The sequence below is a fragment of the Cellulomonas rhizosphaerae genome (assembly GCF_003470205.1).
Classification (GTDB): Bacteria; Actinomycetota; Actinomycetes; order Actinomycetales; family Cellulomonadaceae; genus Cellulomonas; species Cellulomonas rhizosphaerae.
Map to the genome: position 1 here is coordinate 1 of NZ_QWKP01000207.1, position 40,585 is coordinate 40,585.

48 protein-coding genes and 1 pseudogene are annotated in these 40,585 nt (G+C 69.6%); 45 read left to right on the top strand and 4 right to left on the bottom strand.

The genetic code is table 11. The annotated features are described in order from the left end of the window. Positions 1 to 852: 852 nt before the first annotated feature. From rpoB to D1825_RS12450, 39 genes are all read left to right on the top strand, one after another. The gene (gene rpoB, locus D1825_RS12260; RefSeq protein ID WP_118767707.1) at positions 853 to 4,362 is read left to right on the top strand and encodes a DNA-directed RNA polymerase subunit beta; all 3,510 of its coding nucleotides are present in this window, start codon (positions 853 to 855) and stop codon (positions 4,360 to 4,362) included. Between the two features lie 108 nt (positions 4,363 to 4,470). After that, positions 4,471 to 8,340: a DNA-directed RNA polymerase subunit beta' gene (locus tag D1825_RS12265; protein WP_118767708.1), complete on the top strand. Its 3,870-nt coding sequence runs from the start codon at positions 4,471 to 4,473 to the stop codon at positions 8,338 to 8,340. 467 nt (positions 8,341 to 8,807) lie between these two features. Continuing rightward, complete coding sequence (gene rpsL / locus D1825_RS12270) at positions 8,808 to 9,179, top strand: 30S ribosomal protein S12 (RefSeq protein ID WP_013770160.1); 372 nt, start codon at positions 8,808 to 8,810, stop codon at positions 9,177 to 9,179. Beyond that, the gene (gene rpsG, locus D1825_RS12275; protein WP_118767709.1) at positions 9,179 to 9,649 is read left to right on the top strand and encodes a 30S ribosomal protein S7; all 471 of its coding nucleotides are present in this window, start codon (positions 9,179 to 9,181) and stop codon (positions 9,647 to 9,649) included. Before rpsL ends, rpsG begins: the two co-directional genes overlap by 1 nt. An 83-nt stretch (positions 9,650 to 9,732) precedes the next feature. Next, positions 9,733 to 11,835 (top strand): elongation factor G, encoded by a 2,103-nt coding sequence (gene fusA, locus D1825_RS12280; protein WP_118767710.1) that lies wholly within the window; start codon positions 9,733 to 9,735, stop codon positions 11,833 to 11,835. A 121-nt stretch (positions 11,836 to 11,956) separates the two neighbouring features. Next, positions 11,957 to 13,150 carry an elongation factor Tu gene (tuf, locus tag D1825_RS12285; protein WP_118767711.1) on the top strand — a complete coding sequence of 398 codons (1,194 nt, stop codon included), beginning with the start codon at positions 11,957 to 11,959 and terminating at the stop codon, positions 13,148 to 13,150. 135 nt (positions 13,151 to 13,285) lie between these two features. After that, the gene (locus D1825_RS12290) at positions 13,286 to 14,050 is read left to right on the top strand and encodes a hypothetical protein (RefSeq protein WP_138067654.1); all 765 of its coding nucleotides are present in this window, start codon (positions 13,286 to 13,288) and stop codon (positions 14,048 to 14,050) included. A gap of 218 nt (positions 14,051 to 14,268) precedes the next feature. Beyond that, positions 14,269 to 15,195: a hypothetical protein gene (locus tag D1825_RS12295; protein WP_147356265.1), complete on the top strand. Its 927-nt coding sequence runs from the start codon at positions 14,269 to 14,271 to the stop codon at positions 15,193 to 15,195. Between the two features lie 455 nt (positions 15,196 to 15,650). Continuing rightward, complete coding sequence (gene rpsJ, locus D1825_RS12300; RefSeq protein WP_013117879.1) at positions 15,651 to 15,959, top strand: 30S ribosomal protein S10; 309 nt, start codon at positions 15,651 to 15,653, stop codon at positions 15,957 to 15,959. 22 nt (positions 15,960 to 15,981) lie between these two features. Next, the gene (rplC, locus tag D1825_RS12305) at positions 15,982 to 16,641 is read left to right on the top strand and encodes a 50S ribosomal protein L3 (protein WP_118767714.1); all 660 of its coding nucleotides are present in this window, start codon (positions 15,982 to 15,984) and stop codon (positions 16,639 to 16,641) included. Positions 16,642 to 16,646: 5 nt separating this feature from the next. Beyond that, entirely contained in the window at positions 16,647 to 17,306 is a 660-nt protein-coding gene (gene rplD / locus D1825_RS12310; RefSeq protein WP_118767745.1) for a 50S ribosomal protein L4, read from the top strand. After that, a complete protein-coding gene (gene rplW, locus D1825_RS12315; protein ID WP_118767715.1) occupies positions 17,303 to 17,605 on the top strand; it encodes a 50S ribosomal protein L23 in 303 nt (100 codons plus the stop codon). Before rplD ends, rplW begins: the two co-directional genes overlap by 4 nt. 18 nt (positions 17,606 to 17,623) lie before the next feature. Next, positions 17,624 to 18,463 carry a 50S ribosomal protein L2 gene (gene rplB / locus D1825_RS12320; RefSeq protein ID WP_118767716.1) on the top strand — a complete coding sequence of 280 codons (840 nt, stop codon included), beginning with the start codon at positions 17,624 to 17,626 and terminating at the stop codon, positions 18,461 to 18,463. A 12-nt stretch (positions 18,464 to 18,475) separates the two neighbouring features. Continuing rightward, positions 18,476 to 18,757 carry a 30S ribosomal protein S19 gene (gene rpsS, locus D1825_RS12325; protein ID WP_028045064.1) on the top strand — a complete coding sequence of 94 codons (282 nt, stop codon included), beginning with the start codon at positions 18,476 to 18,478 and terminating at the stop codon, positions 18,755 to 18,757. A 56-nt stretch (positions 18,758 to 18,813) separates the two neighbouring features. Beyond that, entirely contained in the window at positions 18,814 to 19,185 is a 372-nt protein-coding gene (rplV, locus tag D1825_RS12330) for a 50S ribosomal protein L22 (RefSeq protein ID WP_118767717.1), read from the top strand. Next, positions 19,185 to 20,018 (top strand): 30S ribosomal protein S3, encoded by an 834-nt coding sequence (rpsC, locus tag D1825_RS12335; protein WP_118767718.1) that lies wholly within the window; start codon positions 19,185 to 19,187, stop codon positions 20,016 to 20,018. Before rplV ends, rpsC begins: the two co-directional genes overlap by 1 nt. A gap of 3 nt (positions 20,019 to 20,021) precedes the next feature. Next, positions 20,022 to 20,438 (top strand): 50S ribosomal protein L16, encoded by a 417-nt coding sequence (gene rplP / locus D1825_RS12340; RefSeq protein WP_013770172.1) that lies wholly within the window; start codon positions 20,022 to 20,024, stop codon positions 20,436 to 20,438. Then, a complete protein-coding gene (gene rpmC, locus D1825_RS12345; protein WP_118767719.1) occupies positions 20,438 to 20,677 on the top strand; it encodes a 50S ribosomal protein L29 in 240 nt (79 codons plus the stop codon). Before rplP ends, rpmC begins: the two co-directional genes overlap by 1 nt. A gap of 7 nt (positions 20,678 to 20,684) precedes the next feature. After that, positions 20,685 to 20,969 carry a 30S ribosomal protein S17 gene (gene rpsQ / locus D1825_RS12350; RefSeq protein WP_118767720.1) on the top strand — a complete coding sequence of 95 codons (285 nt, stop codon included), beginning with the start codon at positions 20,685 to 20,687 and terminating at the stop codon, positions 20,967 to 20,969. 145 nt (positions 20,970 to 21,114) lie between these two features. Further along, complete coding sequence (gene rplN, locus D1825_RS12355; RefSeq protein ID WP_118767721.1) at positions 21,115 to 21,483, top strand: 50S ribosomal protein L14; 369 nt, start codon at positions 21,115 to 21,117, stop codon at positions 21,481 to 21,483. A 2-nt stretch (positions 21,484 to 21,485) separates the two neighbouring features. Then, positions 21,486 to 21,827: a 50S ribosomal protein L24 gene (gene rplX, locus D1825_RS12360; RefSeq protein ID WP_118767722.1), complete on the top strand. Its 342-nt coding sequence runs from the start codon at positions 21,486 to 21,488 to the stop codon at positions 21,825 to 21,827. Beyond that, a complete protein-coding gene (rplE, locus tag D1825_RS12365) occupies positions 21,827 to 22,399 on the top strand; it encodes a 50S ribosomal protein L5 (RefSeq protein WP_118767723.1) in 573 nt (190 codons plus the stop codon). Before rplX ends, rplE begins: the two co-directional genes overlap by 1 nt. A gap of 2 nt (positions 22,400 to 22,401) precedes the next feature. Next, positions 22,402 to 22,587 carry a type Z 30S ribosomal protein S14 gene (locus tag D1825_RS12370; RefSeq protein ID WP_028045055.1) on the top strand — a complete coding sequence of 62 codons (186 nt, stop codon included), beginning with the start codon at positions 22,402 to 22,404 and terminating at the stop codon, positions 22,585 to 22,587. A gap of 83 nt (positions 22,588 to 22,670) precedes the next feature. After that, positions 22,671 to 23,069, top strand: a complete 399-nt coding sequence (rpsH, locus tag D1825_RS12375; RefSeq protein WP_118767724.1) for a 30S ribosomal protein S8 — start codon at positions 22,671 to 22,673, stop codon at positions 23,067 to 23,069. Positions 23,070 to 23,094: 25 nt separating this feature from the next. Continuing rightward, the gene (rplF, locus tag D1825_RS12380) at positions 23,095 to 23,634 is read left to right on the top strand and encodes a 50S ribosomal protein L6 (RefSeq protein WP_118767725.1); all 540 of its coding nucleotides are present in this window, start codon (positions 23,095 to 23,097) and stop codon (positions 23,632 to 23,634) included. 2 nt (positions 23,635 to 23,636) lie between these two features. Then, complete coding sequence (rplR, locus tag D1825_RS12385; RefSeq protein ID WP_118767726.1) at positions 23,637 to 24,008, top strand: 50S ribosomal protein L18; 372 nt, start codon at positions 23,637 to 23,639, stop codon at positions 24,006 to 24,008. 31 nt (positions 24,009 to 24,039) lie between these two features. Next, complete coding sequence (gene rpsE / locus D1825_RS12390) at positions 24,040 to 24,702, top strand: 30S ribosomal protein S5 (protein ID WP_118767727.1); 663 nt, start codon at positions 24,040 to 24,042, stop codon at positions 24,700 to 24,702. Next, positions 24,702 to 24,884 (top strand): 50S ribosomal protein L30, encoded by a 183-nt coding sequence (gene rpmD / locus D1825_RS12395; RefSeq protein WP_029290623.1) that lies wholly within the window; start codon positions 24,702 to 24,704, stop codon positions 24,882 to 24,884. Before rpsE ends, rpmD begins: the two co-directional genes overlap by 1 nt. Before the next feature lie 2 nt (positions 24,885 to 24,886). After that, on the top strand, positions 24,887 to 25,690 hold the full coding sequence (gene rplO, locus D1825_RS18640) for a 50S ribosomal protein L15 (RefSeq protein ID WP_118767728.1): 804 nt from the start codon (positions 24,887 to 24,889) through the stop codon (positions 25,688 to 25,690). 163 nt (positions 25,691 to 25,853) lie between these two features. Next, on the top strand, positions 25,854 to 27,149 hold the full coding sequence (gene secY, locus D1825_RS12405; RefSeq protein WP_118767729.1) for a preprotein translocase subunit SecY: 1,296 nt from the start codon (positions 25,854 to 25,856) through the stop codon (positions 27,147 to 27,149). After that, a complete protein-coding gene (locus tag D1825_RS12410; RefSeq protein WP_118767730.1) occupies positions 27,146 to 27,724 on the top strand; it encodes an adenylate kinase in 579 nt (192 codons plus the stop codon). Before secY ends, D1825_RS12410 begins: the two co-directional genes overlap by 4 nt. A gap of 7 nt (positions 27,725 to 27,731) precedes the next feature. Then, on the top strand, positions 27,732 to 28,574 hold the full coding sequence (gene map / locus D1825_RS12415) for a type I methionyl aminopeptidase (protein WP_118767731.1): 843 nt from the start codon (positions 27,732 to 27,734) through the stop codon (positions 28,572 to 28,574). A 242-nt stretch (positions 28,575 to 28,816) separates the two neighbouring features. Beyond that, entirely contained in the window at positions 28,817 to 29,038 is a 222-nt protein-coding gene (gene infA, locus D1825_RS12420; RefSeq protein ID WP_013770189.1) for a translation initiation factor IF-1, read from the top strand. Between the two features lie 67 nt (positions 29,039 to 29,105). Then, entirely contained in the window at positions 29,106 to 29,219 is a 114-nt protein-coding gene (gene rpmJ, locus D1825_RS12425; RefSeq protein ID WP_013117849.1) for a 50S ribosomal protein L36, read from the top strand. A gap of 198 nt (positions 29,220 to 29,417) precedes the next feature. Further along, the gene (gene rpsM / locus D1825_RS12430) at positions 29,418 to 29,795 is read left to right on the top strand and encodes a 30S ribosomal protein S13 (protein ID WP_118767732.1); all 378 of its coding nucleotides are present in this window, start codon (positions 29,418 to 29,420) and stop codon (positions 29,793 to 29,795) included. Between the two features lie 64 nt (positions 29,796 to 29,859). Next, positions 29,860 to 30,261, top strand: a complete 402-nt coding sequence (rpsK, locus tag D1825_RS12435) for a 30S ribosomal protein S11 (RefSeq protein ID WP_118767733.1) — start codon at positions 29,860 to 29,862, stop codon at positions 30,259 to 30,261. A 133-nt stretch (positions 30,262 to 30,394) separates the two neighbouring features. After that, positions 30,395 to 31,405 carry a DNA-directed RNA polymerase subunit alpha gene (locus tag D1825_RS12440; RefSeq protein WP_118767734.1) on the top strand — a complete coding sequence of 337 codons (1,011 nt, stop codon included), beginning with the start codon at positions 30,395 to 30,397 and terminating at the stop codon, positions 31,403 to 31,405. Between the two features lie 65 nt (positions 31,406 to 31,470). Next, a complete protein-coding gene (gene rplQ, locus D1825_RS12445) occupies positions 31,471 to 32,004 on the top strand; it encodes a 50S ribosomal protein L17 (RefSeq protein WP_118767735.1) in 534 nt (177 codons plus the stop codon). Between the two features lie 117 nt (positions 32,005 to 32,121). Then, on the top strand, positions 32,122 to 32,883 hold the full coding sequence (locus tag D1825_RS12450) for an alpha/beta fold hydrolase (RefSeq protein ID WP_199721581.1): 762 nt from the start codon (positions 32,122 to 32,124) through the stop codon (positions 32,881 to 32,883). Here the strand turns inward: D1825_RS12450 and D1825_RS12455 are convergent. Continuing rightward, complete coding sequence (locus D1825_RS12455; RefSeq protein ID WP_118767746.1) at positions 32,880 to 33,644, bottom strand: ROK family protein; 765 nt, start codon at positions 33,642 to 33,644, stop codon at positions 32,880 to 32,882. The two genes, D1825_RS12450 and D1825_RS12455, sit on opposite strands and share 4 nt — an antisense overlap. 38 nt (positions 33,645 to 33,682) lie before the next feature. Between D1825_RS12455 and truA the strand changes: the two genes are divergently transcribed. After that, positions 33,683 to 34,552, top strand: a complete 870-nt coding sequence (gene truA, locus D1825_RS12460; RefSeq protein ID WP_118767737.1) for a tRNA pseudouridine(38-40) synthase TruA — start codon at positions 33,683 to 33,685, stop codon at positions 34,550 to 34,552. A gap of 6 nt (positions 34,553 to 34,558) precedes the next feature. Here the strand turns inward: truA and D1825_RS12465 are convergent, their stop codons facing one another. Continuing rightward, positions 34,559 to 35,005 (bottom strand): DUF5709 domain-containing protein, encoded by a 447-nt coding sequence (locus tag D1825_RS12465; protein WP_118767738.1) that lies wholly within the window; start codon positions 35,003 to 35,005, stop codon positions 34,559 to 34,561. A 39-nt stretch (positions 35,006 to 35,044) separates the two neighbouring features. Next, positions 35,045 to 35,332, bottom strand: coding sequence for an excalibur calcium-binding domain-containing protein (locus D1825_RS12470; protein ID WP_118767739.1), 288 nt, complete (start codon positions 35,330 to 35,332; stop codon positions 35,045 to 35,047). Between the two features lie 115 nt (positions 35,333 to 35,447). Between D1825_RS12470 and D1825_RS12475 the strand changes: the two genes are divergently transcribed. After that, a complete protein-coding gene (locus D1825_RS12475; RefSeq protein WP_118767740.1) occupies positions 35,448 to 37,130 on the top strand; it encodes an ABC-F family ATP-binding cassette domain-containing protein in 1,683 nt (560 codons plus the stop codon). Here D1825_RS12475 and D1825_RS12480 read toward each other — a convergent pair. Further along, positions 37,127 to 37,723, bottom strand: a complete 597-nt coding sequence (locus D1825_RS12480; RefSeq protein WP_233549881.1) for a LysE/ArgO family amino acid transporter — start codon at positions 37,721 to 37,723, stop codon at positions 37,127 to 37,129. The genes D1825_RS12475 and D1825_RS12480 overlap by 4 nt on opposite strands. A gap of 82 nt (positions 37,724 to 37,805) precedes the next feature. Here D1825_RS12480 and D1825_RS12485 point away from each other — a divergent pair, with 82 nt between their 5' ends. The 4 genes and pseudogenes from D1825_RS12485 to D1825_RS12500 all read left to right on the top strand — a co-directional run. Then, positions 37,806 to 38,756: a LysR family transcriptional regulator ArgP gene (locus D1825_RS12485; protein ID WP_118767742.1), complete on the top strand. Its 951-nt coding sequence runs from the start codon at positions 37,806 to 37,808 to the stop codon at positions 38,754 to 38,756. Positions 38,757 to 39,006: 250 nt separating this feature from the next. Next, the gene (rplM, locus tag D1825_RS12490; RefSeq protein WP_118767743.1) at positions 39,007 to 39,456 is read left to right on the top strand and encodes a 50S ribosomal protein L13; all 450 of its coding nucleotides are present in this window, start codon (positions 39,007 to 39,009) and stop codon (positions 39,454 to 39,456) included. A gap of 32 nt (positions 39,457 to 39,488) precedes the next feature. After that, positions 39,489 to 39,977: a 30S ribosomal protein S9 gene (rpsI, locus tag D1825_RS12495; RefSeq protein ID WP_118767744.1), complete on the top strand. Its 489-nt coding sequence runs from the start codon at positions 39,489 to 39,491 to the stop codon at positions 39,975 to 39,977. A gap of 162 nt (positions 39,978 to 40,139) precedes the next feature. Next, positions 40,140 to 40,585: pseudogene (locus D1825_RS12500) on the top strand (phosphoglucosamine mutase); the annotation flags it as partial.

The following is a 40,585-nucleotide window of genomic DNA, read 5'->3' on the forward strand; positions in this document are numbered from 1 at the left end:
CGAGCGCGGGTAGTGCGGACCGAGCGCGTATGGCGCGCCACCCGCGCTCGCGCCGCGACACCCGCGCTCGGCGTGGCCCGTCGCCTGGGCTGCAGCGGGCGACGGCCCGACGGCAGCGGGCGGCACGCCCGCTCCCGGGCTCCCGCGAGGACCGCCTCGCGCCACCACCTGCACTCCCGCTCCAGCCCCGCTCGCCCGCCCTGCACGCTCTCCGCTTCGCCGAGCGCGGGTACTGCGGACGGAGCGCGTATGGCGCGCCACCCGCGCTCGCGCCGCGACACCCGCGCTCGGCGCGGCCGCCGCTCCGGTCGGCAACGGCCACCTGCTCGGGCGGCAGAGGACGGCGTGGATGGTGCACGTCGTCCTCCGGGTCCGGCGAGGACCACCTCGCGCTGGCACTTATGCCGAGCGCGGGTCGTGCGGACCGAGCGCGGGTGGCGTGCCACCCGCGCTCGCGCCGTAGCACCCGCGCTCGCGTCGTGGTGCGGGTGCGAGGCGCCCTCGGCGAGCGGGGGCGGGTGGCGACGCGCGGGGCGGACCGAGCGCGGGGGGCAACGCGCGCGGCGGGGCGGAGTTTCGCCGGAGGGGTGGCGTGTGTCACCATGGCGACCGACGACGAGGGAGTCGTCCAAGGGCGGTGACGCCCGGGTCGCTGGCGGCCGTCCGTGCCGGGTGGACTTTCCCCTACGGGCTGCGTATGCTAGCGCTTTGCGCTGGCCTGTGCCCGCGATCCCGTATAACCCGAGCCCTCACACGTCGTACGTGCGCGACGTGGAGTGCTGCGAGGCCGGGGGGTCGTGATCCGCCGGGATCCCGCGCTGCGTGCAAACGAACTGCAGGGAAGGACCCCTCTTGGCTGCCTCGCGCACCCCTTCTGCTCCGTCCGCCGACGCCGTTGCGAACCGCACCGCATCACGTCGCATCTCCTTCGCCAAGATCCACGAGCCCCTCGAGGTTCCCGACCTCCTCGGTCTGCAGACCGAGAGCTTCGACTGGCTGCTCGGCAACGAGCGCTGGCAGGCCCGCGTGGCCGCCGCTCTCGAGGCCGGCCGCCAGGACGTTCCCGGGACCGCCGGTCTCGAGGAGATCTTCGAGGAGATCTCCCCGATCGAGGACTTCGGCGGCACCATGTCGCTGTCGTTCCGCGAGCACCGCTTCGAGCCGCCGAAGTACACGGCCGAGGAGTGCAAGGAGAAGGACTTCACGTTCGCTGCCCCGCTGTTCGTCACCGCGGAGTTCGTGAACTACACCACCGGTGAGATCAAGAGCCAGACGGTCTTCATGGGCGACTTCCCGCTCATGAGCGAGCGCGGCACGTTCATCATCAACGGCACCGAGCGCGTCGTCGTCTCGCAGCTCGTCCGCTCGCCGGGCGTCTACTTCGAGCGCACCGCGGACAAGACGTCCGACAAGGACATCCTCACCGCCAAGGTCATCCCGAGCCGCGGCGCCTGGCTCGAGTTCGAGATCGACAAGCGCGACAACGTCGGCGTCCGCGTCGACCGCAAGCGCAAGCAGAACGCGACCGTGCTGCTCAAGGCCCTCGGCATGAGCGAGGCCGAGATCCGCGAGGAGTTCGGCGCGTTCCCGGCGGTCATCGACACGCTCGAGAAGGACCACGTCCAGACGCAGGACGAGTCGCTGCTCGACCTCTACCGCAAGATCCGCCCGGGCGAGCCGCCCACGGTCGAGGCCGGTCGCGCACTGCTCGAGAACTTCTACTTCAACCCGAAGCGCTACGACCTCGCGAAGGTCGGCCGCTACAAGCTGAACAAGAAGCTCGGCATCGACGTGCCCCTGGCCGACTCGGTGCTGTCGCTGGCCGACGTCGTCGCCACGATCAAGTACCTCGCCGCGCTGCACGCCGACGTCGTGACCCTGCCGGGCACGCGTGCCGGCGAGGCCGTCGAGGTCCGCGTCGAGCCCGACGACATCGACCACTTCGGCAACCGTCGCATCCGCGCGGTCGGCGAGCTCATCCAGAACCAGGTCCGTACGGGCCTGTCCCGGATGGAGCGCGTCGTGCGCGAGCGCATGACGACGCAGGACGTCGAGGCGATCACGCCGCAGACCCTGATCAACATCCGCCCCGTGGTGGCGTCGATCAAGGAGTTCTTCGGCACGTCGCAGCTCTCGCAGTTCATGGACCAGAACAACCCGCTCGCCGGCCTGACGCACAAGCGTCGTCTGTCCGCGCTGGGCCCGGGTGGTCTGTCCCGTGACCGCGCCGGCATGGAGGTCCGTGACGTCCACCCGTCGCACTACGGCCGCATGTGCCCGATCGAGACCCCTGAGGGCCCGAACATCGGCCTGATCGGCTCGCTCGCGACGTACGGGCGGATCAACCCGTTCGGCTTCGTCGAGACCCCGTACCGCAAGGTCATCAAGGGCAAGGTCAGCGACGAGGTCCAGTACCTCACCGCCGACGACGAGGACCGCTTCGTCATCGCCCAGGCCAACGCCCCCCTCAAGGCCAACGGCCACTTCGAGGAGGACCGCGTCCTGGTTCGCGTCAAGGGCGGCGAGATCGAGTACGTCGCCGGCGAGAACGTCGACTACATGGACGTCTCCCCGCGCCAGATGGTGTCGGTGGCCACGGCCCTGATCCCGTTCCTCGAGCACGACGACGCAAACCGCGCCCTCATGGGTGCCAACATGCAGCGCCAGGCGGTGCCGCTGGTCCGTTCCGAGGCGCCGTTCGTCGGCACCGGCATGGAGCGCCGCGCGGCCATCGACGCGGGCGACGTCATCGTCGCGAGCAAGCCCGGTGTGGTCACGGAGGTGTCGGCCGAGCTCATCACGATCGCGAACGACGACGCCACCACCACGACGCACCGCGTCGCGAAGTTCCGTCGCTCCAACCAGGGCACCAGCTACAACCAGCGCGTGCTGGTCGACGCCGGCGCCCGCGTCGAGCCCGGCTCGGTGCTCGCCGACGGACCGGCCACGGACGAGGGCGAGCTCGCGCTCGGCCGCAACCTCCTGGTCGCGTTCATGTCGTGGGAGGGCCACAACTACGAGGACGCGATCATCCTGTCGCAGCGTCTCGTGCAGGACGACGTGCTGTCCTCGATCCACATCGAGGAGCACGAGGTCGACGCGCGCGACACCAAGCTCGGCCCGGAGGAGATCACGCGGGACATCCCGAACGTCTCCGAGGAGGTCCTCGCGGACCTGGACGAGCGCGGCATCATCCGCATCGGCGCCGAGGTCGCAGCCGGCGACATCCTCGTCGGCAAGGTGACGCCCAAGGGCGAGACCGAGCTGACCCCGGAGGAGCGCCTGCTCCGCGCGATCTTCGGTGAGAAGGCTCGCGAGGTCCGCGACACGTCGCTCAAGGTGCCCCACGGCGAGTCCGGCACGGTCATCGAGGTCCGCACGTTCAGCCGCGACGACGGCGACGAGCTGCCGGCCGGCGTGAACGAGCTGGTCCGCGTCTACATCGCCCAGCGCCGCAAGATCACGGCGGGCGACAAGCTGGCCGGCCGCCACGGCAACAAGGGCGTCATCTCGACGATCCTGCCGCAGGAGGACATGCCGTTCCTCGCGGACGGCACGCCGGTCGACATCATCCTCAACCCGATGGGTGTGCCCGGGCGCATGAACGTCGGCCAGGTGCTGGAGGTCCACCTCGGGTGGATCGCCGCGCAGGGCTGGGACATCTCCCTGGCCACGGAGGGCGACCTGTCCTGGAAGGACAACGTCCCCGCCATCGCCGCGAGCAGCGGGCCGGGCAACCCGGTCGCGACGCCGGTCTTCGACGGCCTGCAGGAGAACGCCCTGACCGGGCTGCTCTCGAGCACGCTGCCGAACCGCGACGGTGTCCGCACCGTCGGTGGCGACGGCAAGGGACTCCTCTTCGACGGCCGCTCCGGCGAGCCGTTCCCGGAGGCGGTCTCGGTCGGCTACATGTACATCCTCAAGCTGCACCACCTGGTCGACGACAAGATCCACGCCCGCTCGACCGGCCCGTACTCGATGATCACGCAGCAGCCGCTGGGTGGTAAGGCGCAGTTCGGTGGTCAGCGGTTCGGTGAGATGGAGGTGTGGGCCCTCGAGGCGTACGGCGCTGCCTACACCCTGCAGGAGCTGCTCACCATCAAGTCGGACGACGTGCCCGGCCGCGTCAAGGTCTACGAGGCGATCGTGAAGGGGGAGAACATCCCCGACTCGGGCATCCCCGAGTCCTTCAAGGTCCTCCTCAAGGAGATGCAGTCGCTCTGCCTGAACGTCGAGGTGCTGTCCTCGGACGGCGTCTCCATCGACATGAAGGACAACGACGACGAGGTCTACCGCGCAGCGGAGGAGCTCGGCATCGACCTGTCGCGCCGGCCCAACGCCAGCAGCATCGAAGAGATCTGACGCCGAGCCCCGCCGCCCTTCCTCACGGGTGGGCGGCGGGCGCCCGCACCCCTTGCACCATTTCCGTCCGCCGGCACGAGCCGGCAAGCGAAGGAAGTAGGACCCCCCTTGCTCGACGTCAACGTCTTCGACGAGCTGCGTATCGGCCTTGCCTCGGCCGACGACATCCGTGCCTGGTCGCACGGCGAGGTGAAGAAGCCCGAGACCATCAACTACCGGACCCTGAAGCCGGAGAAGGATGGCCTGTTCTGCGAGAAGATCTTCGGTCCCACCCGGGACTGGGAGTGCAACTGCGGCAAGTACAAGCGCGTGCGCTTCAAGGGCATCATCTGCGAGCGCTGCGGCGTCGAGGTGACCCGCTCGAAGGTCCGTCGTGAGCGCATGGGCCACATCGAGCTCGCCGCGCCCGTCACGCACATCTGGTTCTTCAAGGGTGTGCCCTCGCGACTGGGCTACCTGCTGGACCTCGCCCCGAAGGACCTCGAGAAGGTCATCTACTTCGCGGCGTACATGATCACCTGGGTCGACGTCGACGGTCGGCACGAGGACCTCCCCAACCTCCAGAACGAGATCGACCTGGAGCGCAAGGAGATCTCGGACCGCCGCGACAACGACGTGAACACCCGCGCCACGAAGCTCGAGGCCGACCTGGCCGAGCTCGAGGCCGAGGGTGCCAAGGCAGACGCGCGCCGCAAGGTCCGCGACTCGGCCGAGCGCGAGATGGCGCAGATCCGCAAGCGTGCGGACCTCGAGATCGACCGCCTCGACAACGTCTGGGACCGCTTCAAGAACCTCAAGGTCGCCGACCTCGAGGGCGACGAGCTGCTCTACCGCGCCCTGCAGGACCGGTACGGCAACTACTTCGAGGGCTCGATGGGCGCCGCGGCGATCCAGAAGCGCCTCGAGGCCTTCGACCTCGAGGCCGAGTCCGACTCGCTGCGCGAGATCATCAAGACGGGCAAGGGCCAGCGCAAGACGCGTGCCCTCAAGCGTCTGAAGGTCGTCAACGCGTTCCTCACGACGAGCAACTCGCCCACCGGCATGGTGCTCGACGCCGTCCCGGTCATCCCGCCGGACCTGCGTCCGATGGTCCAGCTCGACGGTGGCCGTTTCGCGACGTCCGACCTGAACGACCTGTACCGCCGCGTGATCAACCGCAACAACCGGCTCAAGCGCCTGCTCGACCTGGGCGCGCCGGAGATCATCGTCAACAACGAGAAGCGGATGCTCCAGGAGGCCGTCGACTCGCTGTTCGACAACGGCCGCCGTGGCCGTCCGGTGACGGGTCCGGGCAACCGCCCGCTCAAGTCGATCTCCGACATGCTCAAGGGCAAGCAGGGGCGTTTCCGTCAGAACCTGCTCGGCAAGCGCGTCGACTACTCGGGCCGTTCGGTCATCGTCGTCGGCCCGCAGCTCAAGCTGCACCAGTGCGGTCTGCCCAAGCAGATGGCCCTGGAGCTCTTCAAGCCGTTCGTGATGAAGCGCCTCGTGGACCTCAACCACGCGCAGAACATCAAGTCGGCCAAGCGGATGGTGGAGCGCGCGCGCCCCGTCGTCTGGGACGTCCTCGAAGAGGTCATCACGGAGCACCCGGTGCTGCTCAACCGCGCACCCACGCTGCACCGTCTCGGCATCCAGGCGTTCGAGCCCCAGCTGGTCGAGGGCAAGGCCATCCACCTGCACCCGCTCGTCTGCGCCGCGTTCAACGCGGACTTCGACGGTGACCAGATGGCCGTGCACCTGCCCCTGAGCGCGGAGGCGCAGGCCGAGGCCCGCATCCTCATGCTCTCGAGCAACAACATCCTCAAGCCGTCGGACGGCCGTCCGGTGACCATGCCCTCGCAGGACATGATCATCGGTCTGTACCACCTGACGTCGGACCGGAACGACGCCCTCGGCGCCGGCCGCACGTTCAGCTCGGTGTCCGAGGCGATCATGGCGTTCGACCAGCACAGCCTGGACCTGAACGCCGTGGTCCGGATCCTCTTCGACGACCTGGTGCTCGCACCCGAGGACGCGCCCGAGGGCTGGTCCGAGGGTGAGCCGCTGGTCTACGAGACGACGCTGGGTCGTGCGCTCTTCAACGAGCTGCTGCCCGTCGACTACCCGTACGAGAACGGCGTCGTCGACAAGAAGCGCCTCTCGGTCATCGTCAACGACCTCGCCGAGCGCTACCCGAAGGTCGCCGTCGCGGCGTCCCTCGACGCGCTCAAGGAGGCCGGCTTCCGCTGGGCCACCCGCTCGGGTGTCACCATCGCGATCTCCGACGTGGCCACGCCGTCCGGCAAGGCCGCGATCCTCGAGGACTACGAGGGTCGGGCCGCCAAGGTGCAGGGCCAGTACGAGAAGGGCCTGATCACCGACGACGAGCGCCGCCAGGAGCTCATCGAGATCTGGACCCGTGCGACCGAGGAGGTCGCCGACGCGATGCGCAAGTCCTTCCCGGACCGCAACACCGTGTACCGCATGGTGGGTTCGGGTGCGCGTGGTAACTGGATGCAGGTCCGTCAGATCGCCGGTATGCGCGGCCTCGTGGCGAACCCGAAGGGCGAGATCATCCCTCGCCCGATCAAGTCCAACTACCGCGAGGGCCTGTCCGTCCTCGAGTACTTCATCGCCACGCACGGTGCCCGCAAGGGTCTGGCGGACACCGCTCTGCGGACCGCCGACTCGGGCTACCTCACGCGTCGTCTGGTGGACGTGTCGCAGGACGTCATCGTTCGCGAGGAGGACTGCGGGACTGAGCGTGGCCTGTCCATGCCGATCGGCGTGGCGGGCACGAACGGCCTGCGTCGTCACGACAAGGTCGAGACGAGCGTCTACTCGCGCACGCTGGCCACCGACGTCGAGGTGGACGGCGAGATCGTCGGCCACGCCGGCGACGACGTGGGCGACGTCCTGCTCGACCGCCTGCTCGAGGGTGGTGTCGACGCGCTCAAGGTGCGTTCGGTGCTGACCTGCGAGTCGCGCGTCGGGACCTGCGCCAAGTGCTACGGCCGCTCGCTGGCCACCGGCAAGCTCGTCGACATCGGCGAGGCCGTCGGCATCATCGCGGCCCAGTCGATCGGCGAGCCCGGCACGCAGCTGACCATGCGTACCTTCCACACCGGTGGTGTGGCGTCGGCCGACGACATCACGCAGGGTCTGCCGCGTGTCCAGGAGCTCTTCGAGGCCCGCACCCCCAAGGGTGAGGCGCCCATCGCGGAGTACTCGGGCGTCGTCACGATCGAGGAGGGTGACCGCTCGCGGCGCATCCTGCTCACGCCGGACGACTCCGAGATCGAGCCCGTGGCCTACCCGATCACCAAGCGCTCGCGCCTGCTCGTGCAGGAGGGCGACCGTGTGACGGTCGGCATGTCGCTCGTCCAGGGTGCCGTGGACCCGAAGAAGGTCCTGCGCATCCTCGGCCCGCGCAAGACGCAGGAGCACCTGGTCGACCAGGTCCAGGAGGTCTACCGCTCGCAGGGCGTGGACATCCACGACAAGCACATCGAGGTCATCGTGCGGCAGATGCTGCGTCGCGTGACCGTGCTGGACTCGGGCACGACGGACCTGCTGCCCGGCGAGCTCGCCGAGCGTGGCCGCTTCGAGGACGCGAACCGCAAGGCCGTGTCCGAGGGTGGCCAGCCGGCCTCGGGTCGTCCGGAGCTCATGGGCATCACGAAGGCCTCGCTCGCGACGGACTCGTGGCTGTCGGCGGCCTCCTTCCAGGAGACGACGCGCGTCCTCACCGAGGCCGCGATGTCGGGCCGGTCCGACCCGCTGCTGGGTCTCAAGGAGAACGTCATCCTCGGCAAGCTCATCCCCGCCGGTACGGGCCTGCCCCGCTACCGCAACATCGCGGTGGAGCCGACCGAGGAGGCCAAGGCCGAGCTGTACCCGACCTTCGGCTACGACGAGATCGACTTCCCCGCCCTGGGCCTCGGCTCCGGCGAGGCGATCCCGCTCGAGGACATCGACTTCGGCGACTTCCGCTGATCTCGTACGTCTGCTTCTCCCCGAGGGGGTCCACCGTCCGCGGTGGGCCCCCTCGGGCCTTTCGTCCCTGGTGCGCGGTGGCGGCCTGGGGCGTAACGTGGGGACGTCCTCTGCCCACGGTGGTGCCCGGCCGTCGCGCTGGTCAGCCACTTTGACGCCCTCCGGAGCGCCAGGTAACGTTGGACACCGTGCCCGCGCCGTCGGGCCCTCGTGCGTGCACTCGCACCGGACTCGTCCGGGTGGTGCGCCGGGGTGGAGATCCGTCCACCAGCATCGTCGATTCGGCCAGGGAGACCTGGCAGGCCGCCGGTGCCGGAGAACGGGGCGACACGCCCGGGTGCGGGGGTCGGTTCGGGACTCCAGACAGACCGAGGCAGCCGCGCGACGGGCGGCACTCCTCGAACATGCCGGCCGTCCAGGGTGACGGGATCCGGTCGACCAGAGCTCATCCAACAGACGGAGACGTAGTGCCTACGATCCAGCAGCTGGTCCGCAAGGGCCGGCAGGCGAAGACGAACAAGTCGAAGACGCCTGCCCTCAAGGGCAGCCCCCAGCGACGCGGTGTGTGCACCCGCGTCTACACCACGACCCCGAAGAAGCCGAACTCCGCCCTCCGCAAGGTCGCGCGCGTTCGCCTCTCGAGCCAGGTCGAGGTCACGGCGTACATCCCGGGTGTCGGTCACAACCTGCAGGAGCACTCCATCGTGCTCGTCCGCGGTGGCCGCGTGAAGGACCTCCCCGGTGTGCGTTACAAGATCGTCCGCGGCGCCCTCGACACGCAGGGTGTCAAGAACCGCAAGCAGGCGCGTAGCCGCTACGGCGCGAAGAAGGTGGGCTGATGCCTCGCAAGGGTCCGGCCCCGAAGCGGCCGCTGATCGTCGACCCCGTCTACGGGTCCCCGGTCGTCACGCAGCTCATCAACAAGATCCTTCTCGACGGCAAGAAGTCGGTCGCTGAGGCGATCGTCTACGGCGCCCTCGAGGGTGTGCGCGAGAAGACGCAGGGCGACCCGGTCGTCGTGCTCAAGCGCGCGCTCGACAACGTGCGCCCCTCGCTCGAGGTGCGCTCGCGCCGCGTCGGTGGCGCGACCTACCAGGTCCCCGTCGAGGTCCGTCCGGTTCGCCAGACGACCCTCGCGCTGCGCTGGCTCACGGACTACTCGCGCGCTCGTCGCGAGAAGACCATGACCGAGCGTCTGATGAACGAGATCCTCGACGCGTCCAACGGCCTCGGTGCCGCGGTCAAGCGTCGTGAGGACATGCACAAGATGGCCGAGTCCAACAAGGCCTTCGCGCACTACCGCTGGTAACACCAGCCCGGTCGCCGCGGCCCGCCTGTGCAAGCGGGCGGGCCCGCGGGACCACCTACGCCAACCGATAAGGGGCAACTCACGTGGCACTGGATGTGCTGACGGACCTCACGAAGGTCCGCAACATCGGCATCATGGCTCACATCGATGCCGGCAAGACCACCACCACCGAGCGGATCCTGTTCTACACCGGGGTCAACTACAAGATTGGTGAGACGCACGACGGTGCGTCGACGATGGACTGGATGGAGCAGGAGCAGGAGCGCGGCATCACGATCACGTCCGCCGCGACGACCTGCTACTGGAAGAACAACCAGATCAACATCATCGACACCCCGGGCCACGTGGACTTCACGGTCGAGGTCGAGCGCTCGCTGCGCGTCCTCGACGGTGCCGTCGCCGTGTTCGACGGCAAGGAGGGCGTCGAGCCCCAGTCGGAGACCGTCTGGCGCCAGGCCGACAAGTACGACGTCCCGCGCATCTGCTTCGTCAACAAGATGGACAAGCTCGGCGCGGACTTCTACTTCACGGTCAAGACGATCGTCGACCGCCTCAAGGCCAAGCCGCTGGTCATCCAGCTGCCGATCGGTGCCGAGAACGACTTCATCGGCGTCGTCGACCTGGTCGAGATGCGCGCGCTCGTGTGGCGCGGCGAGACGGCCCTGGGCGAGAAGTACGAGGTCGAGGAGATCCCCGCCGACCTCGTCGAGAAGGCCGACCAGTACCGTGCCGAGCTCCTCGAGGCCGTCGCCGAGACCGACGACGAGCTGCTCGAGAAGTTCCTCGGCGGCGAGGAGCTGACGGTTGCCGAGATCAAGGCCGGCATCCGCAAGCTCACGGTCGCGAGCGAGGCCTACCCGGTCCTGTGCGGCTCGGCGTTCAAGAACAAGGGCGTCCAGCCCATGCTCGACGCCGTCATCGACTACCTGCCGACGCCCCTGGACGTCCCGGCAGTCGAGGGCCACGACATGAAGGACCCCGAGCTCGTGGTCGAGCGTCACCCCGACTCGACGGAGCCGTTCTCGGCCCTCGCGTTCAAGGTCGCGTCGCACCCGTTCTTCGGCAAGCTCACCTACGTCCGGGTCTACTCCGGCAAGGTGTCGCAGGGCGCGCAGGTGCTCAACTCGACCAAGAACAAGAAGGAGCGCATCGGGAAGCTCTTCCAGATGCACTCCAACAAGGAGAACCCGGTCGAGGACGCCACGGCCGGCCACATCTACGCGTTCATCGGCCTCAAGGACGTCACCACCGGTGACACCCTGAGCGACCCGTCGGCACCCGTGGTGCTCGAGTCGATGACCTTCCCGGAGCCCGTCATCGACGTGGCCATCGAGCCGAAGACGAAGGGCGACCAGGAGAAGCTCTCCGTCGCCATCCAGAAGCTCGCCGAGGAGGACCCGACCTTCCGCGTCAAGCACGACGAGGAGACCGGCCAGACCGTCATCGGCGGCATGGGCGAGCTCCACCTCGACATCCTCGTCGACCGCATGCGTCGCGAGTTCAAGGTCGAGGCCAACGTCGGCAAGCCGCAGGTCGCGTACCGCGAGACGATCCGCCGCACGGTCGAGAAGATGGACTACGTCCACAAGAAGCAGACCGGTGGATCGGGCCAGTACGCCAAGGTGCAGATGAGCTTCGAGCCTCTGGACCCGGCCGAGGGCGAGCTGTACGAGTTCTCGAACAAGGTCACCGGTGGCCGCATCCCGCGCGAGTACATCCCGTCTGTCGACGCGGGTATCCAGAGCGCGATGCAGCTCGGCGTCCTGGCGGGCTTCCCCCTGGTGGGCGTCAAGGCGATCCTGCTCGACGGTGCCGCGCACGACGTCGACTCCTCGGAGATGGCGTTCAAGATCGCGGGCTCGATGATCCTCAAGGAAGCGGTCCGCAAGGCCGACCCGGTTCTGCTCGAGCCGGTCATGGCCGTCGAGGTCCGTACTCCTGAGGAGTACATGGGTGACGTCATCGGCGACATCAACTCGCGCCGCGGCATGATCCAGTCCATGGAGGACGCCACGGGTGTGAAGGTCATTCGCGCCCAGGTTCCTCTCTCTGAGATGTTCGGGTACGTCGGCGACCTGCGTTCCAAGACGCAGGGCCGTGCGGTGTACTCGATGCAGTTCGACAGCTACGCCGAGGTTCCTCGGAATGTTGCCGAGGAGATCATCAAGAAGACCCGGGGCGAGTAGTCCCACAGGTCGAACCCTGTAGTTCCATCACATAAACCGACCCGTAGGACAGCACGCCTGGCAGGTACCGTCCGGTACCGGCAGACGGGCAATCTCTACCAAGTCCTGAGGAGGACACCCAGTGGGCAAGGCGAAGTTCGAGCGGACGAAGCCGCACGTCAACATCGGGACCATCGGTCACGTCGACCACGGCAAGACGACGCTGACCGCCGCGATCTCGAAGGTGCTGCACGACAAGTACCCCGACCTGAACCCCTTCACGCCTTTCGACGAGATCGACAAGGCGCCTGAGGAGAAGCAGCGCGGCATCACCATCAACATCGCGCACGTGGAGTACCAGACGGAGAAGCGTCACTACGCTCACGTCGACGCTCCCGGTCACGCGGACTACATCAAGAACATGATCACGGGCGCGGCGCAGATGGACGGCGCCATCCTCGTGGTTGCAGCGACGGACGGCCCGATGGCCCAGACGCGTGAGCACGTCCTGCTCGCCCGTCAGGTCGGCGTGCCCTACCTGCTCGTCGCGCTGAACAAGACCGACATGGTCGACGACGAGGAGATCCTGGACCTCGTCGAGATGGAGGTGCGCGAGCTCCTCTCCGCCCAGGGCTTCGAGGGTGACGACGTCCCCGTCGTGCGCGTCTCGGGCCTCAAGGCGCTCGAGGGCGACCCGCAGTGGGTCAAGTCCGTCGAGGACCTGCTGGACGCTGTCGACGAGAACGTGCCGGACCCGGTGCGCGACATCGACAAGCCGTTCCTCATGCCGATCGAGGACGTCTTCACGATCACCGGTCGTGGCACGGTCGTCACCGGTCGCGTCGAGCGTGGCTCGCTCAAGGTGAACGAGGAGGTGGAGATCGTCGGTATCAAGGAGAAGGCGATCAAGACCACGGTCACCGGCGTCGAGATGTTCCGCAAGCTGCTCGACTACGCCGAGGCCGGCGAGAACGTCGGTCTGCTCCTGCGTGGCACGAAGCGCGAGGAGGTCGAGCGCGGCCAGGTCGTCGTCAAGCCCGGCTCGATCACGCCGCACACGGAGTTCGAGGGCCAGGTCTACATCCTGGCCAAGGACGAGGGTGGCCGTCACAACCCGTTCTACGGGAACTACCGCCCCCAGTTCTACTTCCGTACGACCGACGTCACCGGCGTCATCACGCTGCCCGAGGGCACCGAGATGGTCATGCCCGGCGACAACACGGAGATCTCCGTCACGCTGATCCAGCCCATCGCGATGGAGGAGGGCCTCGGCTTCGCCATCCGTGAGGGTGGCCGCACCGTTGGCTCGGGCCGCGTCATCAAGATCATCAAGTGATCTGAGCCCCTCGGGGCACTGATCCACCGGGAAGGCCCGGGTGCTTCGGCACCCGGGCCTTTTCGCTGGTCACGCGCGACTTGAACGTTTCACATCGGGTGCGGGCCGTCCGCGGTGTGGGTACCGTCGGCGCTCGTGACCATCGACACCGCCCCCGCCCGTCGTTCGCAGCGCCCCCCGCGTGCCACCCGGACGGGCTGGATCATCGTGGCCGCGTGCGTCGCGGTGGCCGTCGTCATCGCGCTCGTCGTCACCCGGCCGTGGTCCGACGACGGTCCGGCTGACGAGCTCGCCGACGGCACCGGCGGCACGGCGCAGCAGGAGCCGGCGACCGTCGCCCGCGGAACCGACGATGCCGCGACCCTGACCCTCTCGGGCAGCGCCCAGGCGCTGCAGGTGACAGCCGACGCCTCCGACGACGACCTCCTGCGCGCGGAGAGTGACGGGGCGGACCAGCCGACGGTCGATGGTGACCGCCTCGAGCTGCGCGGCGGCATCGTCCACCTGCGCCTCGCGCCCGACGTGGTCTGGACCCTGGCGATCACCGAGGGCATGGACACGGTCGACGTGAACCTGACCGGGGGCCGGCTCGCGGCGCTGGACCTGAGCGGGGGAGCGCGGCTCATCACGCTGACGCTGCCGAAGCCCGACGGTGCCGTGACGATCGACCAGTCCGCCGGCGCGCAGGACCTCGTGGTCCACCTCCCGCAGGACACCGGTGCGGTGGCCCACGTGACGTCGGGCGTCGGCACCGTGGCGATCGACGGCACGAAGACGCAGGGCGTCGGCGCGGGCACGGACCTGGCGACGAAGCCCCGCGGCGACGACTACTACACGGTGAACGTCGGCGGCGGCCTCGGCACCCTGACGATCGACCACCCGGACACCCAGTCCCCCTGACCTCCCCGCCCGCCCTGCCCGCCCGTCCCCGACTCTCCACCGAGCGCGGGTGCTGCGGACCGAGCGCGCGTGGCGCGTCACCTGCGCCTGGTCCGTAGGGCCCGCGCTCGCGACGTGGTCGGGCATGGCGGGAGCGAGGCGCTCGTGGCGGCGAGTGTGGGTGTGGGTGTGGATGACCGGCGACGGGGATTCGTGGGCGGTGGGATCGTGCGCGGGTGGTGGATGACGCGATCGCGGGACTCGTCGGGCGTGGGTTGGTGCACAGCACGCACGCCCGCGCAGCCGGGCTCGACCCGCGCACGTTGCGCAGAGCGGCCGCCGCCTCGAGGGTCGTCCGGGTGCGGCGCGACGCCTACCTGGACACGGAGCGGTGGCAGGACCTCTCCCCGCGTTCTCGGTACCGGCTCCAGGTCGAAGCAGCATCCCGCTCGTTGAGCGGCCCGGTGTTCACCCACTTCTCGGCTGCGGTCGTGTGGGACCTCCCGTTGATCGGGAGGTGGCCGGCCGAGGTCCACGTCGCCGGCAGTGCCGCTCGCGGTGGCCGGTCATGGCCCGGCGTGGTGCGGCACGCCAGCGATCTCGACGTTCCGGTGGTCAACCACGACGGGATCCGCGTCACCGACGCGGCAGCGACCGTCATCGACATGGCACGCGTGAGTCCGTTCGCCACGGCGCTCGCGATGGCTGACCACGCTCTACGGACCAAGATCGCATCCGCGGAGGGGCTCGTTGAGGCCGCCGCGGCGCTCGGTGCCCGACGCGGCAGCCGGGCGGCTCGTCGGGTCGCCGAGCTCGCCGACCATCTGTCCGAGTCGGCGGGGGAGTCGCTGAGCCGCGCACGGATGATCGAGCTCGCCGCGCCTCTGCCCCGGCTGCAGCACACGGTCCGGGACGCCCGGGGCTTCGTCGCGCGCGCCGACTTCTGGTGGGAGCACCTCGGCCTGGTCGGCGAGTTCGACGGTCGACTCAAGTACCGCGTGGACGGTCTGGAGGACCAGGCGGCCGTCGAGGAGCGGGTCTGGACCGAGAAGCTCCGCGAGGACCGGATCCGCGCGACCGGCCTCGGGGTGACCCGTTGGACGTGGCAGACGGCGCTCGACGCACGAGCTTTCGCGGCCCACCTCCGTGCCGCCGGAGTCCTCTGACCACGAGCGCGGGTGGAACGGACCCAGCGCGCACGGCGCGGCACCCGCGCTCGGTCCGCACGACCTGCGCTCGGCAGCGAGAGTGCGGCGGGCGGCGGGCGGGCGGTCGGGAGGGCCGGTCGGTGGGACCTTGGGCCCACCGGGTCGGTGGGTGTGCGCGAGATCACCGTGGGCGGCGGCCTCGGTGTGACCGAGGCGATTGGCCTTTGGTTGGGGCGTCTGGCAGACTGTACAAGTTGCCCGCTGAGGTGGCGCGTTCGTGCGCGCTCGACCAGCAGGGCTGACAGACGTGGCGAGTGTCCGGACCCCGGGGTCAACCCGGTGGTGGACGCTCGACAACAACCACCGACCTCGTGCCTCACGGTACGCAGCGCACGGGCATGGCGCGAAGAGCGACACGCCCGAGTGCGGGGGTCGGACGGTCCCGGTTCGAAGAGAGAGATTGAGACGACGCCATGGCGGGACAGAAGATCCGCATCAGGCTCAAGTCCTACGACCACGAGGTCATCGACAGCTCGGCGCGCAAGATCGTCGACACGGTGACTCGCGCTGGTGCGTCGGTCGTGGGTCCGGTGCCGTTGCCGACGGAGAAGAACGTGTTCTGCGTCATCCGGTCGCCCCACAAGTACAAGGACAGCCGCGAGCACTTCGAGATGCGCACGCACAAGCGGCTCATCGACATCATCGATCCCACGCCGAAGGCCGTCGACTCGCTCATGCGTCTCGACCTGCCTGCGGACGTGAACATCGAGATCAAGCTCTGACGCTGGGAAGGAACTGATTTCTATGGTTACCCAGCAGAACGAGCGCCCCGTGACGGCTCTGCTCGGCCGCAAGCTCGGCATGACCCAGCTCTGGGACGAGGCAGGACGCCTCGTTCCCGTGACGGTCGTCGAGGTCGGTACGAACGTTGTCACCCAGGTGCGCTCCGCTGACGCTGACGGCTACGCCGCGGTCCAGCTGGCCTACGGCCAGATCGACCCGCGCAAGGTCACCAAGCCGCTGAAGGGCCACTTCGAGAAGGCCGGGGTCACCCCCCGCCGGCACGTGGCCGAGATCCGTACGTCCGACGCTGCCGAGTTCGCGCTCGGTCAGGAGATCACCGCGGCGGCCTTCGAGGCCGGCCAGATCGTCGACGTCATCGGTACCACCAAGGGCAAGGGCACCGCTGGTGTCATGAAGCGCCACGGCTTCCACGGAGTCGGCGCTTCCCACGGTGCGCACCGCAACCACCGCAAGCCCGGCTCGATCGGTGGCGCTTCGACGCCGTCGCGCGTGTTCAAGGGCATCAAGATGGCCGGTCGGATGGGCGTCGCCCGTCAGACCACCCAGAACCTGACCGTGCACGCGGTCGACGCCGAGCGGGGTCTCATCCTCGTCAAGGGTGCCGTTCCCGGCCCCAAGGGTGGCGTCGTCGTCGTGCGTTCCGCTGCGAAGGGTGCGTGAACACGATGAGTGACACGCTGACCGTCGACGTCCTCGACGCCCAGGGCACCAAGGCCGGCCAGGCCGAGCTGCCCGCGGACGTCTTCGACGTGCAGACCAATGTTCCGCTGATCCACCAGGTCGTCGTCGCGCAGCGCGCGGCGGCTCGCCAGGGCACCCACGACACGAAGTCTCGTGGCGAGGTCCGTGGTGGTGGCCGCAAGCCGTACAAGCAGAAGGGCACCGGCCGCGCCCGTCAGGGCTCGACCCGTGCACCTCAGTTCGCCGGTGGTGGCGTCGTCCACGGCCCCACGCCGCGCGACTACAGCCAGCGCACCCCCAAGAAGATGAAGGCCGCGGCGCTCCGCGGTGCTCTCTCGGACCGCGCCCGCGCCGGCCGCGTGCACGTCGTGACGGGCTTCGCGCCCGGTACCGCGCCCTCGACCAAGTCGGCCCTGAACGTGCTCGCGAACCTCTCGGGTCGCAAGAACGTCCTGGTCGTCGTCGAGCGTTCGGACGAGATCACGTGGAAGTCGCTGCGCAACGTCGAGCGGGTCCACCTGCTCGTCGCCGACCAGCTCAACACGTACGACGTGCTCATCTCGGATGACGTCGTCTTCACGCAGGGCGCGCTCGACGCGTTCCTCGCCGGCCCCGTCAAGGGTGCGAAGGAGGAGTCCAAGTGAGCGACCTCGGGAAGAACCCGCGCGACATCCTGCTCGCCCCCGTCGTGTCGGAGAAGAGCTACGGCCTGCTGGACGAGGGGAAGTACACCTTCCTCGTCGACCCGCGCGCCAACAAGACTGAGATCAAGATCGCCGTCGAGCAGGTCTTCGGCGTCAAGGTCGACTCGGTCAACACCGCGAACCGACAGGGCAAGTCCCGTCGGACCCGTTTCGGCACCGGCCGCCGCAAGGACACGAAGCGTGCGATCGTCACCCTCCGCGAGGGCACGATCGACATCTTCGGCGGTCCGGTCGGCTGATCGAAGGACTGAGAACTCATGGGAATCCGTAAGTACAAGCCGACTACCCCGGGCCGTCGTGGCTCGTCGGTCGCCGACTTCGTCGAGATCACGCGCTCCACGCCGGAGAAGTCGCTGGTCCGTCCGCTGCACAAGACCGGTGGCCGCAACTCCACCGGCCGCATCACCACCCGTCACAAGGGTGGCGGTCACAAGCGTGCGTACCGCGTCATCGACTTCCGTCGTCACGACAAGGACGGCGTGCCGGCCAAGGTCGCTCACATCGAGTACGACCCCAACCGCACGGCGCGCATCGCGCTCCTGCACTACGCGGACGGCGAGAAGCGCTACATCATCGCGCCGAACAAGCTGTCGCAGGGTGACGTCATCGAGAACGGCCCCGGCGCCGACATCAAGCCCGGCAACAACCTGCCGCTGCGCAACATCCCGACCGGTACGGTCATCCACGCCATCGAGCTGAAGCCCGGTGGCGGCGCGAAGATCGCCCGTTCGGCTGGTGCGTCCGTGCAGCTCGTCGCCAAGGACGGCCCCTACGCCCAGCTGCGTCTGCCGTCCGGTGAGATCCGCAACGTCGACCTGCGCTGCCGCGCCACGGTCGGCGAGGTGGGCAACGCCGAGCAGTCGAACATCAACTGGGGCAAGGCCGGCCGTATGCGGTGGAAGGGCAAGCGCCCCTCCGTCCGTGGTGTCGCCATGAACCCGATCGACCACCCGCACGGTGGTGGCGAGGGCAAGACGTCCGGTGGACGTCACCCCGTCAGCCCGTGGGGCCAGGCCGAGGGCCGTACCCGCCACCCGAACAAGCCGAGCGACAAGCTCATCGTGCGCCGTCGGCGCACCGGCAAGAACAAGCGCTGATAGGAGCCTGAGATGCCACGTAGCCTGAAGAAGGGCCCGTTCGTCGACGGTCACCTGCAGAAGAAGGTCGATGTCCAGAACACGGCCGGCACGAAGAACGTCATCAAGACGTGGTCGCGCCGTTCCGTGATCACCCCGGACTTCCTCGGCCACACCTTTGCCGTGCACGACGGACGCAAGCACACCCCGGTGTTCGTGACGGAGTCGATGGTCGGGCACAAGCTCGGCGAGTTCGCTCCGACGCGGACGTTCCGCGGCCACGAGAAGGACGACCGGAAGGGCCGTCGCCGCTGACCCCCGGGTCAGCCAGGCGACGCCCTCACCGGCAGAGACAAGAGAGCAGGACAGCAATGGAAGCCAAGGCGAGCGCGCGGTTCGTCCGCGTCACTCCCCAGAAGGCCCGGCGCGTCGTGGACCTCATCCGTGGCAAGCAGGCCGGCGAGGCCGTCGCGGTGCTGAAGTTCGCACCGCAGTCTGCGGCGGAGCCCGTCCTCAAGACGGTGCAGTCCGCGATCGCGAACGCGGTCGAGGGTGCCAAGCGCAACAGTGAGCGTCTCGACGAGGCGGACCTCTACATCTCCGAGGTCTTCGTCGACGAGGGGCCGACCCTCAAGCGGTTCCGCCCCCGGGCGCAGGGCCGTGCGAGCCAGATCCTCAAGCGTTCCAGCCACATCACCGTGGTGGTTGCCGAGCGCCAGAGCACGAAGGGACGGACCCGATAGTGGGACAGAAGGTCAACCCGCTCGGGTATCGCCTGGGCATCACCACCGATCACCGCTCGCGGTGGTTCGCTGACTCGACCAAGCCGGGCCAGCGCTACCGCGACTACGTCCGCGAGGACGTCCAGATCCGCAAGCTCATGAGCACGGGTCTCGAGCGCGCCGGCATCGCCAAGGTCGAGATCGAGCGCACGCGTGACCGCGTTCGCGTCGACATCCACACCGCCCGCCCGGGCATCGTCATCGGGCGTCGTGGCGCGGAGGCCGACCGCATCCGCGGCGAGCTCGAGAAGCTCACGGGCAAGCAGGTGCAGCTCAACATCCTCGAGGTCAAGAACGCCGAGATCGAGGCGCAGCTGGTCGCTCAGGGCATCGCCGAGCAGCTGGCGAGCCGTGTCTCGTTCCGCCGTGCCATGCGCAAGGGCATCCAGTCGGCGCAGCGCGCCGGCGCCAAGGGCATCCGCGTGCAGGTCTCCGGCCGCCTCGGCGGCGCGGAGATGAGCCGTACGGAGTTCTACCGCGAGGGTCGTGTGCCGCTGCACACGCTGCGCGCGAACATCGACTACGGGTTCTTCGAGGCCCGTACCACCTTCGGTCGCATCGGCGTCAAGGTGTGGGTCTACAAGGGCGACATGACGGAGAAGGAGTTTGCTCGCGAGCAGGCGACCCAGGCTCCGCGTCCGTCCCGCGGCCCGCGTGGCGACCGTCCCGAGCGTGGCGGAGACCGCGGCCCCCGTGCCGCCGGCCCCCGTCGCGAGCGGACGGACGCTCCTGCAGCGGAGTCGGCCGTCGAGGCCAACCCCGAGGCGACCCCTGAGTCCGGAACGGAGGCCTGAGCCGTGCTGATCCCGCGCAGGCTGAAGCACCGCAAGCAGCACCACCCGGGGCGCTCCGGCGCCGCGACCGGTGGTACGTCGATCTCGTTCGGTGAGTACGGCATCCAGGCTCTCGAGCCCGCCTACGTCACGAACCGCCAGATCGAGGCTGCTCGTATCGCCATGACCCGCCACATCAAGCGTGGAGGAAAGGTCTGGATCAACATCTACCCGGACCGCCCCCTCACGAAGAAGCCTGCCGAGACCCGCATGGGTTCCGGCAAGGGTTCGCCCGAGTGGTGGATCGCCAACGTCAAGCCGGGCCGAGTGATGTTCGAGCTCGCCGGTGTTCCGGAGCCCCTGGCTCGCGAGGCCATGCGTCGCGCGCAGCACAAGCTCCCCATGAAGACCCGTTTTGTGGTTCGCGAGGGTGGTAACTGATGACTATCGGGACCAAGGACCTGGCTCCCACCGAGCTCGACGCCTTTGACGACGAGAAGCTGGTTGCCGAGCTGAAGAAGTCCAAGGAGGAGCTGTTCAACCTCCGCTTCCAGTCGGCGACCGGTCAGCTCGAGAGCCACGGGCGTCTCAAGGCCGTGCGCCGCGACATCGCTCGGATCTACACGATCCTGCGCGAGCGCGAGCTCGGCATCCGTACCGCTCCGACCGCGAGCGAGTGAGGCTGACATGACTGACAAGCACACCACCGCCACGGCTGAGCACCGCGCGTACCGCAAGACGCGTCGGGGCTACGTCGTGAGCGACAAGATGGACAAGACCGTCGTGGTCGAGGTCGAGGACCGGGTCAAGCACCCGCTCTACGGCAAGGTCATCCGACGCACCAGCAAGGTCAAGGCGCACGACGAGCTGAGCTCGGCGGGCGTGGGCGACCTCGTGCTGATCATGGAGACCCGTCCGCTCAGCGCCACCAAGCGGTGGCGTCTGGTCGAGGTCCTCGAGAAGGCCAAGTAAGCAGCACCACCCCCAGTTGCCCACGGGCGGCGGGGTCACCGCGAGGAGGCCCCGCCGCAACGTGTGCATCACGGCAACTATCCGTTCGGCCAGGCTGCCTGCGAGAAGCGCAGTGCAGAACCCGCCAGACGACAGGAGTAGGTAGATGATCCAGCAGGAGACGCGGCTTCGCGTCGCCGACAACACGGGTGCCAAGGAGATTCTCTGCATCCGCGTTCTCGGTGGCTCGGGACGCCGCTACGCCGGAATCGGCGACATCATCGTCGCCACCGTGAAGGACGCGATCCCTGGCGGCAACGTCAAGAAGGGTGACGTCGTCAAGGCCGTCATCGTGCGCACCCGCAAGGAGCGCCGCCGTCCGGACGGTTCGTACATCAAGTTCGACGAGAACGCCGCAGTGATCCTCAAGAACGACGGGGAGCCCCGTGGCACGCGCATCTTCGGCCCCGTGGGCCGCGAGCTTCGCGACAAGAAGTTCATGAAGATCATCTCGCTGGCGCCGGAGGTGCTCTGACCATGGCGAAGATCAAGAAGGGCGACCTCGTCGTCGTCATCTCCGGCCGCGACAAGGGCCGCGAGGGCCGTGTCCTCGAGGTTCTCACCGAGACGCAGCGCGTCGTCGTCGAGGGCGTCCAGCGCGTGCAGAAGCACGTGAAGGCCGGCCAGACGCAGCGTGGCACGCGCACCGGTGGCATCGAGACCGTCGAGGCCCCCATCCACATCAGCAACGTGATGCTCGTCGACCCGGAGACCAAGAAGGGCACCCGGGTGGGCTACCGCACCGAGCAGGTCGAGCGTGACGGCCGTACCCGGACCGTTCGCGTCCGCATCGCCAAGCGCTCCGGGAAGGACGTCTGATGACCGAGACGACCATCGAGGCCCCGGCACTGCCCCGCCTCAAGACGAAGTACGCCGACGAGATCAAGCCGGCCCTCTTCAAGGACTTCTCCCACGAGAACATCAACCAGGTCGCGCGCCTGGTGAAGGTTGTCGTGAACATGGGTGTCGGTGACGCCGCCAAGGACTCGAAGCTGATCGAGGGCGCCATCCGCGACCTCACGCAGATCACGGGCCAGAAGCCGCAGGTCACCAAGGCCCGCAAGTCGATCGCCCAGTTCAAGCTGCGTGAGGGCATGCCGATCGGCGCGCACGTCACGCTGCGCGGCGACCGTGCCTGGGAGTTCCTGGACCGACTGCTGTCGACCGCGCTCCCGCGCATCCGTGACTTCCGCGGCCTGTCGCCCAAGCAGTTCGACGGCCACGGCAACTACACGTTCGGCCTCACGGAGCAGTCGATGTTCCACGAGATCGACCAGGACAAGATCGACCGTGTCCGCGGCATGGACATCACGATCGTCACCACCGCTGACACGGACGACGAGGGTCGCGCTTTCCTCAAGCTCCTCGGCTTCCCGTTCAAGGAGAACTGACCATGGCGAAGACCGCTCTGAAGAACAAGGCGGCTGCGAAGCCGAAGTTCGCGGTTCGCGGCTACACGCGCTGCCAGCGCTGCGGCCGTCCGCACTCGGTGTACCGCAAGTTCGGCCTGTGCCGGATCTGCGTGCGGGAGATGGCCCACCGCGGCGAGCTCCCCGGCGTCACCAAGAGCAGCTGGTAATCACTCAGTAAGTACAAGCGTCGGTAGGTCCCGCCCTGCGAGAGCAGGGCGGGATACCCCGGCGAGGAAGGGCGGAAGCCCCCATGACCATGACCGACCCGATCGCAGACCTGCTCACGCGGCTGCGTAACGCGAACTCGGCGCACCACGACGAGGTGTCGATCCCGTTCTCGAAGCTGAAGTCGCACATCGCGGAGATCCTGCAGGCCGAGGGTTACATCGTCGGCTGGAAGGTTGAGGAGGCCACTGTTGGCCAGAACCTCATCATCGAGCTGAAGTACGGCCCGAACCGCGAGCGTGCGCTCGCCGGCGTCAAGCGCGTGTCCAAGCCGGGCCTGCGCGTGTACGCGAAGTCGACCAACCTGCCCAAGGTGCTCGGTGGCCTCGGCGTGGCGATCCTGTCCACGTCCTCCGGCCTCCTGACCGACAAGCAGGCCGCCAAGAAGGGCGTGGGTGGGGAAGTCCTCGCCTACGTCTGGTAATTCCGAGACGGAAAGGAGCTAGCCAATGTCTCGTATCGGCAGAGTCCCCGTCCCGGTTCCGGCCGGCGTGGACGTCAACATCAACGGTGCCGTCGTGACGGTGAAGGGCCCCAAGGGCACCCTCGCGCACACGATCGCCTCCCCCATCGAGGTCGTTCGAAACGAGGACGGCGCACTCGTCGTGTCCCGTCCGAACGACGAGCGCAACTCGCGCTCGCTGCACGGCCTCACCCGCACGCTGCTGGCGAACCTCGTCACCGGCGTGACCGAGGGTTACGTCAAGAAGCTCGAGATCGTCGGCACGGGTTACCGCGTCGTCGCCAAGGGCACGGACCTCGAGTTCGCGCTCGGCTTCAGCCACCCCGTCGTGGTCACCCCGCCCGAGGGCATCACCTTCGTGGTCGAGGCTCCGACGCGCTTCTCGGTGCAGGGCATCGACAAGCAGCAGGTTGGCGAGGTCGCCGCGAACATCCGCAAGATCCGCAAGCCTGAGCCGTACAAGGGCAAGGGCGTGCGGTACGCGGGCGAGAACGTGCGCCGCAAGGTCGGAAAGGCCGGTAAGTAGCCATGGCGATCAAGATCATCGGCAAGGGCAAGCGGAAGGCGCGTCAGCGCCGTCACCTGCGCCTTCGCAAGAAGGTTTCGGGTTCGGCACAGCGTCCCCGTCTCGTCGTGACGCGCTCCGCGCGCCACATCACCGCTCAGGTCGTCGACGACGGCATCGGGCAGACCCTGGTCTCCGCGTCGACCCTCGAGGCCGACCTGCGGAGCTCGGACGGCGACAAGACCGCCAAGGCCAAGAAGGTCGGCGAGCTGATCGCCGAGCGCGCGAAGGCAGCCGGCGTCGACGCGGTCGTGTTCGACCGCGGCGGCAACAAGTACCACGGCCGTGTGGCCGCGGTGGCCGACGGTGCCCGCGAGGGTGGTCTGGCGCTGTGACGACGACGAACCGGAAGAAGAGGACTCACTGATGGCTGCTCCTCAGCGCAGCAACACCGGGGCGCCCGCGGGCGGCACCGGGACGGGCGGCGGTGACCGTCGCGACGGTGGCCGTGGCCGTGACGGCGGCGGCCGTGGCCGCGACGCCGCAGAGAAGAGCGCGTTCCTCGAGCGCGTCGTGACGATCAACCGCGTCGCCAAGGTCGTCAAGGGCGGCCGCCGCTTCAGCTTCACCGCGCTCGTCGTGGTGGGCGATGGCGATGGCACCGTGGGTGTCGGCTACGGCAAGGCCAAGGAGGTGCCCGCGGCGATCGCCAAGGGTGTCGAGGAGGCGAAGAAGAACTTCTTCCGCGTCCCCCGCATCCAGGGCACCATCCCTCACCCCATCCAGGGTGAGGCCGCTGCCGGCGTCGTCTTCCTGCGTCCGGCCTCGCCGGGTACCGGTGTGATCGCCGGTGGTCCGGTGCGCGCCGTCCTGGAGTGCGCCGGCGTCCACGACATCCTGAGCAAGTCGCTCGGTTCGTCGAACGCGATCAACATCGTGCACGCGACTGTCGCGGCCCTCAAGGGTCTCGAGCAGCCGGAGGCCGTGGCCGCGCGCCGTGGTCTGCCTGTCGAGCACGTCGTGCCGGCCGCGCTCCTGCGCGCCCAGGCCGAGGGTCGGGCGAAGGCTGCCGAGAAGGTGGGTGCGTGATGGCCCGTCTCAAGGTGACGCAGAAGAAGTCCGGCATCGGTGGCAAGCAGAACCAGCGCGACACGTTGCGCACGCTGGGCCTGAAGCGGATCGGCGACGTCGTCGTCAAGGAGGACCGCCCTGAGATCCGCGGCATGGTCCGCACCGTGCAGCACCTCGTCGCGGTCGAAGAGGTGGAGTGACCATGGCTGACGAGAAGAACGCCAGCAAGGAGACCGTCGAGGAGGCCCCCGAGGCCGCCGCGAAGAAGGCTCCTGCGAAGAAGGCAGCTGCTGCTTCGGAGTCCGCTCCGAAGACCGCAGCGGCCAAGAAGCCGGCTGCGAAGAAGGCGACCACGGCCAAGGCCGAGGCTGCTGCCGACGCTCCGGCCGAGAAGAAGCCTGCTGCGAAGAAGGCGACCACGGCCAAGGCCGAGGCCGCTGCCGACGCTCCGGCTGCTGCGAAGAAGGCTCCTGCCAAGAGCGCTGCCGCCAAGGCCGCGCCCAAGGCGGAGAAGTCGGCTGCTGCTGTCGCAGCTGCCGAGGCCGCTGCGCAGCCCGGCAACGGTGGCACCCTCAAGGTGCACCACCTGCGTCCGGCCCCCGGCGCCAAGACCGCCAAGACCCGCGTGGGTCGTGGTGAGGCGTCGAAGGGTAAGACGGCCGGTCGTGGCACCAAGGGCCAGAAGGCCCGGTACCAGATCCCCGACCGCTTCGAGGGTGGTCAGATGCCGCTGCACATGCGTCTGCCCAAGCTTCGTGGCTTCAAGAACCCGTTCCGCGTGGAGTACCAGGTCGTCAACCTGGACAAGCTCACCGCGCTGTACCCGGACGGTGGCGACGTGACGGTCGCCGACCTGGTCGCCAAGGGCGCGGTCCGCAAGGGCCAGCCCGTCAAGGTGCTCGGCACCGGCGAGCTGACGGTCAAGGTCTCCGTCGCCGTGGACGCCTTCTCGGCGTCGGCGAAGGACGCGATCGTCGCTGCCGGCGGCAGCGTCTCGCAGGACTGATTTGCCGGAAGAGGCCGGTGGTGCGTTCTCACGCCCACCGGCCTCTTTCCGTATCTGGACGGGCATCGGTTAGGGTGCCCCGGGTGCCCGTGCTTGAGCCGGGCGACGCGGCCGGAACGACCCGGTCGCACGACATGCCGCTCCAGCGGTACAGGAGGAACAGGTGCTAGGCGCATTCGTGCGGGCGTTCAGGACGCCCGACCTGCGGCGGAAGCTGCTCTTCACGATCAGCATCATGGTCGTGTTCCGCATCGGCTCCTTCCTGCCGACGCCCGGGGTGTCTTACCCCAACGTCCAGAAGTGCATCGATGCGACGGCGGACAACAACCTGCTGGGGCTCGTGAACCTGTTCAGCGGCGGCGCCCTCGTGCACCTGTCGGTGTTCGCGCTCGGGATCATGCCGTACATCACGGCGAGCATCATCGTGCAGCTCCTCCGGGTGGTCATCCCCAAGTTCGAGGAGCTCCACAAGGAGGGTCAGGCCGGCACCGCGAAGCTCACGCAGTACACGCGGTACCTGACCATCGGCCTCGCGATCCTGCAGTCGACGACGATCATCACGATCGCGCGCTCCGGCCAGCTCTTCAGCGGCTGCGAGTTCGACGTGATCCCCGACGACTCGTGGGTCACGCTGCTCATCATGGTCATCACGATGACCGCCGGTACGGGCCTGATCATGTGGCTCGGCGAGCTCATCACCGAGCGCGGCGTCGGCAACGGCATGTCGCTGCTCATCTTCACGTCGATCGCGGCGAGCTTCCCCGGCGCCATGTGGTCGATCGCCGGTGGCGCTAACGGCGCCTCGAAGTTCATCGTGGTCCTCGCGATCATCGTCCTGGTCATCGGGCTCGTCGTCTTCGTCGAGCAGAGCCAGCGCCGCATCCCGGTGCAGTACGCCAAGCGCATGGTCGGTCGCCGCATGTACGGCGGCTCGAGCACCTACATCCCGATCAAGATCAACATGGCCGGTGTCATCCCGGTGATCTTCGCGTCGTCGCTGCTCGCCATCCCGGGCCTCATCGCCCAGTTCGGCGACCAGACGTCCGACTGGGTCCAGTGGGTCTCGCTGCACGTCGCTCAGCAGAGCGCGCCGCTGCACCTGCTGCTGTACGTGGTCCTGATCATCTTCTTCTGCTACTTCTACACGGCCATCACGTTCAACCCGGACGAGGTCGCCGACAACATGAAGAAGTACGGCGGCTTCATCCCCGGCATCCGCGCCGGCCGCCCCACCGCGGACTACCTGAGCTACGTGATCTCCCGGATCACGGCGCCCGGCGCGATCTACCTCGCGCTGGTCGCGCTCATCCCGACGATCACGTTCATCGTGCTCAACGTCGACAACAACATCCCGTTCGGCGGCTCGTCGATCCTCATCGTCGTCGGCGTCGGCCTGGAGACGGTCAAGCAGATCCAGAGCCAGCTCGAGCAGCGCCACTACGAGGGCTTCCTGCGATGAGCGCGAGGCTCGTCCTCCTCGGTCCTCCGGGTGCAGGCAAGGGCACCCAGGCCGCTCGGCTCGCCGAGCGCCTGGGGGTCCCGGCCATCTCGACCGGCGACATCTTCCGCGCCAACATCAAGGGCGGCACGGAGCTGGGTGTCCTCGCGCAGTCGTACTCCTCGCGGGGTGCGCTGGTGCCCGACGAGGTCACCAACGCGATGGTGCGCGACCGGCTGGCCGAGGCGGACGCCGCCGAGGGCTTCCTGCTCGACGGCTACCCCCGCAACGTGGCCCAGGTGGCCGAGCTCGAGTCGATCCTCGCGGACGCCGGCCTGGAGCTCGACCTCGCGCTCGAGATCACGGCCGACCCCGACGTCGTCACCGAGCGTCTGCTCAAGCGTGCCGAGATCGAGGGCCGCGAGGACGACACGGCCGACGTGATCCGCCACCGCCTCGACGTCTACGCCGAGCAGACGGCGCCCATCTCGGCGGTCTACGCCGAGCGGTCGCTGCTGGCGCAGGTGGACGGCATCGGCGAGGTCGACGAGGTCACCGAGCGGCTGCTCGCCGTGATCGGCACTGCGGCGAGCTGACGCGCTGATGTTCGGCCGCGAGCGGATCGAGTACAAGACGCCGGAGCAGATGCTGCTCATGCGGCGGGCCGGACTCGTCGTCGCCGACGCCCTGGACGCCGTGCGCGGCCGTGTGGCAGCTGGCGCGACGACGGGTGACCTGGATGCCGTCGCGGCCGACGTGATCGCCGCAGCGGGCGCGACGCCGTCCTTCCTGGGCTACCACGGCTACCCCGCGGTGCTGTGCGTGTCCGTGAACGACGAGGTCGTCCACGGCATCCCGGGGGAGCGCGTGCTCGAGCCCGGCGACGTGGTTTCGATCGACTGCGGTGCCGTGGTCGACGGCTGGCACGGCGACTCGGCGATCTCGGTCGTCGTCGACGGCGGCACGCAGGCCGACGCCGACCTGGTCGCCACCACCGAGGCCGCGATGTGGGCCGGCATCGCCGCGCTCGCCGGCGGTGAGCGGCTCGGCGCCGTGGGGGAGGCGGTCGAGGACGTCGTCGACGGCGCCCAGGCCGCGGGCCTCAACGGGGGAGCGCACTACGGGATCGTCCAGGAGTACGTGGGGCACGGCATCGGGACCGCGATGCACCAGCCGCCCGACGTCCTGAACTACCGCGCCCGGGACCGCGGGCCCAAGCTCCGCGCGGGCATGTGCCTGGCCGTGGAGCCGATGATCGTGCGCGGCTCGCGCGAGACCGTCGTCCTCGAGGACGACTGGACGGTCGTGACGACCGACGGGTCCCGTGCGGCGCACTGGGAGCACTCGGTGGCGGTGCACGACGACGGCATCTGGGTGCTCACCGCGCGCGACGGCGGTGCGGAGCGACTCGGGGCGCTCGGCGTGAGGATCGCCCCGCTCGCCTGACCGCGCACCGGACGGGACTGTCCTGCAGGTCACGTCGGCGGTGGTTTCGTCCGCTGGACCTCATGGCGTAGAGTTGTCCGTTGGGTGTGTGCGCCCTGTCTGTCCACTCGCGTCCTTCGGGCGCCGGGTTCGGCGTCAACCAGCACTCACTCTCCACGATGGTCGAGGACGTACGGCATGCCTGCCGTCCGGACGTAGGCCGTTCGTGGGTTGTTCCAGCAGACCGACAGTTAGCGGAGGACATGGCGAAGAAGGACGGCGTCATCGAGATCGAGGGAAGTGTCGTCGAGGCACTCCCGAACGCGATGTTCCGCGTGGAGCTCACCAACGGCCACAAGGTTCTCGCGCACATCTCGGGCAAGATGCGCCAGCACTACATCCGGATCCTCCCCGAGGACCGCGTGGTGGTGGAGCTGAGCCCGTACGACCTGTCCCGCGGTCGCATCGTCTACCGCTACAAGTAATCACCACATCAACACGCCGTCATGTCCCCGGAGCTCGGGGAACCGAACGGCGGCGGAGGAACACGCGATGAAGGTCAAGCCCAGCGTCAAGAAGATCTGCGACAAGTGCAAGGTGATCCGCCGGCACGGTCGCGTCCAGGTGATCTGCGAGAACCTGCGCCACAAGCAGCGCCAGGGCTGATGCCCTGACGCCGTCAGGCGTCTCGCAGTACCCAGCAACACCGACGGCCCTCAGCACGAGGGCCGGCACAGCGCACCACCACTCCGGTGCTCGGCCCCAGGGCCGGGACCGGCGAACCCTCGGTCGGAGGCCGGGGCCCGCAGCACGCGGGAGGGTGGCGCGGAAGACCTCCGACGCAGTTCAGGAGCCACCAGGCACATGGCACGTCTTATCGGAGTAGACCTCCCCCGCGAGAAGCGGCTGGAGATCGCGCTCACCTACATCTTCGGGGTTGGCCGCACGCGCGCCAAGCAGACCCTGGCCGCCACCGGCATCTCCGGTGACCTTCGCGTGAAGGACATCGGCGACACCGAGCTCGTCGCCCTGCGCGACTACCTCGAGTCCAGCTTCAAGCTCGAGGGTGACCTCCGCCGTGAGGTCGCCGCCGACATCCGCCGCAAGGTCGAGATCGGCTGCTACGAGGGTCTGCGTCACCGCCGCGGCCTTCCCGTGCGCGGTCAGCGCACGAAGACCAACGCGCGTACCCGCAAGGGCCCCAAGCGCACCGTCGCCGGCAAGAAGAAGGCGCGCAAGTAGCCCTGTCCGCAGCCGCGCGAGACACCGCGCAGCCGGACCCTCGTTCCTGTAGAGAGAAGAAGACATGCCTCCCAAGACTCGTTCCGCAGTGCGCAAGCCGCGCCGCAAGGAGAAGAAGAACATCTCCCACGGCCAGGCGCACATCAAGAGCACGTTCAACAACACGATCATCTCGATCACCGACCCGTCGGGCGCCGTCATTGCGTCCGCGTCGTCGGGCCAGGTCGGCTTCAAGGGCTCGCGCAAGTCGACGCCCTTCGCCGCCCAGCTCGCCGCCGAGGCCGCCGCTCGTCGTGCGCAGGAGCACGGCATGCGCAAGGTCGACGTCTTCGTGAAGGGCCCGGGCTCGGGCCGCGAGACCGCGATCCGTTCGCTGCAGGCCACGGGCCTCGAGGTCGGTTCGATCCAGGACGTGACGCCCCAGGCGCACAACGGCTGCCGCCCGCCGAAGCGTCGCCGCGTCTGACCATCCGTACCCCGGGAGCGAGTAACTCGCTCCCGGGGGTTTCGCCTGTCCCGCCCCGGTGGACCGAGACCGCGGCGGTCTGTAGTACCTGCGGCGTGTCATATGGCGGACGCCCGCTGAGAGGAATCACACCGTGCTGATCGCACAGCGCCCCACCCTGACCGAAGAGGTCATCTCGGAGAACCGCTCGCGGTTCTCCATCGAGCCGCTCGAGCCCGGCTTCGGCTACACGCTCGGCAACTCGCTGCGCCGGACGCTGCTGTCCTCCATCCCCGGTGCCGCCGTCACGTCGATCCGTATCGACGGCGTGCTGCACGAGTTCTCGACCGTGCCCGGGGTCAAGGAGGATGTCACCGAGATCATCCTCAACATCAAGCAGCTGGTCGTCTCCTCGGAGAACGACGAGCCTGTCGTGATGTACCTGCGCAAGCAGGGTGCCGGCGAGGTCTCGGCCGCGGACATCGTGCCGCCGGCCGGCGTCGAGGTCCACAACCCCGGCCTGCACCTGGCGACGCTGAACGACAAGGGCAAGCTCGAGATCGAGCTCACGGTCGAGCGTGGCCGTGGCTACGTGTCGGCGAACCAGAACAAGTCGTTCGACGCCGAGATCGGCCGCATCCCGGTCGACTCGATCTACTCGCCCGTCCTCAAGGTGACCTACAAGGTCGAGGCGACGCGTGTCGAGCAGCGCACGGACTTCGACAAGCTCATCGTCGACGTCGAGACCAAGGCCGCGATCAGCCCGCGCGACGCTCTCGCGTCCGCCGGCAAGACGCTGGTCGAGCTCTTCGGCCTGGCGCGTGAGCTCAACGTCGAGGCCGAGGGCATCGAGATCGGCCCGTCCCCGACGGACGCCGCTCTCGCCGCCGACCTCGCGCTGCCGATCGAGGACCTGCAGCTGACGATCCGGTCGTACAACTGCCTCAAGCGTGAGGGCATCCACTCCGTGGGTGAGCTCGTGGCGCGCTCCGAGGCCGACCTGCTCGACATCCGCAACTTCGGTGCGAAGTCGATCACCGAGGTCAAGGAGAAGCTGGCCGAGCTGGGGCTGACCCTCAAGGACAGCCCGCTCGACTTCGACCCGAGCACGGCCTACGCCTACGGCGACGACGAGGGCGACTTCGTCGAGGACGAGCAGTACTGACGCCGGGGGAACGCATCCGCTGACGCGGGTGCGTCGCCCATCATTGGAACTCAAGGAGACTGACCATGCCTACGCCCACCAAGGGTCCCCGGCTCGGTGGCGGACCGGCTCACGAGCGGCTGATCCTCGCGAACCTCGCGACGGCGCTGTTCGAGCACAAGCGCATCACGACGACGGAGACCAAGGCCAAGCGCCTTCGCCCCCTCGCCGAGCGCCTGATCACGTTCGCCAAGCGCGGTGACCTGCACGCGCGTCGTCGCGTGATGACCGTCGTCAAGGACAAGAGCGTGGTGCACGCGCTGTTCACCGAGATCGCCCCGGCCATGGCCGAGCGCGAGGGTGGCTACACGCGCATCACCAAGATCGGCCCCCGCAAGGGCGACAACGCCCCCATGGCCGTGATCGAGCTCGTTCTCGAGCCCGTCTCGCCCAAGCAGGCCGTCGTCCGCGAGGCCACGAAGGCCGCCAAGAAGGCTGCTCCCAAGGCTGAGGCCGCCCCGGTCGAGGAGGCCCCCGTCGAGGAGGCTCCCGTCGAGGAGACCACTGCTGACGAGACGGCCCCCGAGGCCGCTGCCGACGAGAAGGCCGACAAGGCCTGACGCCAGCACCCATCGAAGGCCCGGACCCCCGTGGGGTGTCCGGGCCTTCGTGCATCCCCACCCACTGGCGCACTCGCGGGTGTCTGGGGGTGGGTGGGTAGGTTGGGGCGGGTGGGGATGCCGGTGGTGCTCGTGCACGGGCTGCGCACGTCGCGGACCATGTGGAGGTACCAGGTCGAGGCGCTCGAGCGTGCGGGTCACCGCGCGATCGCGGTGGACCTCCCGGGACACGGGGCACGGCTCGACGAGCCGTTCACGCTCGACGCGGCTGTCGAGACGGTGCGCGGGGCGCTCGCCGAGGCGGTCGCGACGGTGGCGGCGGCGCCCGACGAGGTTCCCCGTGCCTTGCTCGTCGGGCTCTCGCTCGGCGGCTACACCGCGATCGCGACGGCAGCTCGCCACCCGCAGCACGTCGCCGGACTGGTCGCCGCGAGCTGCTCGACCCGGCCGGCATCCGCGGTGCTGTCGACCTGGGGAGTGGCGGCACGTGGCATCGGCGCCCTGCCGGACCGTGGCGCGCGGCTCAACCAGAGCCTCGTCGACCGGACGCTACCCGCCGCCGGCGCCGCGGACGTGGGCGCGGGCGGCTACGCGCTCGACGCCACCGTGCCCGTGCTGCGCGCGATGCGGGAGGCGCACCCGCTCGACGACCTTGCCCGGGTCGAGGCGCCGGTGTGGATCGTCAACGGCTCGCTCGACCACTTCCGCGGCGAGGAGCGGCGGTTCGTCGGCGCGTGCCGCGACGGGCGGCTCGTCGTCGTGCCGCGAGCGACCCACCTGGTGAGCCTCGTCCAGCCCGTGCGGTTCACGCGCGTGCTGCTCGAGGCGCTCGACGAGCTCGAGGCGAACCGGTCGAGCACGCCCAGCCGTGCGAACTAGGCCGTCCCGAGCGCCCAGGCGCGCACGCCGCCGACGATCCCCGCCTGGTTGGGCACCACGGTGACGAGGTCGCCGAGCCGCGCGATCACCGCCGGCGTGACGTTCTGCGCGTTGCCGCCGCCGAGGTAGAGCCGGTCCCAGCGCACGACGGGCCACAGCCCCTCCACCACGCGCTGGACGCGCCGCGACCACAGCGTGTTGCCGAGCCGGCGCCGCTCGACCTGCCCGATGTAGACGTCGTAGGTGAGGCCGCGCCGGACGGGCGCGTGCGACAGCTCGAGGTGCGGGGCGAGGTCGCCGCGGTCGAACAGGGCGGCACCCAGCCCGGTGCCGAGCGTGAGCACGAGCTCGATCCCGTCGCCCGTGACCACGCCCGCGCCGTGCACCTCGGCGTCGTTGAGGACGAGGGTGGGCAGGCCGAGCCGCTGCTCGAGCAGCGCGCGGACGTCGCAGCCGTGCCAGGCGGCGGCGAGCTCGGGGACGATCGGCGACCGCGGCCCGGAGCGCGTCACGTAGTGCGGGGTCGCGACGACGACGCCGTGGCGGATCATGCCGGGCACCCCGACCGTCACCCGTTGCGCCGGGGGTAGGTCGGCGGCGAGCTCGGCGATCGTGTCCGCGAGGCGCTCGGGCGGCAGGGGGTACGGGGTCCGGACGCGCACGGGCGGCGCGTGCAGCACCCCGGACTCGTCCAGCACCGAGGCCTTGATGCCGCTGCCGCCGCAGTCGACGCCCAGCGTGGAGATCTGGCCGCGGGTCACGGGCCCCACCGTAGCGATCCGCCGCCTACCGTGGTGGCGTGATCCGCTTGCGCCTCGACCTCGCCTACGACGGGACCGCCTTCGCAGGATGGGCCAAGCAGCCCGGCCTGCGCACGGTCGAAGCCGTCCTGGAGGAGGCCCTCGCCACCATCCTGCGCACCGGCCCCCGGGGCGTGCCGACCCCGCGCGTGACGGTGGCGGGCCGCACCGACGCGGGCGTGCACGCCCGGGGCCAGGTGGCGCACGTCGACATCGAGGACGACGCCCTCCAGGCCTCGCGAGGCCGCGGCGACCGCCCGCTGCTCGAGGCGCTCGTCGCGCGCCTGTCCGGCGTGCTCCCGCCCGACCTCGTCGTGCACCGCGCGACGGACGCGCCCGACGGGTTCGACGCCCGGTTCTCCGCGATCCGGCGGCGGTACACCTACCGCCTCTGCGACGACACGACGGCCCGCGACCCGCTCGCACGCACCTCGGTCGTCTGGCACCGCCGCACCCTCGACGTCGAGGCGATGCAGAAGTCGGCCGAGCCGCTCGTCGGGCTCCACGACTTCGCCGCCTTCTGCAAGCCGCGAGAGGGTGCGACGACGATCCGCACGCTCGAGGTGTTCACGTGGTCCCGCGACGAGGCTGGCCTCGTGGTGGCGGACGTGCAGGCGGACGCGTTCTGCCACTCGATGGTCCGCTCCCTCGTCGGCGCGAGCCTGGCCGTGGGGGAGGGGCGGCGCGGGACCGACTGGCCGGGCCTGCAGCTGGCGGGGCGCAGCCGCGACGGCAAGACGCACGTCGCGCCCGCGCACGGGCTCACGCTGGAGGAGGTCTCCTACCCGCCCGACCAGGAGATGGCCGACCGAGCGGCTCTGACCCGCGCTCGTCGTTCGGTCGAGCAGGTCGCACCGGCCTGCTGCTGACGCGCCTCAGTCGTCGTCGTCATCGCGGTAGCGGTCCTCGTCGACGTACTCCTCCTCGATGAGGTGGATCGCGGCCTCCTCGGCGCTCGCGGCGCCCCCGGAGATCCCGGCGTCGATCGCGAACGTGTCGGTCCCGCCCGCCTCGACCGCGCCGTCGTCCTCGACGAGCCGCCCGGCCCGCAGCTCCTCGCGGTCACCGCTGATCTTGGGCCGCTGCTCCCAGACCTCGGGCTCCTCCTGCGCCGCGCGCTGGTCGATGCCCTCGCGGTGGCTCTCCTCCCACGCGGTCTCGCCGTAGTGGGTGGGGCGGTCGCGGGAGGGCGGGCTGTAGCCCTCGTCGAGCAGGTCGTCGACGCCGCGCTCGACGAGCGTGTCCTCGCGGGGGAGCTGGTCGGTGTCGCCCTCGCTGCCGAGGGCCGGGTCGGTGCTGGTGCCGGACGTGTCATCACTCATGGCACGACACTCGCACCCCGCGGCCCGCGCCGCCAGACGTCAGCGCTCGCAGGCGATGCCGTCCTTGTCACGGTCCTTCGACTTGTTGGCCGCGTAGAGCGACGCGCTGACCTTGGGCTTGTACGACGACTTCGCGGCGACCTTCTTGCCGCCGACGGTCTTGGTGTTGCGCGCCGTGGCGTTCTTGGCGACACCGCCCGGGTAGGTCTTGTTCAGCGCGGTGCAGTTCGCGAACGACTTCGCGGTGTGGACCTGGGCTTCGGCGGCCGCCGCGGGGGCGACGACGAGCCCGACGACGAGCGTCAGGGCGGCAAGGGTGCGGCGCACGGGGATCTCCTGGTCTCGACGAGGCTGTCATCCGGGCATCGGCGGGCGGCGAGGCGGGGATGAGCGCGGGGCAAAGGATTCGTCCGGAGGATGCAACGCCCCGCACACTCATCCTGTGGGACACATCGACATCGCGGCAGTGACCTACGTCCTGTCCGACGGCCGCCAGCTGCTCGACGACGTCACGTTCCGGGTCGCAGACGGCGCCCGCGTCGCGCTCGTCGGCCCGAACGGTGCGGGCAAGTCGACGCTGCTGCGGATCGTCGCGGGCGACGAGCAGCCGCACTCGGGCACGGTCGGCCGCAGCGGCGGCCTCGGGATCATGCGCCAGGACATCGGCCGCGTGGACGACGACCGCTCGATCCGCGACCTGCTCGCGTCGCTCGCCGCGCCGTCCGTGCGCGACGCGGCCACGGAGCTGGCCGCCGCCGAGCTCGGCATCATGACGGTCGACGACGAGCCCTCGCAGATGCGCTACGCCCAGGCGCTCGTCGACTGGGCCGACGTCGGTGGCTACGAGGCGGAGGCCGGCTGGGACCGCGTGACCGACGCGGTGCTGTCGATCCCCTTCGACAGGGCGCAGGACCGCGAGGTGCGCACGCTGTCCGGCGGCGAGCAGAAGCGGCTCGTGCTCGAGGCGCTGCTGCGCGGGCCCGACGAGGTGCTCCTGCTCGACGAGCCCGACAACGCGCTCGACGTGCCGACCAAGCGCTGGCTCGAGGAGCGGCTCATCGCCTCGGACAAGACCGTGCTCTTCGTCAGCCACGACCGCGAGCTCCTCGCGCGCGTGGCGACGCAGGTCGCGACGCTCGAGCCCACGGCCGTCGGCGCGTCCGTGTGGGTGCACGGCGGCGGGTTCGGCACCTACCACCAGGCGCGCGACGACCGCCGCAGCCGGCTCGAGGAGCTGCTGCGGCGCTGGGACGAGGAGCACGCCAAGCTCAAGGAGCTCGTGCTCACGCTCAAGACCAAGTCGGCGTTCAACGACGGGCTCGCCTCGCGCTACCAGGCCGCCCAGACGCGCTTGCGCAAGTTCGAGGAGGCCGGCCCGCCGACCGTCCTGGCGCGCGAGCAGAACGTCAAGGTGCGCCTGCGCGGCGGGCGCACCGCCAAGCGCGCGGTCGTCGCGGACGGGCTCGAGCTGACCGGGCTGATGAAGCCCTTCGACCTCGAGCTCTGGTTCGGCGAGCGCGTCGCGGTGCTCGGGTCCAACGGCTCGGGCAAGTCGCACTTCCTGCGGCTGCTGGCCGCGGGCGGCTCCGACCCCGGGCCGGAGCACCTGCCGGCCGGTGACACGCCGGTCGTGGCCGTCAACCACACCGGGAAGGTCTCGCTCGGCTCGCGCGTGCGGCCGGGCTGGTTCGCGCAGAACCACGCGCATCCCGAGCTCGTCGGGCGCACGCTGCTCGAGATCCTGCACCGCGGCGACACCCACCGCTCCGGCATGGGCCGGGAGCCCGCGAGCAAGGCGCTCGACCGCTACGAGCTCGTCGGCGCCGCGGAGCAGCGGTACGAGACGCTCTCGGGCGGGCAGCAGGCGCGCCTGCAGATCCTGCTGCTCGAGCTCGGCGGCGCGACGCTGCTGCTGCTCGACGAGCCCACCGACAACCTCGACCTGCACTCGGCCGAGGCGCTCGAGCAGGGGCTCGAGGCGTTCGAGGGCACGGTCATGGCCGTCACGCACGACCGCTGGTTCACGCGCACGTTCGACCGGTTCCTCGTGTTCGGGGCCGACGGCACGGTCGTCGAGACGCCCGAGCCCGTGTGGGACGTCGCCCGCGTGGCCCGCGCGCGCTAGACGACCAGCAGGACGGCCAGCGTCGCCATCACCAGGGCGACCACGACGTCGAGGACCTGCCACGCCCTCGGCCGGGCGAACACGGGCCGCAGGAGCGCGGCGCCGAACCCGAGCCCGGTGAACCACACGACGCTCGCGCACGCCGCCCCGAGCGCGAACGCCCACGCGCCCGGGTCGTGCTGGTGGGCGAGCGACCCGAGCAGCACGACGGTGTCCAGGTACACGTGCGGGTTGAGGAACGTCAGCGCGAGGCACGTGCCCAGGACGGCGGCCAGCCCGGCCGGCCCGTCGGCGCTCGGGTCCAGGTGCTCGGGATGGCGCGCGCGCCGGGCCGCGCCGAACGCCAGCACGAGGAGGAACGCCGCGCCGCCGTACCGGGTGACCGTGAGCGCGACCGGGTGCTCGGTGACGAGCACCCCGAGGCCCGCGACGCCGGCGGCGATCAGCAGCGCGTCCGCTGCGGCGCAGACGACCACGACGGGCAGCACGTGCTCGCGGCGGATCCCCTGGCGCAGGACGAAGGCGTTCTGGGCACCGATCGCGACGATGAGCGTCAGCGCGGTGAGGAAGCCCGAGAGGGCGGCAGCAGGCACGGCGACGACGGTAGGGCGGTGCGCTACATTCAGTCCAACGCAAGTAACTACGGAAGCATAAGCAACAGTAAGGAAAGGGCTCATGGCCTTCGACCCGGACCAGCTCGACGCCCTCGCCGCCGTGGTCCACGAGGGCAGCTTCGACGCCGCGGCGCAGCGGCTGCACGTCACCCCGTCGGCCGTCAGCCAGCGCGTCAAGGCGCTGGAACAGCAGGTGGGACGCGTGCTGGTGCTCCGGACGCGCCCCTGCCGGCCCACCGAGGACGGCGAGGTCCTCGTGCGCCTGGCGGGCCAGATCGACGTGCTCGGACGCGACGCGCTCGGCCAGCTCGTGCCCTCACCGGGCAGCTCCCGCCCGGTCCCGAGCGCCGCGGCCATGCGACGCCTGCCGGTGGCGGTCAACGACGACTCGATGTCGACGTGGTTCCCCGAAGCTCTCGCGGACCTGCCGGCCGATGTCTTGCTCGACCTGCGCCGCGAGGACCAGGACCTGTCCGCCGACCTGCTGCGCGACGGCACCGTGATGGCCGCGGTCACCGCGGACCCGCGCGCGGTCCAGGGGTGCCGTGTCCGCCGGCTGGGTGCGATGCGGTACCTGGCGGTCGCCTCGCCCGAGCGCAAGGCCCAGTGGTTCGGCGGCGGGCTGCGCGCGGAGGCCTTCGCCGCGGCGCCCCTGCTGGCCTTCAATCGTGAGGATGGCCTGCAGGAACGCTTCGTCGCGGCCGCCGTCGGACGGCGCAGCGCGGCGCCCCTGGTGCACTACGTGCCGTCGCAGGGCGCGTTCGTGCGGCTCATCGAGGCGGGCATCGGCTGGGGCATGGTGCCGGCGGCAGCGGCGACCGACGCGCTGGCCCGCGGGACGCTCGTCGAGCTGCGCGCCGGCCGCCACCTCGACGTGCCGCTCTACTGGCAGCACTGGGCCCTGCGGACCCCGACGCTCGACGACCTCACCGACCGCGTCGTGCGGGCGGCCGCCGCCGCTCTGCGGCCCGTCGCGCCGCACGGTCCCGCGCCACGACGGGCCTCGGAGTGAGACGCGGGTGACCCGCGAGTGACCACCGTGACAGCCGTCCTGCTTTGACCCCTCCCGCGGGCGGCGGCTAACCTGGTGACTCGTTGTGCGTCCCCGCACGCTGGCCGGTGTACTCAGCACCCGTCGCGTCGGCAGGGCCGGTGATCCCACTCGCCGGACCGCGGATGCCACCGACCAGCCATTGACGGCGGACCTGCGGCTTGCGGGTCCATGCCGCCACACGACGCAACACGAAACGAAGGCTACGACCGTGCGCACGTACACCCCGAAGCCCGGCGACGTCGAGCGGACCTGGTACGTCATCGACGCGAGCGATGTCGTCCTGGGCCGCCTGGCCACTCACGTGGCCACGCTGCTGCGCGGCAAGCACAAGGCGACCTATGCCCCCCACGTGGACGGCGGTGACTTCGTCATCGTCATCAACGCGGACAAGATCGCCCTGACCGGCAAGAAGCGCGAGAACAAGCTCGCGTACACCCACTCCGGCTACCCGGGCGGCCTCCGCGCCACCGCGTACTCGGACCTGCTGGAGAAGCACCCCGAGCGTGTGATCGAGAAGGCCGTCCGCGGCATGATCCCCAAGACGAGCCTCGGCCGTCAGCAGCTCGGCAAGCTCAAGGTCTACGCGGGTGCCGAGCACCCCCACGCGGCCCAGCAGCCGAAGCCCTTCGAGATCACCCAGGTCGCGCAGCAGGCCTGAGGCCGCTGCGCATAGAGACGACAGGAAAACCCGTGGCAGAGACGACGGTCGACATCGACCTCGAGGGCGACGACACCCCCACCAGCTACACCTCCGAGTCCGCGGCCCCCGCCGGCCGTGGCCAGAGCATCACCGCGCCGGCCAACGCGCTCGGCCGCCGCAAGGAGGCCATCGCGCGCGTTCGCCTGGTCCCCGGCACCGGTGAGTGGAAGATCAACGGGCGCACGCTCGAGGACTACTTCCCGAACAAGGTCCACCAGCAGCTGGTGAACTCCCCGCTGAAGCTCGTGGACGTCGAGGGTCGCTTCGACGTCGTCGCGCGCATCACCGGCGGTGGCGTCTCCGGCCAGGCCGGCGCGCTGCGCCTGGGCATCGCCCGTGCGCTCAACGCGATCGACGCCGAGCACAACCGCCCGGCCCTGAAGAAGGCCGGCTTCCTGACTCGCGACGCCCGCGTCGTCGAGCGCAAGAAGGCCGGTCTCAAGAAGGCCCGCAAGGCTCCGCAGTACTCGAAGCGCTGATCCTCGCGCTTCCGCACGATGGCCCCGCCGGTCGCGAGACCGGTGGGGCCATCGGCATGTCCGGGACAAGGCACCGGCATGTCCGGGACAGGCACACAGTGAACGCCAGCACGCGCGCGGCGCGAGGGCTAGCGTTCAGCACGGACGACGAAGGGGTCTGACATGGGTCAGCTGTTCGGGACCGACGGAGTCCGAGGACTCGCCAACCGCGACGTGACGGCCGAGCTCGCGCTCGACCTGTCGGTCGCCGCTGCGCACGTGCTCGGCACGCGCGGCGTGTTCGCCGGGCACCGGCCGCGCGCCGTGGTCGGGCGTGACTCGCGCGCGTCCGGGGAGTTCCTCGCCGCCGCGGTGAGCGCGGGCCTGGCGTCGGCAGGGGTCGACGTCAACAACGTGGGCGTGCTGCCGACCCCGGCGGTCGCGTACCTGACGGCGTCCACCGGTGTCGACATCGGCGTCGTGCTGTCCGCCTCGCACAACCCCATGCCCGACAACGGGATCAAGTTCCTGGCGCGCGGCGGGCACAAGCTCGACGACGACCTCGAGGCCGCCATCGAGGCGCGCATCGGCGAGGACTGGGAGCGGCCCCTGGGCGGCGACGTCGGCCG

Bases quoted from the DNA above. Each gene is read 5' to 3' on its own strand.
- rplV (WP_118767717.1), top strand. From the start codon at position 18,814: ATGGAAGCCAAGGCGAGCGCGCGGTTCGTCCGCGTCACTCCCCAGAAG.
- rplB (WP_118767716.1), top strand. From the start codon at position 17,624: ATGGGAATCCGTAAGTACAAGCCGACTACCCCGGGCCGTCGTGGCTCG.
- rpmC (WP_118767719.1), top strand. From the start codon at position 20,438: ATGACTATCGGGACCAAGGACCTGGCTCCCACCGAGCTCGACGCCTTT.
- D1825_RS12465 (WP_118767738.1), bottom strand. From the start codon at position 35,005: ATGAGTGATGACACGTCCGGCACCAGCACCGACCCGGCCCTCGGCAGC.
- rpmD (WP_029290623.1), top strand. From the start codon at position 24,702: ATGGCCCGTCTCAAGGTGACGCAGAAGAAGTCCGGCATCGGTGGCAAG.
- rpsM (WP_118767732.1), top strand. From the start codon at position 29,418: ATGGCACGTCTTATCGGAGTAGACCTCCCCCGCGAGAAGCGGCTGGAG.
- rplF (WP_118767725.1), top strand. From the start codon at position 23,095: ATGTCTCGTATCGGCAGAGTCCCCGTCCCGGTTCCGGCCGGCGTGGAC.
- D1825_RS12485 (WP_118767742.1), top strand. From the start codon at position 37,806: ATGGCCTTCGACCCGGACCAGCTCGACGCCCTCGCCGCCGTGGTCCAC.
- rplX (WP_118767722.1), top strand. From the start codon at position 21,486: ATGGCGAAGATCAAGAAGGGCGACCTCGTCGTCGTCATCTCCGGCCGC.
- D1825_RS12450 (WP_199721581.1), top strand. From the start codon at position 32,122: ATGCCGGTGGTGCTCGTGCACGGGCTGCGCACGTCGCGGACCATGTGG.
- rpsS (WP_028045064.1), top strand. From the start codon at position 18,476: ATGCCACGTAGCCTGAAGAAGGGCCCGTTCGTCGACGGTCACCTGCAG.
- rplN (WP_118767721.1), top strand. From the start codon at position 21,115: ATGATCCAGCAGGAGACGCGGCTTCGCGTCGCCGACAACACGGGTGCC.
- rplC (WP_118767714.1), top strand. From the start codon at position 15,982: ATGGTTACCCAGCAGAACGAGCGCCCCGTGACGGCTCTGCTCGGCCGC.
- D1825_RS12410 (WP_118767730.1), top strand. From the start codon at position 27,146: ATGAGCGCGAGGCTCGTCCTCCTCGGTCCTCCGGGTGCAGGCAAGGGC.
- rpsG (WP_118767709.1), top strand. From the start codon at position 9,179: ATGCCTCGCAAGGGTCCGGCCCCGAAGCGGCCGCTGATCGTCGACCCC.
- rpsK (WP_118767733.1), top strand. From the start codon at position 29,860: ATGCCTCCCAAGACTCGTTCCGCAGTGCGCAAGCCGCGCCGCAAGGAG.
- rpsH (WP_118767724.1), top strand. From the start codon at position 22,671: ATGACCATGACCGACCCGATCGCAGACCTGCTCACGCGGCTGCGTAAC.
- D1825_RS12370 (WP_028045055.1), top strand. From the start codon at position 22,402: ATGGCGAAGACCGCTCTGAAGAACAAGGCGGCTGCGAAGCCGAAGTTC.
- rplE (WP_118767723.1), top strand. From the start codon at position 21,827: ATGACCGAGACGACCATCGAGGCCCCGGCACTGCCCCGCCTCAAGACG.
- rpsQ (WP_118767720.1), top strand. From the start codon at position 20,685: ATGACTGACAAGCACACCACCGCCACGGCTGAGCACCGCGCGTACCGC.
- rplD (WP_118767745.1), top strand. From the start codon at position 16,647: ATGAGTGACACGCTGACCGTCGACGTCCTCGACGCCCAGGGCACCAAG.
- rplQ (WP_118767735.1), top strand. From the start codon at position 31,471: ATGCCTACGCCCACCAAGGGTCCCCGGCTCGGTGGCGGACCGGCTCAC.
- rpsJ (WP_013117879.1), top strand. From the start codon at position 15,651: ATGGCGGGACAGAAGATCCGCATCAGGCTCAAGTCCTACGACCACGAG.
- map (WP_118767731.1), top strand. From the start codon at position 27,732: ATGTTCGGCCGCGAGCGGATCGAGTACAAGACGCCGGAGCAGATGCTG.
- rplR (WP_118767726.1), top strand. From the start codon at position 23,637: ATGGCGATCAAGATCATCGGCAAGGGCAAGCGGAAGGCGCGTCAGCGC.
- infA (WP_013770189.1), top strand. From the start codon at position 28,817: ATGGCGAAGAAGGACGGCGTCATCGAGATCGAGGGAAGTGTCGTCGAG.
- rpsE (WP_118767727.1), top strand. From the start codon at position 24,040: ATGGCTGCTCCTCAGCGCAGCAACACCGGGGCGCCCGCGGGCGGCACC.
- rplO (WP_118767728.1), top strand. From the start codon at position 24,887: ATGGCTGACGAGAAGAACGCCAGCAAGGAGACCGTCGAGGAGGCCCCC.
- rpmJ (WP_013117849.1), top strand. From the start codon at position 29,106: ATGAAGGTCAAGCCCAGCGTCAAGAAGATCTGCGACAAGTGCAAGGTG.